Below are 57,671 nucleotides of genomic sequence, written 5' to 3' on the forward strand. Positions count from 1 at the left end.
CCATGGGAGACGCTGGGGAGAGAACGGATGCCGCGGCACAACCTGATGTACACCGTCGGGATGCCAAGCGAGACAGCGCTTGCCGCAGCAAGTCTTATCCTGGGAGGCGTGATCGAGAAGTTTCCGCGCCTGAAAATCTGCTTTGCCCATGGCGGTGGCTCTTTTCCTTATATTCTACCCAGGCTAGACCAAGGCTGGAAGGTATGGCCGCATCTGCGTCTGACCGAACAACCGCCTAGTGTGTACGCAAAACAATTCTACTTTGATTCCTTGACGTACGACCCACTGAACATCTCATACATGATGAAGCGCTTTGGCGAAGATAAAATCATGATGGGATCGGATTATCCCTTCCTTCTTCGTGAAACACCTCCCGGGGAAGTCATCGATCATACATGGGAGCTGACGGACGAACAGAAACGGGCGTTGCTCGGTGAAAACGCGCTTCGCTTCCTGAACATAAAGGAGATGAACGGACTGTGAAGCATCAGACGGAAACACCGGAGCAACGTTTACAGGCTATGGGCCTTGCTTTGCCTGAACCGAGACAGTCGGCCGGTAATTATGTCGGTTGTGTCCAAGCAGGCAATCTCCTCTTTCTGGCAGGCCAAGGGACAAACGAATATCGAGGGAAGCTGGGACAGGATGTCACGATAGAGGAAGGCTACCTAGCTGCCAGGCAGTGCATGCTCAATCTGCTGGCAGTTGCCAAGCAAGAGCTAGGGGAGCTGGGAAGAATCAAACGAGTGGTCAAAATTCTCGGATTCGTTAACAGTGATCCAGCGTTCATCGATCAGCCCACAGTCATGAATGGGGCATCCGATTTGTTGGTAGAGCTTTTCGGAGACAAAGGCAGGCATGGTCGGTCCGCTGTAGGGATGGCCCAGCTCCCGCTAAATAACGCCGTAGAAGTAGAGATGATCTTGGAAATCGAGAATTAGGAGGATTCCCATGAGTCAGACCGCCAAGGAAAACTATGTACGAAAAGACGCCAAGCTATTCATAGACGGCGATTACGTGGACGCTGTTTCCGGTGAAACCTTCGATACAATCAACCCAGCTACAAATCGCAAGCTGGCTTCTGTGGCCAATGCAAGTGAGCAGGATGTAAAAAGGGCGATCGACGTGGCGCAGCGTACGTTTGAGTCAGGCGTTTGGAGTGAGATGCCTGTAGATGAGCGCGCCAAGATTCTCTGCAAAATGGCTGACCTGGTGATGGAACGTGTGGACGAACTCGCTTTGGTGGAAACGCTCGATGTCGGCAAACCAATCAAAGAAAGTCGGGGCTTCGATATTCCGAGGGCGGCGGCAAATTTGCGATTTTTTGCCGAAATGGCCAAATACATGGTCCATGAGCATTATGAAATGCGCCATTTTATGTCCTACGCCAAATATACTCCGGCAGGTGTGACAAGTCTGATCATTCCATGGAATTTGCCCTTCATGCAGATGACCTGGAAAGCATCTGCGGCATTAGCGGCAGGAAATACCGTCGTTGTAAAGCCAGCCTCGTACACGCCTCTCTCGGCGGTGATGCTCGGAGAAATTGCCAATGAAGCAGGTCTGCCTCCTGGCGTGCTTAACATCCTCACTGGTCCGGGCGGGACTGTCGGGACGGCGATGACGACGCATCCCCATGTACGCCGGATCTCTTTTGTGGGAGAATCCAGCACCGGCAAGACCGTTATGAGGAATGCCGCTTCGCATCTGATTCCAGTATCGCTCGAATTAGGAGGCAAATCAGCCAATATCGTATTTGAGGATGCCGATCTTGATGAAGCGGTAAAAGGGTCGGTTGAGGCGATATTCCGCAACCAGGGTGAGATTTGTCTGGCAGGTTCGCGATTGTTGGTGCAAGAAAGCGTATATGATCAGTTTCTGGACAAATTTATGTCGGCGGTTCAAAGGATCAAGGTGGGAAATCCGCTGGAACCAGACACAGATATGGGAGCGTTGGTTTCCCGTAGTCACTTAGAGACGGTGGAGCACTACATCCAGATCGGACTGGAAGAAGGAGCCAAGCTCGGTTACGGCGGAAAACGGCTCAGCGCGCTGGGTGACGGCAATTTCCTAGAGCCAACCGTTCTTTATGATGTAGACAACAAAATGAGGGTGGCGCAGGAAGAGATTTTCGGTCCGGTCATCGTAATCATTCCATTTTGTACAGAAGAGGACGCTATTCGGATCGCCAATGATTCAGCTTACGGCTTGGCAGGTGTGGTTTGGACCAACGACCTGCGGCGCGCACATCGCGTAGCTGATCGTGTACAGTCAGGTCTTTTGTGGATCAATTGCTGGTATGTGCGTGATTTGCGAACTCCGTTTGGCGGTGCCAAAGACAGCGGGATTGGCCGTGAAGGTGGGCGTCACAGCTTCGAATTCTACTCCGAGGTAAAGACCGTCACCCTAAAATTATAGCGAGAAGGATAGCAAATCAGGGAGGGAGCCGTGTGGACATAGAAAAAATCACGCGATTCGCCGATCATTTAGCGGCGGCGAGTCGTGAAGGCGTGGGAGTCGCGCCACTCACTTTACTGGATCCACAAATCAGCGAGATTGAGGCATACCACGTACAATTGAAGACGATTGAGCGAAAAGTGAAAGAAGGCGCGAGGATTACAGGAAAAAAAATCGGCCTGACCTCTCGTGCCATGCAGACATTGCTTGGCGTGGAACAGCCGGACTATGGACATCTATTGGACGACATGATCGTGGAAAACAACGGAGAATTGCCTTTCGAGCATGTCCTTCAGCCAAAAGTAGAAGCAGAAATCGCCTTCCTGCTGAAGCGCGATCTGGAAGGACCACATGTAACCATCTATGACGTCTTGATGGCAACAGAATATGTAGTCCCCGCCTTGGAAATCGTGGATAGCCGTATAGCCAACTGGCAAATCAAACTCGAAGACACTATTGCGGATAATGCATCGTCGGGCTTCTACGTGCTGGGTGGACATCCCGTGAAACCGCAAGATTTGGATCTTCCTCTAGTAGGAATGGCGTTTTATAAAAATCAGGAGCTGGTCAATACCGGTGTGGGTGCCGCCGCATTGGGCAATCCCGCATCCTGTGTGGCATGGTTAGCGAACAAGCTGCACGAATTAGGGATTACACTTAAAGCAGGAGAAATCATTTTGTCCGGTGCGTTATCGGCTGCGGTTGAAGCTAAGCCGGGGGATGTATTTCATACACGGATTGCTGGACTTGGTTCCGTAGGAGTCAGGTTCGGCAAGTAAAAAATAGGAAAGGAGTGCCTGTATGAGGAAAGTAAAAGTAGCCATACTCGGTTCGGGTAACATCGGGACAGACCTGATGATCAAGCTGGGAAGGTCGCCAATTCTTGAACTGACGTCCATGATTGGAATCGATCCTGATTCGGATGGTCTGCGTAGAGCAAAGGCTGCTGGATACTACGTATTTGACGGCGGATTACAACCGTTTTTGGAAAGCGGTGCGGAACTTGCGGATATCGTCTTTGACGCTACGTCAGCCAAAGCACATATTCTGCATGCCAAGGCGCTCCGGGAGGCTGGAAAGTTCGCCATCGATCTGACGCCTGCTGCTGTGGGGCCCTACGTAGTACCATCTGTGAATCTCGGTGCGCATTTGAATGAAACGAACATCAATCTGATCACATGCGGCGGCCAGGCTACGATTCCGATCGTTCATGCGATAGGGAGTGTGAGTCCAGTCAGTTATGCAGAGATCGTGGCCACTATTTCCAGTAAAAGCGCGGGTCCTGGCACACGTTCCAACATCGATGAATTTACAGAGACGACCGCCCAAGGTATCGAAGCGATCGGCGGAGCGAAGAAAGGCAAGGCGATCATCATCCTGAATCCGGCGGAGCCACCGATCCTGATGAGGGATACGGTCTATGCCGTAGTGGACGAAGGTGCGGACCGACAGGCGATCGTGAAGGCTATTCACCAGACCGTTGCCTATATTCAATCATACGTTCCTGGTTACCGCCTGCGCTCAGAACCGATCTTTGATGAAAACAAAATCACCGTTTTTTTTGAAGTGGAGGGCGCGGGTAACTACCTCCCTACTTATTCAGGCAATCTGGATATCATGACGGCGACAGCGGTAAAGGTAGCAGAGGAGTATGCCAAGTATGTTGTCGGCATCGGCACGAGTATGTAGCTATAGCCATGAATGAAAGGAGGGACCGCAAATGACTCGTGATATTGTGATCACTGAGGTAGCGCTTCGAGATGGAAGCCATGCGATCAACCACCAGTTTACCGTGGAGCAAGTAGTCGAGGTGGCCAGTGCATTAGATGAAGCGAACGTACCGTACATTGAAGTCTCCCATGGAGACGGATTGGCGGGATCATCCCTGCAGTATGGGCTATCCAGGACCCCTGAACTGGAGCTGATCGAGGCTGCCGTTTCCGTTTGTAAACAAGCGAAAGTGGGCGTGCTCTTGCTGCCGGGAATCGGCACGATCAAAGATTTGAAGACGGCTGCAGCGCTGGGGGTAGGCATGGCAAGAATCGCCACACATGCGACCGAAGCGGACGTCTCCGCTCAGCATATTTATCAGGCGAAAGAGCTTGGCTTGACGACAGCTGGCTTTTTGATGATGGCGCATATGGCTGCTCCGGAAAAACTGGCGGAGCAAGCTAGACTCATGCAAAGCTATGGAGCCGATGTCGTGTACATCGTCGATTCAGCTGGCGCTCTGCTACCTGATCAAGCAGGGGAACGAGTCCGAGCATTGAAGCAATGTCTGCATGTTCCCGTTGGCTTCCACGCACACAACAATTTGTCTTTAGCCATGGCCAATACGCTCGTTGCCATTCAAGAGGGCGCTACCTGGATTGACGGCAGTGTTCGGTGCTTGGGTGCAGGTGCGGGCAATACACAAACCGAGGTTCTTCTTGCTGTATTGGATCGTATGGGTATTCAGACAGGCGTCGATCTGTACAAAATGATGGACCTGGCAGAGGATATCGTTTCGCCGATTCTTCAAGTACCACAGGAGATTACCAGAGACGCTCTGGTTCTCGGATACGCGGGTGTCTATTCCAGCTTCCGGCTTCATGCTGAGCGTGCAGCTAGGAAATTCGGTATCGACTCCCGAGATATTTTGATCGAGCTGGGACGACGAAAGGTCGTGGGCGGACAAGAAGACATGATCGTCGATGTCGCAGCGGAAATCGCCCAACGGTACAGCTCTACCAAAATCAGATAGGGGGTGATCAGCGTGCAATCGGAACTATTGTACAAAAGGTTGGCTCAGAAGCTGGTGGATGCGGAGTTAAATAGGGAGGTGGTCGTGAAACTGACGGCTGAATACCCTGAGCTGACCGTGGAAGATGGATATCGTATTCAAGATGAGTTGGTTTCCCTTAAGCTTGAGCAGGGACATCGAATCTTTGCCACTAAAATGGGTTTGACCAGTCAGGCAAAAATGAAGCAAATGAATGTGCACGAACCGATTCGTGGCTACATTTTTGACTATATGAATATCGAGGACGGCATTCTGCCGATCAATGAATTGATTCATCCCAAAGTGGAAGCGGAAATCGCCTTTGTTTTGCGTGAGGATTTGGAAGGACCTGGCATCACGGAGGGTCATGTCCTGGCAGCCACTGATTATGTGGTTCCCGCACTAGAGATTATTGACAGCAGGTATGCGCAGTTCCAGTTTTCCTTACCGGATGTCATTGCCGACAATACTTCATCTTCACGTGTGTTTATCGGATCGACCTGGAGAAAGCCTGATGATCTTGATCTCGATTTGGTTGGCGTTACTCTTTCGATCAATGGCGAGCTCAAAGACTTGGGCGCTGGTGCGGCGGTTCTCGGTCATCCAGCCCACGCGGTCGCGATGCTGGCGAATATGCTTGCTCGCGAAGGACGCAAGCTGTACAAAGGAGATTTGATATTGTCCGGGGGCATTACCGGTTCCCACCAACTACGGGAAGGGGATGTGGTAGTCGCCAAATGGGGTGGCCTCGGAAGCATTGAGTTTGTCGTGAAAACGAGATAGGCAGCAAGGCGAGGAGCCGAGAAGAATGCACGGGGTTATCCCGTATTCTCTCGGCTCCTTTTTATGTTGGGAAGCGAATCCCCTGATGAATCATCTTGACAGTCAGCGAAAGTAGGCGCTATTATCTAACTAACGATAGGTAGAAAATGGTGAAAAAATGAATAAAAGCGAAGCAACACGACAAAAAATTCTTGAAACGACTACATGGTTGATCGGGCAGTATGGAATTGAGAAAGCTTCCCTTTCCATGATTGCTCAGTCTGTAGGCATACAGAAGCCATCCATCTATTATTATTACGCTTCGAAAGAGGAACTAATAGACGCTGTATTCGCATGGATTTTAGATGGATATAGTTTTGAACAATACTTTCAGATTCATGAGTATACGAAAAAGAATTTTGTAGAGAAGATGGTTCGTGATGGCTTGCAATTGTTAGGTGAAGAGCCTACAGATGCACAAATGCTTGTTGTACAGGTATTAAATGAATTTCTTTTATATGGAAACCGAGAATCTTCCCATAATAAAGAGTACCGATTAAAAATTAAGGCCATTCAGGAAGGCTTTATTGACGGTTTTTTTCGATTACTACAAAAAGGTGAAGAATTTGGTCACACTGATTCAAAAGGATTACGTGAAAAAGCATGTGTATTAGCGTTAACACTCGATAACTTATCAAACTATCCGCTGATCGGCATTCAACTAGATGTATCAGCTGTATGGAGAGAAACCGTTACAAGTGTATTATCTAAAAAAGGAGACTGTAAATGAGCAAGAATCATACAATATTACATTTTTCAAAAACGGATAAGGTTATCTTGTGGCTTGGTTTCCCGCTTATCGGTTTAGTGTTCGGCTGGTTTCTTCCGAGTATTGCTAAATGGGGCAGCTCTTTGCCATGGATACCCTTCCAGGGACCCTTACAACTAATTGCCGCCTATAATGGAGCATGGGTTGGCATTGTTACGATGATCCTTGGCCTGATTGCAGGCATTGCCTTGACTCTACTCTCATTCCATGAAAGCTTAGAAACGTCTGTCTACGATGATAAAGTTACCTGTAAACTTCGAGATGATGAAATTCTTTTTAAAAAGAAGGATATCTCCCTTGTATTTATGGATAAAAAGCAATTGGTGTTTTTAGGTCATGATGAGAAGGAACTATTTCGTTCTAAGCAAGAGCTTACGAAAAACACAGTAGGTGCTGCATTTAGAAAGCATGATTATGCTTGGAGCGATACGGACCCATTTCAACATGATTTTAAAATATGGGTTGTGGATTCTCCTGACCTTTCTCCTGCTGCGAATGCTCTATTAAAAGCAAGAGAAATAGCCATTGAAAAAGGAAATGATAAAGAAGCTTTCCAATTGGCTCAAGAACTTTGGAAACTAAGAGTATCCGTAAAAGAAAAAGAAAAAAGGCAATATTATCGATAAAAACTAGCAGGTCTTTCAATATTCTCGTTTTATGAGGCTAAGCAGCTTGAACTGCTTAGCCTCCATTTTATTTTCGAGTTTCACAACCCCCCCTACACGGGCGTTTTTAGTTTGTGCGAGCGGGAAGTGTTGTGTGATAACATGGAAAATATTGCTGAGTTATTCTGTAGAGAGAAAATTACATTGGCGTATTTGGAAAGGGGAGAGGAAATGTCCACGATCGAACAGATTACCGAGCATATCTTGATTATGCATGCAAGTCATGACACGGATCGCCCCATCCTAGCAGCCATTACAGGGGAAAGAAAAACTCTCTTGATTGATGCGGGAAATTCACCGGCGCATGCCGCGTTATTTCGTCAGGAGTTGCAAAGGCTAGGCGTTCGCCTTCCAGATCTGCTCATACTGACTCATTGGCACTGGGATCATACATTCGGAATGTCAGAATGGGATCTACCTACCATCGCGCAGGCAAAAACCGCACATTCATTGAGCAAGCTGATGGGGCTGAATTGGTCGGATGAAGTCATGGAACAGCTCTGTACGGAGAAGATCATCAATGCCAGCACAATGGCTCACATCAAAAAAGAGTACGGAATGAACCGGGACTTGATCCGAATCGTCGATCCGGATATCCTATTCGATGAATCGATTACGATCGACCTTGGTGGCGTGACATGTCAGGTGAACCTTGTCGGAGGGGATCATTCGGAAGATTCGTGCTATGTGTACGTAAAAGAGGATCAAACTCTGTTCTTGGGAGATGCCTTGGGGCCCTCTGTTTATGGCGGACCGCGCAGTTATACAGCCTCCCGTTTTCTGCGCGTGTTGAAGCAAGCGTACCAGTCTGAAGCAATCCTTTTCGTGGAATCGCACGGCCGCCCATTGGATCGAGCTGCCTTTCAAAGGGAACTCCGTGATTGGGAGCAGCTAGCTCTGCTCACAGAGCAATACGGACAAAACAGAGAACAGATCGTAAGCGCGATGTGTACCTTCCTCCAGGTGTCAGAGCTTCCTCATGAATTTTCAGAAGCTCTCGAATGGTTCATGGTAGGAGCTGCCTACCAATGATTCGATTCATCGAGCTTACCGCGGCAACCATTCGGTGATATGTTCGTTCAACTAATGGATGGGGGCCAGATGGTCCCTTTTATTATTCAATGACCCAGAGCCATCTATTGCTTCGATCCTACTAATGGAATTTGGTATATCAGGAACAGTCAGATCTTGTTATAATGAATGTTCAAATTTTAATTTGATGATAAAAGGATCAGCGACATGAGGTGGTATCATGTTAAAACGGTTATTTGTTTCAGGATACAAGGCTCACGAGCTTGGAATATTTAATGAAAAAAATCCGGGATTAGCAATTATAAAGAAAGCACTGAAGCGGGAGCTCGTCAGATTCCTTGAGGAAGAGTTGGAATGGGTCATCATATCAGGTCAACTTGGGGTAGAAATGTGGGCAGCCGAAACTGTTCTGGAATTAAAGAAGGAGTATCCACATTTAAAACTGGCGGTAATTACTCCATTTTTGAATCAAGAGGAAAAGTGGAAAGAAGAGACACAGGATTACTACCGAAATATTGTGACGCAAGCCGATTATATCAATAGTGTCTATCAAACACCTTACCAAGGAGCTTGGCAGCTTGGAGAGAAAGACAAATTTTTGCTATCGAATTCAGATGGGATCTTGTTAGTTTACGATGAAGAAAACGAAGGCTCCCCGAAATTTTTAAGTAAGCTTGCCGCAAAAAAAGCAGATAATAGCGATTATCAGTTGTTTCGAATCAACGCATATGACTTACAGGCCATTGCAGAGGAACAGCAGCAAGAATTATACAATGACTCCTTCTAATTAAACAGCGACAAACCTAGGTTATTTTTTTCGCACCACGCACAGCTCTCTGCGCGTGGTGTTTCGCTGCATGACAGCGGTCGGTCGACCACATTAGTCCCAAACTTCCTCTCCCATTTAGGACATTAGAGTTTGTACTAGAATTCTTGTCGCACCACGACAGCTCCTTTTACATTTTTCGTCGATAGCCTCGCACCGGAGCATCTGTTTCTCTCAGGATGTACTGCTCAACGACGTTTTTGTGAGAATAAACTTGTCTAACTGGCTTATACTACAACCAGGAAAAAAAGAATACGATACTGCGGTAAGCCAAATGATGGTAAAACACAAAATTCTTGAAAATCCGGCTACTATCGCTAACCTGCGCATGGATCATTCTTATCTGCATGTACGCTATTGCTAACGGTATCGAAGGGGAGAAGTATAATGGGAAGTAAATGGATGTCTTTTGACATCGGATCATTTACGGGTACAATGACAGCCATTCTATTTTCAGGAATTCTAGCGCTTATGTTTTCCAGGTCGTTGCTGCAATGGATCATTGGCCGGTTCACGAAGCGGCTCATGAATGAACGGTATCCCGAAAACATTTGGGAAATGGTAACGGCTTTGACTCGCCTGCCACCAAGAATTTTGATTGAAAATAGCTTGCGAGCTTCAGAAGGGGCCGTCATTGAAAGACCGTTTGGGAGTCCGCGTAAATTTCTTACTTACGACGGACTTATCTTTTCACCGGCACAACTGGCTACGTTAGTCACCCCTGAAGATGTAGATATAGATATGCGGATTACCATCGGACCTCAGGCAAAAAAACCTTTGTCGCTGGAAATCCCCATTATGGCAGGGGGAATGGGGTATGGAATTGGTGTGTCAGAGAAAGCAAAGATAGCGATTGCAAAAGGAACAGCTGCAGTCGGCACATTAACAAATACGGGTGAAGGGGGGTTTTTACCCGAAGAGAGACAAAACGCCAAACATCTAATTATTCAATACCACAGCGGTAAGTGGTCAAAAGAGCCAGAAATTCTCAAACAGGCCGATGCAATCGAAATCCATATCGGGCAAGGAGCTATTGCTGGTGCGGGGAGTTTTATCCCTTCGGAGTACGTTCAGGGAAGAGCCAGAAAAATCTTGAAAGTGGAGAATGATGATTATGTCGTGATTCCTTCCAGGCATAAGGATATCAATAAACCGCAAGATCTTCGCAAAGTAGTTGATCATCTGCGCGCCCTTACTGGTGGAATCCCCATTGGAGTTAAAATATGTGCAAGCGCAAAGATTGAAGCCGATTTAGAAGTCGCCATTTTTGCAGGGGTTGATTTTGTGAGCATCGATGGCGGACAGGCAGGATCTAAGGGCGGACCTCCCATCTTGGAGGACGATTTTGGAATTCCCACCATTTATGCCGTTTCACGTGCCGTACATTACTTACAAAAACGCGGGATGAAGGAAAAAATCACCTTGTTAAGCGGAGGAGGATACTTCACGCCATCTGATTGCTTGAAAGCATTTGCGTTGGGCGTTGATGGTGTCTATATGGGGACGGCACTCCTTTGGGCGATGACGCATGATCAGGTAACAAAAGCAATTCCTTGGGAACCTCCTACTCAACTTGTTTTTTATCCGGGAAGTTTAACTGCTCAATTTGATGAGCAAGAAGCAGCAAAGTATTTAGAGAACTTTCTTACGTCTTTTGTGGAAGAAATGAAAGTCGCGATTCTTGCACTGGGAAAAACATCTGTTCATCAAGTTGGCGTAGATGATCTTGCAGCCCTTGATGAATTGACGAGCAAGGTAACAAAAGTCCCTCTTGCCTATGAACCGTATATCCTGTCCAAAGAGTTTATGGACTCGCTATTGGTTCCGAGCGAGGATGACACTGATCAATTGAGGCCTATGCTGTGAGTGCGAATGCATTCACAGCTTTTTTAGTGTAGATCCCCTGCCGTATGCGCTTATCATCGCGTCATAAGAAGATGAAACTACCAGTTAATCTTGTAACACAAGCTCGTTCTGTTCGTTACTTCCATTTTCTTATAAATATTTTGCAAGTGCCTTTTGACCGTATTCAGACTGATGTGTAATTTGCCCGAAATCTGTTTGTTTGTAGATCCTTGCTGCACAAGCTCGTAAACTTCCCACTCTTTCGGGGTCAGGAGGGCAAGCTTGTTACTGTCATGCGATGCAATTCGGCTGGCTATTTTGCTTTTGGGGACAAGGTATATAACATATTGAAGCTTTCTTTGATAGGAAGCTTGAGTCTGAAACGAGTGCTGGACATGTATCGTTACTTCCTGCAGTGTAGGTGAATGCACTGTCGTGACATAAGCAGGGAGCCTGTTGGTAGAATGGTCTGCCAGAAGCTGCCCAATAAAGGCTTTGATCGGATTCGTCCATATATTCCCACAGGTCAATTCGATGCAAATGTCCCGGGCCGCCGGATTCACATAGCGGATAAAGGCAGGGGGCTCGACGATAATCATGCCGATGGAGGACATATTGGAATGGGTCTCAAACAGTAATTTTTCATTCTCCATCTCTTCCACACGTGTATGCATGGCCAAAGTATTGGCAATATGCTTGGCAAGGGTCCCCAATACTTGGGCATCATCAGCGGTAAACCCTTTTTCCTGTTTGGAGCGTGCCAATCCAATACCGCCCACCAATTTGTTTTCCTTTTCCAGATAAACACTAATCATATCGTAGTTTCCGTATACTTGCATAAATTGTTTATAGTAAACAGATTGTTCATATTCCTCATAGGACATGATGTCATTGATCCGCAAAGCCTTGCTGGTAGAAATCAGGTGAAGAATCTTTTGGGGATGCAGCAAATCGAATTGAAAATAATAGGAAACATATTCTTGGATTAGTCGGTCCTCGACGTTGTAGGTGAGCGGATCGCATAAATTGCCTTGTCTGTCAGCTGTCCAAAAGATAGATCTGTTAAAACCAAATAGTTGTGACAGCGAAAGCAATACCTGCTTGCGAAAACTCTCTGCGGGAACCAGAATGGAGTCGATAAATTGTAGAACTTTCAAATAATCTGTTTTCGATGCGCCCTTATCCAGCAAATTGTTTTCCCCCTTATGGTACCAGGTTTCCACAATCATAATATATACGCTCATTGGCAGCAACATGGCCTGACGGGGGGAGGAGACGAGCGCAAAAATCACCCTTTTGGGTAATAGGCAGCGTTTTCAGCTTTTGTCATAATAAAGCTCAAGCAAGCACCCGCATGGATAGGGAAGGAGGGCGGCTAGCTATCTGATTGTCTGCGATTCTACTTTCTTGCGAAGGGGTTGTTCATTTGGTGGCACCGAATACGGTTTATTTGAATGGACAGATTTATTGTGTAGTTCCGCGCTATCGCTACGTTGAGGCAGTAGCGGTGAAAGAGGGAAAGTTCGTTGCAGTGGGGAGTAACGAGGAAATCAAGTCGCTGATCTCTCAAACAACCGAAGTAGTAGATTTGAAAGGAAAGACGGTCTTACCTGGCTTGCATGATATGCACATACATGCGTATTTGGGGTCTTATTCCACGTTAAATGAATGCCACCTTCCTCGCGAATCTCATAAGTCAGTAACAGACATCTTGGAGTGCGTCCGACAATATGCCAAAAATAATCCGAGCAAGCCATGGATTGTAGGGGTGGACTGGCAGCCCGAGATTATGCCGTACATAAACAAAAGCCAGTTAGACGCTATTGATTCTTCACGTCCTATCATTTTATACGACTTCTCCCATCATAATGCTTGGGTGAATAGTAAGGCATTAGAGTTTGCAGGAATCGACGCCCATACCTTTGACCCAGAGGGCGGTCACATCCATCGCGATGAAAGTGGAGAGCCAACAGGAGTCTTGATCGAGCTGCCTGCGATACAGCTTGTCGCCAAACATATTCCCAAAGGCGGTGAGCAAGAACATTTTGAAGCAGTGAAGTGGATCGTGAACCAGCTCAATTCCCATGGGATTACGGGCATAAAAGAACCGATGACGGATCGGGAAATCTTGAAGACCTATAAGCGGCTGGATGATGAAAACGGACTTCATTTGCGGGTAGTTACCAACCTTATGTACAAGGTGCCATTAGAGATCAGCATGGAAGAGCAGTATTCGTTGATCGAAGACCGCAAGAAGTACGCTTCTTCCCACATTTTCACGGATTTTGCGAAAATGTTTATAGATGGAGTCCCTGCATTCAAGACTGCGGCCTTTATGCAGCCGTATCTCGGAGACGAAGATGCCAACGACAACATTTTGGTTGATGCCGAACAGCTAAAAAAGGATCTTGCTTATTTAGACAGCATGGGTATCACAGTCAAAATGCACGCCGTCGGAGACGCAGCGATTCGGGTCGGACTGAATGCCATTGAGGCTGCTCGAGCGGTAAACGGGTTCTCTGGATTGAAGCATGAGATTGCCCATACGACCTTTATTCATCCCGAAGATATTCATCGTTTCTGCGCACTAGATGCCGTGGCAGAATTTTCACCGATGATGTGGTTCCCTTCCGATTTTCATACCCAAGATAAAGTGGTGATTGGGCCCGAGCGCGCAAATGGCAAGTATTCGATTCGCAGCGTGGTAGATACTGGCGCTTTGGCTGTCTATGGAACGGACTGGCCTGTCGTGCCGTCGTTTAATCCGTGGCCGAGCCTCGAAGCGATGGTTACCCGTCAAAACCCGTATATCGATTATCCAGGGACAGTTAATGCCAGCGAGGCCCTCGACGTCGTTCAAGCTATCGAACTGTTTACGATCAATGGCGCACGGTCGATGTATTTGGATAACATAACCGGGTCAATCCAGGTCGGAAAATCAGCCGACATGATTGTTCTCGACCGCAACCCGTTATCGATACCGCCAACCGACATTCGAAACACAAAAGTCCTGTGTACGATTTTGGAGGGTAAAACCGTTTATGAGATTGGGGCCGATTCTTTAAGCGTTCAACTAATTTAACTACAACTTAGAACCAGAACCAAAGGAGAATGATACTATGGAAGTCGCTATTTTGTTGTATAACGGTGTGACAGCATTAGATGCAATTGGTCCTTATGAAGCGTTCGCTGGAAGTATGAAATGCAAAATCAAATTTGTCGCGAAAGAAAAAGGATTGATTCAACTCGATTCAAAGATGGGCTACCTGCATGCGGAATACTGTTATGCGGAAGTCCCTTCTATGGATGTTTTAATCGTTCCTGGCGGTATAGGTTGTAAGGAGCTAATGAATGACGAAGAGACGCTGAACTGGATTCGCCAGTTACATAAGACGTCGAAATGGACGACTTCGGTTTGTTCAGGCTCAATGGTTCTCGGTGCTGCAGGTCTACTGGAAGGAGTACCGGCAACGAGCCACTGGTTTGTTTGCGAATCTCTTCGTGCTCTCGGTGCGATTCCGCAGGAGGAGCGGGTGGTGCACCATGGGAAGATTGTCACTGCAGCGGGCGTGTCTTCCGGCATTGACATGGCGCTCCAAGTTGTAGCTTGGGAGTTTGGGGTAGAGATAGCACAGGCAACGCAGTTGACGCTTGAGTACGATCCGAAGCCCCCTTTTGATGCGGGATCGGTTAAGACGGCACCGCCAGCGATTGTACAATACACGAAAAAAGTTTACACGGAACTAATGGGCAGTGAAAACTTCTTTGTAGAATAATGTTCAGTGAAAAAGCTTCATCAGGTGTCGGAGAGCTCCTTGAAGCGGGAATACATCTTCGAGCGATTCGTAGAATATGCACGTAACACCGCTATCTGGCAGCGTCATCTCCCGGGGAGCGATAGGTCGCCAAGGAAAAAAAGAGGAAACCAAGGAAAGATCACTTGGTTTCCTCTTTTTTTTATTTACTGTAGAAGTGAGGTTTGCTGATTGGCTGGTGCAGAAAGTTGATTTGGATCTGCCATACCGAGTTTTACTCTCATGTCTGCGTTGAGCTTATCCATCTCTTGGATGAAGTTTTTGCTAGAATCGATAATTCTTCGATTTGAATCTTCGGTAATTTGGATTGCGCTATACACATCATTAAATGCCTGCTGCAGTTTATTGATTGCGATACTTGGTTGCTCCAGCATCGAGGTGATTTCTTGTGTATTCTGTTTTAAGCTTTGAGCATTGGCTACCAGCATATCCTCAATGGCCTGATTGGTATTTTGTACAGCTTCGATTACCTTCTTCTGATTATTCAAGGCCAACTGAATGGCAGCGGACACTGTGACAACGTTTTGCGTCATCGTAATCGCGTTAAAGACAGCTTCATCCAACTTTTCGTTATTGTCCGCAATAACATCAACAGAAGCGATGGATTGTTGTAAAATGTTGATCATTTGACTCATATTTTTTACTCTTGTTACGACTTTGACCATTGCTTTTTCGAATTCGGGTTTGCGAAGTTGATTTTCAGGCTTATTGCTTTCAACTTCAAGCATCTCAAGCAACTTGTTACCGAAGTAAATCCGTTTCTCTAATTCATAAATATTTTCACCGGATTTTTTCTTAATGTATTTCAAGTTAATGACATCTTCTTTTAACTTGTCACTGCCATTAAGCAAGGAGGCAATGATGTTATCAATTTGTGTACGAACGGATTCATATTTTCGAATATATTGGGAAATTGGGTTTTTCCCTAAGATTCTGTTGAAGAGATTGCTGATCCCACCGCTTTGAAAGATTTTATTCGGATTCAATTCTTCTGTGCAAGAACGAAGCTTTAAGAGTGTATTCGGAATATCATTGTTTTTTCCTTCCATCAGATCTTTCACAGGTCGTTTTAGAATTTCGAGAGATTCAGCGGCATTTCGTTGGGTGCTTTCGCCCAAATTACCCAGCTGCTCCAAAATTGAATCCATCTGGCTTTGATTATCCGTTTGCAGCTGGCGCACCACATTTTCTGCTTCAGATTGGATCTTGATGATGTCTTCTTGTTTAACTAATTGGATAGCCTGTGTCGTCATTGCTATAGCACGCTCCTTAAAGGTGATTAGTAAATTTCTTTGGCATTATATTTTTCGGTGATAAGAGTAAGCTTTCTCTCCAACTCATAGATGTCGTGTTGTTCAATAGATGTAGAGATCACTTTCAGCTTTAGGTTGATGTCACGGAGACCGTCTAATAATTTTCGTCTATTCTTCAGCTTGTTTTCAACACTCAGCCTCAAGAAGGGGTTGATGACACTATTCAAGTCTTTCATGACGAGCATTTTAATATCATGCTTCGTTTGCGCACTACCGAGCGTTTCTATGTAGGGGAGGAGAGTATCGATCTTAGAACAAAGGTTTATTGTCTTTTCGGATATTTCATCATCGAGGTTGCGCTTTTCATTTTCGTTAATCACAATTTCCTTAATAACTTGTAGATATTCTCGTATTTCTGATGAATAGGTAGATTCCAGTTCCTTTTTCGTTTGTTCACTCCCCGTTACAGTAGAAGTAATTCTCTGGTCCGGTTCTGGTACCGTAATCCCACTGAATCGCTGCTCTTTCTTTTCACCTAAGACAAACCCTATGGCTGCTGTTAGCAACGGTATGGCTAACATGATAAAAGTCGGAAGTATTGTGGATGCAAGTAAAGCTAAGAAGTATCCCGTTATAGCACCAAGGAATGCATATCTTTTTCTGTATCTAACTCTTTTTTTCATCATTTATCCTCTCTTTCTTACTTGTTTGTCGGAAACCTTGTACCCCATATATAACATGACAAAAAAATATGTAAAGATGTCTATTTCGACTTTCGACAAAAAATTCTCAAATAAGAGAGCCATTAATAGGGGAGGAACAATGGGTTGCGTTCCCTATATATACTTGATTTTAGCATTTTATGGTACAATTTGTTTAATAGATTCTACATATTTCTATGGATCAACTAAAAGTGTGTACATAATTAAAGGAAGTGATCTTGGTGTCTATTGATTTGAAAAAGAAAGCAGAAGAGAACTTTATTAGTCTGAAGAAAAAGGCTGATGAAGCCATTTCTAAAGTCGGTTTGAATGGTCAAACAGCTCGGGTCGCACTAGCTATTGATATTTCTGGTTCGATGCATACTCTATACAAAAATGGAGTAGTCCAACGAGCTGTTGAGCGTTTGCTTGCGCTTGGTGTGAAGTTTGATGATAATCGCTCCATTGACATCTTTCTGTTTGGCAAAAATGATTACGAAGTAGGAGAACTGTCTGAAAGGGATTTCTTCAACTACGTAAATGATCACATTGTCAAGAAATATCAACTTGAGGGTTATACAAATTACGCGGGGGTAATGAAACGCATCACGAAAAAGTATTACCCACAAGCTTTTGAGGGTTCCTCTACCGGTGGAGGGTTCTTCGGAAAGCTATTTGGTGGGCAAAAGTTTTCAATTGACCAGAATGCGTATAAAGCGCATTACCAGAATAGTGAACCAGTATACGTTTACTTTCTTACAGATGGGGATAATGGGGATAAGGATGAGACGGAATTAGTAATTCGGGAAGCATCTAAATTGGGCATCTTTTGGCAATTCGTTGGGATCGGAAATGAAAAATTCCAATTTTTGAATAAGCTCGATAACCTTCAGGGACGATTTATCGATAACGCAAACTTCTTTACTTGCACCGATCTTGATCGGATCTCAGACGAGGAGTTGTTCAAACGTTCTCTTGCCGAGTTCCCATCGTATCTCACGAAAGCTCGTTCCAAGGGCTTAATTAAATAGGAACAAAAAAACCAGCTCAAATTTAAATTTGGCTGGTTTTTTTGTTCATGCACGCCCCGTTACTGAGCGTTATATGCCTCCTGGAATCAATCAACAAAACTTCACATAATAGCCACTTCAATAGCTCTTGTGAGTCATTCTACCTTCCTAGGCCGCTCTATATAATTTGGGCATAGAAAATTGTTCTTACTTGCTTTTGCAGATGATGGTTTGACGCAAATCCATGCTAAAGCATGAACGATGATAGGAGGAGTATTTATGCAACCTTGGAAGATCGGTATCTTGTTGTTTGACGACGTAGAAGTGCTTGATTTTGCGGGTCCGTTTGAAGTGTTTTCCGTGACGGCGCTGAATCGCGGTCAAACGAATGAATGTAAGCCTTTCCAAGTAACCACGATTTCGGAATCAGGTCATTTTATCACAGCGAGAAACGGTTTGAAGGTAATTCCCGACTATAGCATACATACCGCTCCTACGTATGATTTGTTAGTTATTCCGGGAGGGGCAGGAACCAGGCGTGAGATCCACAACAAAGTATTGCTCGATTGGATCCGTAAGCACTCTGAAGAGGTTCAATGGATGACATCCGTTTGCACAGGTGCTTTGCTACTGGCCGAGGCCGGATTGCTCGATGGTAAACGTGCGACAACGCATTGGGCAAGCCTGGATAGCATGAGAAGCGAATACCCCAAAGTAACTGTCGTCGAAGGTGTCAAATTTGTTGATGAGGATCGGATTGTCACATCCGGAGGCATTTCTGCGGGCATCCATATGGCCTTTCATATGGTAAGTCGATTGCTCGGAACGAAAGTAGCAGCAGATACGGCAAAATTCATGGAATACGATATTCGCTTTGACGAGCATGGAGCTAGTCCTTCCATCCAAAAGGCTGAATGAAGGTAGGAATGCAAATGAAAATCAGGATTACGTGTGCGCTGATGAGTCTTATATTGTTGCTCGCTGTAATCGGTTGTAGTTCCTATTCGAACCATGGCGGTCATCCAGACAACACGTCGTCTTCCAACCCGCAGCCTTTTTTCACCTTTACTGACGATACAGGACAAGAGGTTGTTTTAGTGAAAAAACCAGAACGCGTGGTCATTCTGAATACAGAGGTGCTTGGTCTATTCTACCAGCTTGGGGGTGCAGCGATCGCACGAGCCAAAGCATCGGGAACGCCCGTACCAGATGCGGCTAAAGCGGCGGAGGATATCGGGGAGATTAACCAGGTTAGCTTGGAAAAAGTCACAAGCTTGAAGCCAGATCTTGTAATTGGGCATCCTCGTTTTCATGCGAATTTGAAAGACGCTCTGGTTACCAGTCAAATACCGCTCGCTTTAGTGAATATCAATAGCTATGACGATATTCAACGAACCGGAAAGCTGTTCGGACAAATCATCGGAAAAGAAGCAGAATCGGAAAAAGCATGGAAAGAAACGGAAAACCATATCCAGACGATTATTTCCAAAGTGCCAAATAGGTCGCTAAAATTTGCTTTCATTACAATCGCATCTAATGGGATATCCATTCAAAAAAATGGCAACCTTGCACTCGATATAGCGAATAAATTGAACTTGAAAAATGTGGCTGAAGATATGCAGTCTGGTCAAATGCCAAGTTCCGTGCCCTACAGCATCGAGAAATTAATTGAGGCTGATCCGGATTACCTTTTCATGGTTGTATATGGAACGGAGGAATACGGCCGCCAAAAGCTCAAAGATGATTTGGAAAGCAACCCTGCATGGGCATCGCTTCGGGCTGTGAAAGAGAAGAGAATGGTATTTTTCCCATCCGATTTTGTGAATTCGCCAGGTTTGAAAATCGATCAGACATTTGAATATCTCGCCAAGCTGGTATATCCCGATACCTATGAAAAATAAATCGACATCGGGGTTTCGGAAAACCACATCCTGGCGAATTGGCGTCCTCTTGATTTTAATCCTATTGGCTGCGGCGGGGGTAATTTTCAGCCTTGTCAGTGGAGCAGTAAAAGTAAGCCTCATGGGAATTATTCATGTATTTACAGGAAGCGAGCAAGGCTCGATACGGGAGATCATCTGGAACGTCCGATTACCAAGAACTCTGCTTGCTGGTCTGATTGGGATCAATCTTTCACTCGCGGGTGCATTGCTGCAGGGAGTCATGCGAAATTCGATGGCGGACCCGCACATTATTGGTGTATCATCGGGAGCGGGATTTTTCGGTATCGCCATGCTTGTCATGTTTCCGGCTTATGCATACCTGATGACGCCTGCCGCTTTCCTGGGGGCGCTTGGGGCGGCACTGTTCATTTATACACTTGCCTGGAAAAACGGGGCGAGTCCCGGGCGGATTATATTGGCCGGAGTGGCCGTTTCTGCTTTTTTTAGTTCGGGTACTTCAGGTCTGCTTGTATTTTATAGTGAGCAGGTGAATGGAGCATTGCTATTTCTTGTGGGCGGACTTTCGGCGAAAAGCTGGCCTCATTTACAGATCCTGCTTCCTTATTCCATAATCGGTACCCTTTTCGCACTAATGACCACTCAGAGAATGAATATCTTAATGCTTGGAGATTCGGATGCGAAAGGGCTAGGTCTGCATGTCGAGCGTACGAGACTACTCGTGACAGCCATCGCGGCGCTCCTGGCTGCCAGCGCGGTCAGCGTTGTTGGTTTGCTTGCTTTCGTTGGTATGATTGTTCCTCATACTGCAAGGTTGCTGATCGGAAACGACTATCGAATCTTGCTTCCTGTCACAGCATTGCTTGGTATAGCTGTACTGACCATATTCGACACGCTTGCTCGAATTATTTTTGCTCCGGTTGAGCTGCCTGTAGGGATTATGATGGGTGCTGTCGGCGCTCCCTTTTTTCTGTATTTGCTTAGAGCGAGGGGGATGCAAGAATGATTCGTGGAGAGCATCTGGTTGTCAAATATCGCGGAAATACGGTCATGGACCATGTAACTATTCGATTTGAATCAGGACTCATTCACAGTATCTTGGGTCCGAACGGATGTGGGAAAAGCACGTTATTAAAAGTGCTCTCCCGCCAGCTGCAGGAAGAAAGCGGCGTAGTCTATGTAGATGGAAAAGAGGCGAAGGAGTGGGGGTTGAAGCCGTTCGCTCGTCATCTGGCCATGCTTGCACAATCGCAGGAACGATCGTCAGATATCAGCGTGTATGACTTGGTCTCGTACGGACGTTTTCCGCATAAAGGGTTTATGCAGCGACTTGACGACGATGACAGGGCGATCGTGGATTGCGCGCTCAAGCTAACAGGCATGGAAGCATTCGCGGAAAGAAGCGTACTCGAACTGTCGGGCGGGGAACGCCAACGAGCTCGAATCGCAATGGCAGTAGCCCAGCAGCCAAAAGTATTGATGCTAGATGAACCAACAACTTATCTGGACATCTGTCATCAACTCGAAATCATGGAACTTGTCCTGCATTTAAACCGCGTTCAAAACATGACAGTTATTATGGTACTGCACGATTTGAATCATGCCGCAGCATACTCCGATCGAATTACTGTCATGAAACAAGGCACCGTCTATGCTCACGGAAAGCCAAGTGAAGTAATCTGCGCTGAGATGCTCAGAGATGTATTTGAGGTAGAAGCATGCGTAGAGCTGGAAGAAGGGAGCGGTCATCCGATTATCAAATCGATGCGGCTTTTGCCGGTAAAGCGCTGAATAAAGGAGGAAAGAAAATGATCCATGACGCCTCATTCTTTCTTCTATAAGCACGTAAACAGACCCGTTACGATTTTTCAATGTGCCGGGTCTCTTGTTATTTCTCTAAGGACACGTCATATCAGAGAGGGGATTTTTAGGTTGACTTATAAACAAATGAAATGGTTGATTTTGACGATTCCTACATTAACGATTGGCACATGGGAGTATGTAAGACATGAGTTTCTGCTCCCCTATATTTCCATGGAGCTTGGCAATTGGCTTGCTCCTATCATTGTGCTAGTGGTAAGCCTGTTGTTTCTGACACAATTGTTCGCGATGATCGAGCATAATCATGAGGAATTGAATCGTTCAAAGGCTGTACAGGCGATTTTGGAGGAACGCGAGCAAATTGCTCGGGAGTTGCATGATGGTATCGCCCAATCATTATTCTTCTTAAATGCCCAGGTATCACGGATTGAGCGCATGAAGCAGGTAGACGAATTGCTTATAGACAAATTCAAAAAGAGCGTTCATCACACGAACGATTACGTAAGGCAAGCCATCGCAAATCTACGGTATGCGCCAGATGTAAACAGAATACCGTGGCTGCAAGGAGTGGAGAGCTTGATTGACGAGCTGCGCCGTGAAACCAATATGCAATTTGAAACAGAATGGGAAATTCCAGAATCTCTGCTCTCAACTAAAGATAAAGTGGAGTTATTAGCCATTGTTCGAGAGGCATTACTCAATATACATAAGCATGCGAATGCTACCTGTGTACGTGTACACGCGTTGGCAAACAAAAATGGATGGATTTGTCAGATCATAGATGATGGAAAAGGATTTGATCTGGAGAAGGAGATGGGAGGAAGCAGCTATGGACTTAAGATGATGCGGGATCGCGCTAACAATATGTCCTGGAACCTAAACTACGAACGAAAAGATGGAGAAACGATGGTCACGATTTTAAAGGAGGCAATGTAAATGTCAACATTTCGAGTAATGATCATAGATGACAATGAAATGGCCAGAGAAGGAATACGTATGATTCTGGAAAGCGACCCGATCTTTGAAGTGGTAGCGGAGGGGAGCAGCGGCGAAGAGGCGATCATTCTTAGCGAACGGTGGATGCCTGATTTGATCCTAATGGATATTCAAATGCCGGGAATGGGCGGGCTGGCGGCTACTAAATGCCTGAAGGAAAAACTTCCTTATGTCAAAGTGGTCATGGTAACCGTCTCGGACGATATTGTGCACCTGTTCGATGCACTTAAAAAGGGCGCACAAGGCTATTTATTAAAAAATATGAAACCGGAAGCATGGCACGAATATTTGAGAGCAATTGCTGTCGATGAGACACCCATGACGCGGGAGCTCGCTTTTCGCATCTTGAAAGAGTTCGCGCCAATAGGCTCCGATGTAGCTCAGCCCAGCAAGTTAACCAGCAGAGAGCGTGAAATACTAGGTCTGGTCGCCAAGGGCCTGAGTAATAGAGATATCTCAAGCAAACTGGTCATTTCCGAGCATACCGTAAAAAACCATTTGAAAAATATTCTCCAAAAGCTACATTTGGAAAATAGAGTTCAACTTGCACGTTATGCCTTTGAGCAAAGCTGGATGAGTAGGATGTAGAACTGAGCACTTCTAAAATCATGTTTTACCTTCGGATTCGGGCAACGGATATATTATTTTTTATTTGGGGAATGCCTGAATAACAGTTTCTAGATCTTTCTTATATGAATCAACCTTTTGCTTATCTTTACTGAAAAGCCGATCATCATTTATTCTCTCCATAAGTTGACTTAGTCTCTTGAGTTCATCTTGTTTACCTTGGATATCCTTGAGGCTATTCTCATTTACTAATGACTGAATTTTTTTAAGATATTCTTTTTTATTCTGGTACAAGATTACGATTTCGGATTGTAATTGTTCATCGGCTATAATCTGTTTTGTTTCTCCATTGGTAAAAATAATGGATGGTAGGAAAAGGGGGTTCGGAATCAAATAGCTATCAATCATTCCTGAAAGATAAGCTAACCTCTCTTTGTCTCTTACATTGGAGAGTTCTTTCGTAATAAGTTCAAACTGATAGACCGAGGAGGAGTGTTGATGTTTGAATACATCGGTCAAAGTAATTTCGAATTGATTCTGCGTATGCTCCGATGATGTTGTGCTGCATGAAGCCAAAATGAGGGATAAACCGAATATTATGGAAAATCTCTTCATAAGGTGTTTTCTTCCTTTCTTAAGTTAAAAAAGCACTTGGATTACCGAATGTAATGCACCATCAGCCCAGACTTGCCAAGTTTTCTCTGTCGTGGTTGGAGTAAGTGTAAACGATGCACCACCAGTATTGCCCAATTTATAATCGTGGGCATTAAATATGTACACTCCTTCTAAACGTTTACTTCCATCTCTTGCTGTTGTATAACATGTATTTCCAACGTTAGAGGAGTTTTTTCTATGTTTCAAATTCTACTCCAATTGGTTTTAATTTTTCTTTCAGTTCTTTATCATCCCGCTTGTTAGCCATTACCAAATTGTGAATTAATGAGTCAAACTCTTTGTCTGAAAGCTTAGCGATAGCTGACTCCAAAGATTTTTGTTCCGATTTTACTGGTGCCGTTAAACTAACGAGCAGGATAACGAAAATCCTCCCAAAATCGGTAGCATGAACCTATCTTTGCAAATAACTAAACATAATTATTTACAAAGTAGAAAAATGCAATTAGAATAATGGAAAAAACCGCATGGGAGGAAAATATGAAAAACTTTATTGTCTTCGGAGCGAGTAAAGGATTAGGTGAGGCATTCGTCAAAGAATTGCCTGATACGGGTGATAACGTATGGATGGTTTCCAGAAGTCGTCCAGAGAGTTTGAAGCTTAACGATGGTGTCCATAGATATTGGATAGAAGCTGACCTATCGTTATCCGATGTAAGCAATAGGATTGCGAAGACAATAAATGGCGTTACTATAGACGTATTAATATATAATGTTGGGATCTGGGAGAGCAAAGGATTTAGGGATGGATATGATTTTGAGAAAGATGATCCGGACGAAATTGCTAAAATTATTCATGTAAATCTAACATCCGCAATTACTTGCATCCAAAAGCTGTTACCGAATCTAAAAAAATCAGATAACGCAAAAATCATCTTAATCGGATCTACGGCAGGTCTTGAAAATAATGAATTTACACAAGTTTCATTTGTAGCTTCAAAATTCGGATTGCGTGGTATTTGCAATTCTTTACGGGAACATGTAAAGAAGTATGGAATAGGTGTAACATGTATAAATCCAGGTGAAATTGCTACCCAAATTCCCTATGAAGACGGAATAGAGAAAGTATTATCGGCTTATAATGGCACACAGATTCCCCTTCAAGATATCGTTTCGTTGGTTAAATGCGTCATGAACCTTTCCAAGGCGTCTTGTGTGAAAGAAATAAATATACCAGCGATGCTTGATACAAATGCATGATTGTGCTAACCGGTTCGATAGTTCAACATTCCAAACACAAGGGTAGTCGGTTTTTAAAAGCAGCTGGTTATACCAAATGCCTTTTCACGAATTGACGGACGTAACTTACAGTTTTCACCATACCTGTTCATTGACAGAAGATCAGGAGGTATTTAGACTTGGTACCATTATTGATTATTAAAAAGAGGGATGCCAAATGAATGAAACGATCAAGACGTTGTTACACCATCGCTCGATCCGAAAGTTCGAAGATCGCCCGCTCACTGACCAACAAATCCGTACGATTATAGATTGTGCACAGGCTGCCTCTACCTCGAGCTATATTCAGGCCTATTCAATCATTGGCGTGAAAGAGAAAGAAAAGAAGAGAAGACTTGCTGAACTAGCAGGGAATCAGCCATATGTGGAAACAAACGGACACCTTTTCATTTTTTGCGCGGATTTGTTTCGCCATGAGCTCCTAGCAGAAATGGAAGGAGCAGATATTACAGCTTCTCTTGAAAGTGCAGAGAAATATATGGTGGCTGTAATCGATGCGGCACTGGCAGCCCAAAATGCTGCAATTGCATCCGAGTCAATGGGACTTGGTATTTGTTATATTGGGGGCTTGCGTAATAATGTGGAAGAAGTGGCACAGGTGCTTTCGATCCCCAAGCGGGTCATTCCGCTGTTCGCTATGACTGTTGGTTATCCCTTGCATGAATCAAGTAAGAAACCGCGGCTCCCCTTTGAACATGTCTATCATGAAGAGGGATACAATGAAGATAAAAAGGAGCTACAGGCACAACTGTTAGAATACAACAAAACGATTCAAGAGTACTACTTGCAGCGGACTGGCGGAGAGAGAAGCGATACTTGGACAGGCCAAATGGCAGCAATGCTGTCCAAACCTACTAGAATGTTTATGAAGGAATTTGTGGAGAAACAAGGATTTCAAAGACGTTAATAGAGAAACGCTGCCGTTGAAGCAGCGTTTTTTCTTTGCTAACTTCCTGGGCCCGGTCAACATTATCACGTTCTGATGGCAGGGCTTATTCATCATCCGTTATTAATACGCAAGCTTATTAATAACGGATAAGAATCAGATCTTAGAGAGGATTCATTCAATAATATAAACTTACTTTCACAAATCCCTGCTTCTGTAACAGATGTTGAAGTGTATAAACTATTGCAGCTAGTTGATCGATCTAATTCGCTGTATAGTACTTTTGTTAACATGTGGGCGTCAGACAGTTCCTCTTTCTTTTTGTATTTGAGTAGTTATGCCGGCTATTAAGTATTAGAGAACACAAGTTATTTTCTAGGTTAACTTTGAGTCCGGAAATGCACGACCACAATATTTGTAGTAGAGGAAATCGGATAGACATCCCATTTACTTGCTTGGTGAATGATCCAAAAGCAGCCGTGTCGGCTATTTTTATTGATTGGTCTTTATTATCCCTTTAGCCTGCTGTTTGCCCGTTTCCAGGAGGCTGTCGCTAAGCTTAGAATCATTAACCGACCGAGCTAGCACAAGCGTTCCAACCATCATGCTAAGAACTGCACTCCCAGTGGATTTATTGATTTGTGCCAGAGTGGAAATAAAATCAATCATCCGTTGCAGTTCGCGGGTGAAGACTTGCCGCACCTCTTCGGATGATCTGGATATCTCACTGGAAAGAGCGGGGAGAATGCAACCCACCTCAGTTTGATCACGATGATATGTGCTTAAATAATAATCGATAACCGTATCGATCTTAGGTTTTCCCTCCTCCTTCTCAGCTGCTTTCTGCAAAAGTGATATCGTATCGCTTATGGCATATTGGCACGTTTCCGAGACTAGTTGTTCTTTATTGTCAAAGTGTGAATAGAATCCCCCATGGGTCAGACCGACTCCTTTCATAATGAACGGAACGCTGATGTCGCGTATTCCATTTGTACGAAACGCTTTGGCGGCACTTTCGATGATACGGCCCCGAACTTTGATCTTATGGCCTTCAGGATAGGGCATTGCAGTCACCTCTTCACATCTAAATTCATATTTAAAAATATTATAGTCGTCATAATTTAACACGTCAATTTCTAGGGAACTATTGACCGCTTAAAAATATGATGATAATAATATATTACGATCATCATATTTTATTTAGGGAGGCGCAAGGGAGATGAGCGAGCTTAAACGGATAGACACTTTGGTCATTGGCTCAGGTCCTGGTGGTTATGCGGCTGCGGTGCGTTCGGCGCAGTTTGGAATGACGACGGTCGTTGTCGAACGCGGTCAAATTGGCGGAGTGTGCACGAATATAGGCTGTATTCCTTCCAAATCGTTGATAGCGGAAGCACACCGCTACAATTTGCACAGTCAATGGAATCATGCGGTCGCCTCGGTATCCTTTGAGGAGGCTCAAGCGTTCAAACAAGCGGTCGTAAACAAACAGTCCGGTGGAGTGCATTACTTGTTAAGAAGTGCTGGAGTAACGATTCTCGAGGGGGAGGCAAGCTTTATTGACCAGCATACAGTTGTGATGAAAGGACCGGAAACGGAACAATTGATTTCATTTAAATACGCAATATTGGCAACGGGTTCTCGTCCGATAGAGTTGCAGGCTTTGCCATTCGGCGATCGTATTTTGTCTTCCACAGAAGCGCTGTCGCTTTCTCAACTTCCTGCCAGTCTGGTCGTTATAGGCGGGGGATATATTGGCGTGGAGCTGGGACAAATGTTTGCCAAATTCGGCACCAAGGTGACGATTCTCGAGGGAGGAGAACAAGTGCTGCCCGGGTTTGAGGCGGACCTTACAGCTCTTGTAGGAAGGCAATTGAACACAGACGGCGTAACCATCATTACGGGGGCGAAAGCCGTTAAAGCTGAACAGGATACGGAAGGGCTTACCCTCCACTATTTAAAAAACGATGAAGAGCATCTTGTTCGCACTGAATATGCGTTAGTGACTGTCGGAAGAAAACCGAATACGGACGGGAGCTTGGGGCTGAACCGTATCGGATTGCCGACAACGAGCAGAGGATTGCTAGAAACAGACGAACAATGCAGAACGGCGATTCCGCATATTTTCGCAATAGGCGATATTGCAAACGGACCTGGACTTGCCCATAAGGCTTCTTATGAAGCCAAGGTTGCGGCGGAAGCCATTGCGGGCGAGCCTTCTGCCGTCGATTACAAAGCGATTCCGCTTGTCGTTTTTTCCGAGCCGGAGTTGGCGAGCGTCGGGTTAACCGAAACGGAGTGCAAGGCAAAAGCGGTTCCGGTTGTCGTTGGGAAATCTTCATTTTCGATAAACGGCAGAGCGTTGGCGCTGAAAGCGGCAGTAGGGTTTGTCAAAGTGGTAGCCGATCCGGTGTCAGGCATCGTCATGGGCGCGCAAATCGTTGGGGCAGAGGCGTCAACTCTCATTTCAGAGCTTGCATTGGCGATTGAGATGGGAGCAACCGTGGAGGATTTGGCGATGACTATCCATCCCCATCCCACCATGGGAGAAGTGATCATGGAGGCTGCCGGCAACGCAGCAAAAAAACACAAGAAAATAAACAAAATACAGTCTAGGGACAATCAAGATAGGTAGAACGGGACAATGAAGCTTAAAATAGGTTTATATTTTGGTATCGCAATCTTATTTGTTGCAGGAGGCCTGCTTCTTACCGTAAAAGGGAAATATGCCGTCAGCCAGGCGGAGTACAGAAAACAAGCAGTACTTGAAGCGGAGCAGAAAACGGTCTTCTACGACAAGGGTCTGTGGTCAGTTCTCCAGATGTACGTTGCTTAAACCATCGGCCACTTTGGTTATTGGATCAGATCCCGAAGGCTATGTGGCGGCGTTGCATCCAGCCACATCCACTCCACTTTCAGCTATTTCCGTCATTTTCTGTTCCTATTTGACGGCTAAAATATGATGTTTATCATATTTTAGGACACATGTTTTACGGGAGTGATAGGCATGTCTTATACCCAAACACACAAAATGAAAGTTCGTGAAAAAATCGTGGGAAGTGCTGCAGATGCATTCCGCAAGAAAGGCATTAAAGAGGTGAGCGTGCCGCAAATTATGAAGGGTCAGGCTTAACGCATGGCGGATTTTACGCTCACTTTGCGAATAAAGATCAGCTTGTCGCCGAAACGTGCAGGAAAGCGATAAATGATTCACTTATGTCGAAATGCGGTTTACCAAAGATGGTATAAAGCGATTGACGGATTTGGAAAACCGACACAAAGATTTCTTCTTGGCAAAGTGAGAACAGTATTGCACAAATAGTAATAATTTGGGAGAGAAACCACGATGAAAAAAAATATAGCAACCATCGTTATTTTAATAGTGATAGCAGCTTTAGGTGGATTTGGGCTTCTACTAGGCGGAAAAGATGCTGTTTCACTCGCCATGCAGCAAAAAGGCAGTATTATAACCGCTGAACAAATTAATGTTTCGTTCCAACAGGTGGGTGGAAAGGTAACAAATGTTGGTGTACAGGAAGAGATGGAAGTAAAAAGAGGGGACGTAATGCTTCAGTTAGATCCCACTGACGTCAACCTGCAAATTGCCAAAGTAACATCAGACATTCAATCGACAGATATCAGGATCAAACAGATGCAGGATTCCATTCGAATTGGTGAACAGAAGATAGAAACCCAAGAGAGTCAAGCGTCTCTTGGGATTCGGAGTGCTCAAACGGCTGAAAGCAAAATTTTAGAAGGAACCAGAAAGGAAGAACTGGAAAAGCAGCGCCTGGCTGTTGATACGGCAAGTGAATCCTTGAAAAACGCTCAGACCAATTATGATCGGATTCACTCATTATATGAAAGCGGTGCGGTTCCAAAAGCATCCTTGGATACGGCTTACCTTCAAGTAACCAGTGCGAAAAATTCATTGAAGCAACAGGATGAAACATATCGCCAAATGAGTAGAGGTGCACAACAACAAGATAAAGATCTGGCACGCCAGGCGACGGAAAAAGCAATGCTGGGTTTGGAAGTGGTCGCACAGTCTAAAGCGGAATTACAAAACAGCGCAATGGGAATCGACTTGTTAATCAAATCAAGAGAAGCCTTGCAAATTCAACTGGAGTCGCTTCGCGTTCAAAAAGATCGTCTGACTCTTCGTGCGCCTCATGATGGAAAGATTGTCAAAGTAATCCCCAAAACGGGTGAGAACGTTTCCGCTGGTGTTCCAGTTATCTTGTTAGAGACGAACCAGATATACTACGACTTTTATGTGGATGAGACCCAGGCTGCGAAGTTCAAGGTTGGTCAATCCGTTGCTGGTCACTTGGTATCGACTGATCAGGATATAACCGGGATGATTAAATTTATTACGGCCGCGCCCCAGTTTGCGAGTCTCCGAATGAGCAGAGAAAAAGGTCAATCCGATCTGAATACCTTTCAGATCCGCGTATATCCTGAACGTACAAAAAACATTCTCCCGGGAATGACCATTGAGGTGAATATAAAGTGAGGGCTTTTCTTGAAGAATGGAATTTGATGCTAAGCGGCAAATTTGTTCGAAAAGCAATCCTTACCCCTCTAATTCTTTCGGTTTTCTTTGGGTATGTATTTAGCAACAATCAAATTGTCAAGACACCCATAGCGATCATAGACGAGGATAATAGTTTATACAGCCAACAACTGATTAACAGGGTAAACGCTTCCCAATATATTGATGTAAAGACAATTCTTCACCAGGATGTTGATCCTGAGGTGCTTCTCTCCAATGAAAAGTACATAGCGGTGCTCTATCTCCCGCACGGATTGGAGCAGAACCGTTACCAGGGCAAGCAGTCCAACATTGGCTTTCTGGTAGATTATTCGGTCCCATCTGCTACAGGAAATTTACGCTCGGCTATGACGGAAATCATCTCAATTGAGAATAGCACGGCTCCAACAGTAGGGAAATTGAAAGCGTTGGGATTGGCCGATGATCAGATCTCGGCTACGATTTCCAACCTTGCGCTTCAGCAGCGGCTCCTATTTAATCCGACGAACGATAATCTGAATTTTATAGGCATCGGTTATATCACCATTATTTCTTTAGGAATCATTTATGGACAAACCCTCACCATCGTTCCACGTTTACGGGTGGAAGGTAGGCTGGCAGATGAGTTGAAGCAGCCAATCGGTTTATTGTTGAGAGTTGTGCCTTACACGATCGTCTACATGATAGCCATGATTTTTACGTTAGCAGCGCTTAAACAAATCGGGGGCATGCGTTTTGTTGCAAGCCCATTGGAATATATAGTACCCCTTGGATTATTTTGTTTAGTGAGCGCATGGCTTGGAATGTTGATAGGCTGGACTGCCAAGCATCCGCTTAGTGCTGCTGGGAGGGCTCAGATACTGATCTCGCCTGCGTTCTTGTTATCTGGTGTGCTTTCCCCCATAATCCTCTTTCCACAGCCCATCCAAATCATGAGCAATCTGATCCCGGCAACATGGTACTTCAAAATCTTCCGTGGAATGGGTCTTCGTGGCGGAAACATGATGTACTATTGGGAAGAGCTTGGGGTGTTTCTTCTAATGTTAGCCGTTATTTTTGTTTTCTTGATCTTGCTAATTACGCGGGAGCTCAAGAAACGAAATCAGACCAAAACTGAAGAAACCTCAGAAGAAAGAGAGCCAAGTGAGAATCTCAGCATGAGAGAACAAGTCACCTGACAGTGGGGCTTCAGGGTTGCTGGAGCAAGTGGTGTTGTTGGACGCTTTTTACTTCCGACAATAATACAAGCAGGTCACGAAGTGATCGGAATGACTCGTCGAGAGGAACAAGGACAGGCGATCGAAAAATTAGGAGCAAAGCTGTTATTACAGATGTGTTTGATCGGGAGCAGATCGTAAACATCATAAGGGGGTACCATTTCCTGTTCCTGATCCTATTGTCAACTACAAATGCAGCCTGACTAATAATCCAACAAATGATGTATTAATACCAGAAATGCTTGTAAAACTAAGACAAGGAGTCGACGTTTGATACGTTCAGAGACGGATAAAGGTATAGTGAGTATCCTTGATTCTAGAGTTAGCTCACACCCGAAAAAACGGAGAGATTATCGAGATGATGTTTTAAATATCCTTCCAATCAAAACTCAATTGCATTCCCTTGAAGAAGTAAGAGAATTTGCTAAAACGTTTAATACTACTTTTAGTTTACAACAAAGTGGATAAGCCCCAATTGGGAGCTTTTATTATCAAGGATACAGTAGTTGTCTTCTCTATCGGTGTGTATGCTGTTGTGTACCATCTGCGTAATGTTGGATTGACTGAAATGCTTGGACAATTAATTCAAGTTTTTACAGAGGTGGTTCCTGAAGAGCACTAATAATCAATAAGCCAAACCTTGATTACGCATAAATTGTGTAAGTTTAAACTACTTACCTAAAAGACCGAATGAATTTCCTGAAGATTCGTATGCTCAGTAAAATTAACTCTAGTTCTTTGGAGGGGGACATTCATTGAAGAACAACACAATTACTTCAAGTCATGTTGATTTAGAGCGAAACGCCCAAGCTGATGCAGAGAATAGCAACGGAGAAGCAACAAACCAAAATATTAACAGGAGCAGCCAAAACAAAATTTCAGAAGAACAGAAACGACCTAATAAAGGCAAAAAAACGGTAGCTTTAGATAGAAAAGGGAACACTAGTTTATGAAAGTCTTATCAATGAATTTGTGGAGGAAGAAAAAAACAGACGGATTTCAGTTGTTTATAAGTCTTAAGCTAGAGGAATTAACTCTGAAGGGGAACGTATTACTATAGGTTCTTATAAGGTGACCCAAGAAGTATTAGATTCAATCCAAGACGGTTCTGGTTACGATTTTAAGGGAATAATTGAAATTGAAGGTGTTGCAAGGGCATCCTCACTGCAAGAATTACTTAAGAAGAATAACGAGATACTATCAGTTGAAATAGCTACAGACAATAAGCTTCCATATGGTTTATATTGGAAGTACGAGGATTCAAATTAACCTGGTGGACAAACAATTAAGAGGCTACTTTTTCGTAGCCTCCTTTGAGTGCTATATTCTGTTATAAATGAATAGCTTTGAAATCATCTTAGGGGTGGAGAAAACATAATAAGCAGGGTATGGGAAAGCTGATATCTCTTCCGATTTATATAGTCTTTCCATATTTAGTTATGTATTTCTTACTATATCTTATTACTAGGTACGGTTTTGTCTTAATAACTGGAGAAGCAATTGACCAAAACAAACTTTTCTCAGGTTTTATTCTTGGTTCAATTCTTACGATTGTGCCTTACTTCATTTTGGGCTGGAGAAATAAGAATTATGGAATTAACGAGCATAATGAAATAAAAGGAGTACCGGAACATCATTTTGATACACTAATTCTAGAAACAGTTGAAAAGTTACATCAAGAACAAGGAAACAAAGAGTTTTTGTTGACTGCAAGGGTGATTGGAGAAATATTGAAACAGATGGATGAGTTATTGCTGATTTCTTCTTAGAGTATAGGATTAGGCATTTAATATATAGCGGGGTACATGAGTTAAAAGGTATACCAAAATCAATGAGACATTACAGTATTAGAATACGTTGATTAATCAGGATCTTCCGCTAACTGGTTCGCTAGTTAAACAAGCACAACGGATAGCTACTAGAATCTGCTGTGCTTATTTATTTTTCGGTATCCCCTACACGTGCTTAATAATGCAATAATCATCATTTACTATCTAAATTTCAGGATTATAACGAGGTGAAAATTTGAAGTCCTAAAACGCATAAGCACTATTTTAGACCCACGTGCCGCGTAAGCGGCATGTGGGTCTAAAACTAATTTTTCTGAGTCTGGAGATTTTTTTATTCAAGAACTACATAGAGTCAACAACTCCAGTCTATTACACTATTTTCAACGAACATCTAAATAATTGTTAGTACTCAATGTTTTAGACTGATGTGTTTTGCAAGTAGAAAATGCTCAGTTTTGCAGCCAAAATTGCCTAAGCACTTGCCAGCATATTTTTTGGCAGTCCGCCAGTGAACACTCACGCGTGCTGCAATCTCTTTTACCGAGCATCCTTCTACTTCGCGTAAAAACTTGATATAGTGTTGTTGAGACATTTTCAGCATCCTTTCCATTCTCCCTTCGCTAAGTCGCAAACCTAACGGTAGGAGGAAGTAGTGATGCTGACAAGTGCCTTTTGTGTGTGTGTCATGAGCATTTTTACGCTGCAATATTAGGCATTTCTATTGTGCAATAAACAGAAAGGATGCCTTGTACATGTTTCCTTACATCCAAGAATTTCATCACTTTCCTATCCCGCTTATCGGTAGGGAAGTTTTAGAAATATCATACGAAGACATTGAAAAGGGCATAGGAAGGATTTTATGAAACTAGTAGGATAACAAATATCTGGGGTAGCGCCAATGCCCATCAAATACACTTAACTGACTCCCTCAGTTAGAATCTCAATCATGCAGTTTATGAAGGGGGTACAACGGAATCGTGGACAAGCTCTTTTTTTAATTCACTTTTAATTTTTCACATGTATAGTTTTATTGTGGATCGATCCGCGATAAATCCTTTTGCATTCTCCTAGCATTTCGATAGGCTAAAAAAGGTGGAGAGTGCTCAAGATATGTATAGTGACCTTTTTCTACTAGGTCATTCCTTGCATGCGAAATGGATCGAAATGGAGGTTCAAATATGAGAGTTTTACTTGCGGAAGATCAGCTTCTTCTTGGCAAAATCATCGCCCATATGCTGAAGGAAAAGGGCGGACATGACGTCAAGTGGGTAACGAATGGCCAAGAAGCCTATAACCTGATCATCGACTCCTATTACGATGTGCTTGTCTTGGATTGGATGATGCCGCAAAAAGACGGAGTCACCTTATGTAAAGAATTGCGCGAACAAGGGTATTCAGGTGCGATTCTAATGCTAACCGCAAAGGATACGCTGGAGGAACGAATCGAAGGACTCGATGCGGGGGCCGACGATTATTTAGTCAAGCCGTTTGAGTCGGATGAGTTGCTTGCCCGTTTGCGTGCGCTGTCACGCCGGAATTTTGCCCCGATCCAGGAGGACATCATCGAGGTGAACGGAATCAGGATGAATCGGTCCAAGCAATCCATCACACGCGATGGCGAGGAAATCCAATTGACAGGAAAGGAATTTGCCTTACTCGATCTATTGGTGCGCAATCAGGGAACGGTGCTGACCCGTGACTTGATCCTCGATCGTATTTGGGGGGGCGAAATGGAAGTTGCAAGTAATTCGGTTGATGTCTACATTACGTTGCTGCGAAAAAAAATCGATGCACCCAGTCAAAAACCGCTGATCCGAAGTATCAGGGGGGTAGGGTACGTCATTGAAAAATCATAACAGAGAACTTTTTCGAGGCACAAGAAAACGGTTGACTATCATCAATAGCGGGATGTTGATGGTCTTCCTTTTGCTGTTTATAATCGGTACGTTTAGTTTGCTCTTTTCTATATTTTATAACGAACAAAAACTGGAACTAAAAACGCTTACTCAGCAAGAAGTAGAGGAATCCCAAACGGTTGCACCGGGTGAGACGAAACCTGATAATGCTAATTCAGCCAATCAAGGAATGTATTTCAATTATTTCTTGAAAGAAAACGGAGAACTGCTGGTGGTGGACGAATTTGCGCCTGACATGCGGGAAGCAATCATCGGATATGCAAAAAGGTGGAAACCGAATATCGTTGAAATCAAATACAAGACAATCGTAAACCAGACGAAGTCCGAGTTGCACCTTTTGATAGCTGCTCAAAATGTTTATCATGATGGCCAATTGATAGGCACAGTTTACTATGGAAAAGACGTTTCGTATTTGTGGAGCATGTTCCAAGGGCTTTTGGTCGTGTTGCTTGGGATGTCCGTGCTCTTTTTAGGGGTGGCTATCGTCACTGGCCAGTTTTTGACGAGGCGTGCCATGAAGCCGATTTTGCGATCCTACGAATTGCAGAATGATTTTTTGGCGGATGCGTCCCATGAGCTAAGAACGCCGATTAGCATTTTGAATTCTGGACTCGAGCTAATTGGGATGGAGGATGGCGACAAGCTTTCCGCATTCTCGCATGAGCTCTTGCGAGACTTGCAAAAAGAAGCGAAGAGCGCGGCAAAAATGGTGGGCGATCTGTTGCTGCTCGCGCGTACCGATTCCGGGGTGCAGGAAATTTCGATGGAAACCTTTGATTTTTCTGTAATGGCAGGACAAGTAATCCGTTCGATTCAAGGGTTCGCCGAATCACAGCAAGTCCGACTGAATTTGCACGGGCAGGACTCGATCATGCTGCATGCAGATCAGGAAAGGATCAAGCAGCTGCTATATATTTTGCTGGACAATGCGGTGAAATACACTCCAGAACAAGGAGAAATCACGCTCACCGTCAAGACAACGATGGTCGACTACAAGCCCAAGTTATGCATCATGGTGAAAGATACAGGGATCGGGATTGAGTCCGCCGATCTTTCGCAAATTTTTCACCGGTTTTATCGTGCAGATAAAAATCGGTCCCGACAATCAGGGGGGACAGGGTTGGGCCTTGCGATCGCCAAATGGATTATCGATGCTCACCGGGGGACCATACACGTCGAAAGCGTGCCTGGCGTTGGCAGCACCTTCACAGTTATTCTACCGATAAAGTAAGAAACTGTGGGAGATGTTTCTACGTCTCTTTTACGGTATTTTTCATGTGGCTTTCAAAATCTGGTGGTTTCCTGGAAGAAAAAAGTCATCTGCTACGAAAGGAACTTAGCATGAAACGAACACGTCGCCTGCGGACATGTGCTGGTGGTGTTGACGTTTCTGTTGCGAAATTCCCGAAGAATACAAAAGTAAAGAAGACGCCCTCGCAGTGAGAACATGTGGGCGTCTTCTTTACTTTTGAAATCATCATCAGTGTATTTTCCCGTAATGCTTGAGAAGGTTCTTCACGATCTTTGAAGAGCATAACGATTGAAAGACCCTACAGCTAGATTTTTGTTTTTGCTAACGTAGGGGAACGCTTTAGTTGGATGAGACGGTTGGCGAAACTATCGATCTCGTGCACGCAGATACCAAAAAGCTGCTCTCGCCATGTGTAATGATTTTTGAGTTGCATCTGCGGCGGGAGGCAATTACCGGATTTCCCGACTATAAGACTCTGTGAATGTAGAGATAAACAAGGTATGGGGATTTTCATTTGTTTTTAATTGAAAGATAGTAGTCTGTCTACATGACCGTTTAAAGAGAGGTGATCACAAAGGAATTGAGATGGTAATCGTCACATTCACTTTTTCATAGATAGGAGATTAAATAGAATGACAACTGCTAAAAACGTGTTACATTCATCAATTAGTAAGATTCCTCAATTAACACTTCTGTTCTGGATTATGAAGATTGCTGCGACAACCTTGGGAGAAACGGGTAGTGATTTAGTTACGGTTCCTGGAGCAGAAGATAACTACTTGATCCCGTTTCTCTTTTTCATTGGTGTTTTTGTAGTCTTTTTAACCATACAATTGTTAGTCAAGAAATATGTTGCACCCGTTTATTGGACTGTAATAACATCCACAAGCTTAGCGGGCACGGCATTTTCCGATTATATGGATCGCTCATTAGGGTTAGGATATATGAAGGGTTCTTTACTACTAATCAGTTTGCTGATTATTATTTTTCTTTTTTGGTATTTCACAGAGCCAACACTAAATGTTAAGAGTATTGCAACCAAACGAGTTGAAGTGCTTTATTGGATTGCCATTTTAATTTCGAACACGTTAGGTACGGCAGCTGGAGATTTTTTATCGCACCAGGCTGAAGGAGTCGGTAAGTTGGCTGGCGGAGGAAGCTTCCTTGAGCAAGGGTTGGGGCTCACCATTGCTCAAGGTGCGATGATAACAGGAGGGCTAATTTTAGTCGTCGTACTCGCGTATTTTCTAACTAAAATTAGTCGAGTTCTTTTATTCTGGTTAGCATTTGTATTGACACGTCCTTTTGGAGCAACATTTGGAGACTACTTAATTAAACCCCATGAAAAAGGTGGGCTTGGATTAGAGAATGGGACAGAAATTGCATCTGCCATTTTATTGGCCATTCTTGTAATCTGCATTCTTGTTGAGTACGCAACACGTAAAAAAATATCTTCGAATATTTCGCCATCTGTTGAACATTAAATGTCGGCGTTTTATTCAGTGAACGGCACATTGTTCCATTCTCTTCATCACCAATAGTCGATAGTGAAACTCAATCGACCAAAAATTACATCGCGTCCTACACCGCCACGAACTATAACGAAACAATGAAAGGCACCCCAACGGGTGCCTTTCCTGTAATCTAAGAAGATATTTTTGGTCACCTAAAAATTCAAACAAATATTCTGCGGGTACAATAGCTTTTTCGTATTTTAAGTCAGCAAGTGATTACAGAAGAGTGTGTAAAGGATCAAGTCGTAGGAATAGATGTATCTAAAGGATCAAGCATCGTTCAGGCTTTTGTTAAGAAAGAATGAATCTATCGCACGGGAAGTTGAAGGGCATTTCGAACGAGGGGAACGGTTTCTACGACTGGGAGAATTACTTAAGAGTTGATGGTCCTTTCGGGAACGGACTGATCGTCGTTCTGAAAGCAATCGGTCATTACCAACGAGTGGAGGCCTCAGAATAAATCATTTTTATGAAAAGAAAAGAGGGTAAGTCCTACAAGCAAAAATGATCGTTTGCCGTGACAACGTTCTTCGTCACATGAATGCTATCCTTAGACTACCGCTGGAGTTATTGAACGAACTGATTCTCTTGATATGCCTTCTTTACCCTTTCAATTTGAGCAAGGTGGTCGCGGACATGTTCGACGTCGCATTCCAGTGAACCGCCACTGATCGTGAGTCTGAGTAAATATCGAAGTAGACAATTAATAACGGTCGACTGAAAACAGTCGACCGTTTACATACTTATTTATTTTCGACGTTTACGATGCTAAGAGAATCGGTAAGTGCTGACGCGCACTTGCGGGCATCCGGATTTTCTGAACGTACGGCTGCCAATGCAGCATCAATGGTTTCATCGATTTTGGTCCACGCAGGGTCATCAATTTTTCTCAGCGTAGGCTCCGCTACATCCCATTGATGTTCTAGATCATCGGCTCCTTTTTTCGCTGAAGCAAAGTCGTTTTCGTTAACATAGGTAAGCATCCTGTTTTCTATTGTAACAAAATTGGTTAATTTCCCAAATAATGACACTTGTTTCGTATCGGTTTGCGGTTTTCTAGCTGCTGTCGTTTGTGGAGAATCGGTTTGTGAGGATGATTGATTTGCTTCGTTTAAGACACGTACCGAATCAGAAAGCACAGATTGGCACTGGATGGCATCAGGGGTTCCTGAACGTACAGCTGCCAATGCAATGTCAATTGTTTCATCAATCTTGGTCCATGTCGTTCCATCGATTTTTCTCAACACAGGCTCCGCTACATCCCATTGGTGTTCCAGATCGTCGGCTCCTTTATTCGCTAAAGCAAAGTCATTCGCATTTACGTTGGTAAGCAAATCATTTTCAATTTTAATAAATTCGGTTAATTGTCCGGTTAGTGTCGCTGGTGCAGAAGCAGCTTGCGATGCGATATGATTGCTTAACTCGACATAACCGCCTATACCAACAGCTAAGAAAATACAGAGTGCGGCTATGGTTTGCATCAACGCATTTTTCTTACTTCCATTTGTTTGTTCCGTATCTACTGCTTCCGTTTTTGCTAAACGATCAAATTTTGTCACCGCAAGAAAAACGATGATCGCTAAAATCGCTATAAGGAAAATGACACTTGTGACGGTTGTCCCCAAACCTAACCCGCCATTATTTTTTGCTTGAGATAGATAATCTCCAATTGATGCTCCGAGTGGACGAGTAAGAATATAAACAATCCAAAACGCTAATACTCCATCAAGACTCAAAAAGCTCCAAGCCAAAAGTACACAAACGATGATCAAAATGACGGTTATTCCAGTGTATAGATAACCGAGACCGAGTTGCTCGGAAAACAAATCGCCGATAGCTGTACCAAGCGCAAAGGTGAAAAGAATGGTAAGCCAATAGAAAACCTCTCGTTTCCTCGTGTAAATCGAGTGAATGGAGAGTGTTTTTTCACTCCGATACCAAAAAAGAAACGTTAACCCTAGCAGTACGGAGAATACTGCTGTACTGGTCTCAAGAGGTACTCCAACATTGTCTGTCAAATTATCAGTAACCAACGTCCCAAACACGCTGATCAGCACAACCGTTACCCAATAAATGCCTGGAATATATTTCGTTGCTCGGAATTGTAGAAATAAAACAATGAAAAACGTGATTCCCATAGTAGCGGTAGTAAACATTAAACCAAATCCGAGATTAAAATTGAGGAAATCGGCAAATGTTTCACCGACAGTCGTGCATAGGACCTTAATAATCCAGAAGAAAATCGTAACCTCAGGTACCTTGCTCTGTAAAATTTTCAATTTGTTTTGGTTGAGTGCCATATAGATGTTCCTTTCCAGGCAGTGATTTTTCACTGCTTATTTTCATTCACTGCGTTGTGAGAGCAAATTAACTGTAATACAGGAGAATTAAAAGAAGATTAAAAAGCTATCACACCAACAAGCTCAATGAGTGTAGGGAACATCCGTTCCGGTGCTTTGTAAAATAATCTTGGACACTCCGACATACCCTCCTTTGTTTATATCAATGTGAGTGCTATTGGTTACAATGACAAGGGTAAGCTTATGGTATATATTCAGGATAAAGAAGAAGACAATTAATACCAAAAAGCTTATTTACTTGTGGAGTCATAACAGATGGGAGAGAACCATTTGTCAACTCAGTCACAGAAGCGGGAACCGAAAGCTTCTGGTCCGAACATGAGGAAATGTGCCAAGCGGTATTTAAGATATCGAATTGTCTTCTAGCAAAACTTGGAATGAACCAGTTACTCAGATTGATATTACTCGTGAACAAGAGAAGTTCTTTAATCGGTTCATCTATGTATGAGAGATGGTATCGACAATCTTTATTCGTGAGCTAAGTAAAGGCGCTCGTTTAACCGGTAAGCAGCTGATGGACATTATAAAATACGACTAATCCTGGTACTGTGCCAAGGGATACATGTACGAAATCCTACATTCCCTTATGTGAGCGGGAGTGGTACATGGTGAGTGGGATCATCCTATTAAACGAAATGTCCTTCACTATCAAATCACGCATTTAGGTGCAGAATTATTCGTTCAAGAGCAACAGAAGACAATTGAAAAATTAAGAGACATCTCTTCTGTTATGAAAGCACTTAACCACTTATTTAAACAAGAAGAGAATCAACTTTTGGAACGATCTGAGCAATAGAAGCAGTTACTACGATCAATCTGGTTTATTCATAACTCTAAGTATGTAGGAGGATTAAATTGTTTCTAAACACCACGACTGCACCAAAATGAATTGGGATTTTATTCCATATCAATGTGCTTCATAAGGAAGGCTCCAGTTATTTATGTTGAGACACTGCTAGAGGCAATTGAATCACTGAGAATATGTGAGGGTTAACGCTATGAAGAGATTACTTAGCTCATTCCTTGTTACATCATTAATGTTAGGGGTTACAATATCTTTCCCTTCAGCTCTCCATGCTATGGGAACTACTCTGATCCAAAAAGGCTCAGTTCGATCCGATTTTGATACTCATCAGTATAAATCTGACATTGAATACGTTATTGAAAAGAGAGTGATGTGGAAGTACCCTGATGGAACATTTAGACCTACAACTCAAATGACACAAAGTCAGCTCCTAACTACTCTGGTTACCGTCATGCAATTGAAAGAAAAGGCACCTCTGGCCCAATTACCTCCAGGTCACTGGGCGAAAGACATTTATGAAAAGGCAAACAACAGAAAGCCCGTTCCAGCGAGCAGAAGCAGCCCACATTTTAAAGTTTTTGCATATCGAATACAACAGTATTATAGCCGGCATGAAAATAACTGACCAATTTCATAATAGTCTTAAAGTCGTAAATGGTTATTTAACTGGGGTAATTCCTAAACCGAAGAATATGACAGTGAGAGTTTCCATATACAGGGGCGAACCTCGTGATAGGGATCTTTATTTAAAGAAGGTACGCCTATCCATTCGAGTTTATCTACCAGGGAAACCTGAATCAGTTGCTTCCTATGCTTCCGGTGAAATCCCAAACCTTACAAGAGTAAACACTATGCTCAAATAATACGGATGTATGGATGACTGGATAGTTTGAATCGGATTGATGAATAGAAATCATCATGAGAGTATAAGGCATAGAAAATATATACAACTTACCCAAGGCATAAGAAATAATCTGTATCGAAAAGCACGTGTAACCATTTGGTCGCAAGGTGTTATTAAATTAAACAAAACTGCACTTCAAAATCCATGGTATTAAATCAAAATGCCACTCCTGAGAAAAGTGTTCAAGAAAGGAATTAAAAATGATCGGAAGAATTGGTGGCGGACCAGTCAGACCAACCCTCGGAGAGATTTATCAATTGGTATTTCTAATTTTTTTACAGCAGGCCAACCAATTGGAAGCATTCGTACAACTGGACAAACAACCGGGATACATTTACATTTCGAGGTAGCAGGGGGGGTACACCTTGAACAAAAGATTGTCTAATGCTACCATAATATTAAATACAAAATATTATTTTGATTGAGGTGAACGATGATTACTCGCAAATACGACTCATTAAAAGACCACGTATACAAATATATTGCTTCGCGAATCCAGAATGGAACATTGCTGCCAAATCACAAGATTAATGAAGCAGAGATCTGTGAAAAGCTGGAGGTCAGCAGGACTCCCGTTCGGGAAGCACTCATCCAGTTGTCCTCGGATAATCTCCTGGAGTATATTCCGAGACGCGGCTTTCTCGTAAAGGAACTAAATACGAAAGAAAAGTTGGATGTATTCGCCGTCATTGGTTCATTGGATGCCTTGGCTGCACGGTTGTCAATGGAGTTTATTACGGACAGTGATATGTCCATGATGGAGGAGTATATACGGAAAATTGATGTGTCGATCCAAGAGAACAATTACGATGATTATCAAAAATATCAAACCGCTTTCCATAAGGTGTACATCGACAAGTGCAACAACCATACACTGATTACGATGATGGAATCATTGCAAAACAGTTTTATTCGGCAGTCCTATTTGAGCAACGACTCGGAAAAACTTTATGTCATCTTAAAACAAATGAACGACCAACATAAACAGATCTTGCGTTATTTTAAAGAACGAGATTCAGATGCTTTGGCGAACTTGATCCAATTCCATCACTGGAAGATTGAGCATCCTGAGATGATTTAATAGAAATAAGTTTGACTGGTCAGTCGACAAGAGTAGTAACAACTCTTGTCGTTTTTATAAATAAAAAGAGTAATAAAAAGAGTAAGACTATTGTGTTTTCTTAAAACGAATAATACAATACAAAATATACAATATACTAAACACAAAAAACATCACGAATGTTCATCATTGAATAGGAGGTGTTCATCAATAATTATATTATATATTGTATATTATTTACATGAGTTAAGTTATTTCTGCAAAGGTGGAGGCAAAAATGAAAAAAATCGATAATTCCAACAGTCTAATGGGTACAAAAACGGTTTGGGCTGGCGAAAAGGAGTTTATGGTTTTTGGTTCTACACAAGTCCCTGTCGTGTTAAGTGTAGCTTATGGATATGATGATGTGGATGAATGGTATGACGTAGCGATCGGGAATAAACCGGGCCATATATACAATCGCATGACCAACCCAACTGTTCAGGCCTTTGAAGAAAAACTGAGAACGCTGGAAGGGGCCGAGCGAGCAATAGCGTTTTCATCCGGCATGGCTGCGATCAGCAGTACTTTGTATACATTTTTACGACCAGGTGACAGGGTGGTCTCGATAAAAGATACGTACGGTGGTACGAACAAAATTTTCACTGAATTTTTACCCAATATTAATGTTGATGTTGTTTTGTGCAACACCGGCAATCAAGAAGAAATTGAAACAGAAATTCAAAAGGGCTGCCAGTTACTTTATTTGGAATCACCAACGAATCCGACATTGAAAATTGTGGACATCGAGCATTTGGCCAAGCTAGCAAAATCAGTCGGGGCATTGGTTGTTATCGACAATACGATTGCGACCCCTATAAATCAAAATCCGCTTCTACTCGGTGTTGATCTCGTTATTCACAGCGCCACCAAATTTTTAAGCGGGCATGCGGACGCATTGGGCGGAGTCGTTTGCGGTTCTCAGCAGTTGATGGAAAAAGTGTATCACTACAGAGAAATAAATGGAGCAACGATGGATCCTTGGTCCGCCTACCTCATTTTGCGGGGGATGAAAACATTAAAGCTCAGGGTAGAGCAGCAAGCGAAAAGCGCGATGGAAGTTGCCCGATTCCTGCAAAAACAAGAGTGCGTGGAGGCTGTCTATTATCCGGGATTAGAAAGCCACAAAAATCATGAGGTCGCCAAACGGCAGATGAGTGGATTCGGGGGTATTCTTAGTTTTGTTCTGAAAGGTGAAATGGAGGCGATTAAAGTTTTTCTGCCTCATTTGCGGTTAGGAAACCGGGCGGGAAATTTGGGTGCTGTCGAGACGATTTATGGCCCAGCTAGGACGACCAGCCATGTGGAATGCACGCTTGAGGAGAGGATGGCCTTGGGGATTTCTGAAGGATTGGTTCGTATGTCGGTTGGGATTGAAGATACGGAAGATTTGATTTCGGATCTCGAACAGGCATTGAACTATTTGGCTTCACAGATGAACAAAACAGCATTGTAGGAGGATCGAATCAGAATGACACACAAAGTAGCATTACTCGGTTTTGGAGTGGTAGGACAAGGATTGGCGGAAATTTTGGAAACGAAAGCGGACGCTTTATACGCAAATGTAGGTTTCGAGGCGAAAGTAGTAGCGATTTCTGATCTGATGAAAGGCTCCCTCTATCATCCAGACGGTCTGGATCTCTCTTTGGCTTTACGTATTGTGGGCGAAACGGGCAGTTTGCAGGGCTACCCTGATACCCCTGGCTTAATCAAAGGCTGGGACAGCTTTCAAACGATTAGGGAAAGCAATGCGGATACGATCGTAGAAATGACGTTCACGGATATTAAAACAGGTCAGCCAGCGATCGATCATTGTAAGGCTGCCTTTGAAAGTAAGAAAAATATCGTGATGAGCAACAAGGGACCCGTTTCTCTGGCATTCCGAGAGTTGGAGACAGTAGCAAAACAAAACGGGGTTCGCTGGTGCTATGAAGGAACAGTTATGAGTGGAACGCCATCCATCCGTATGCCACTCGTTTCATTGGTAGGTAACGACATCTCCGAAATTCGCGGAATTCTCAATGGAACAACAAACTATATCCTCACTAGGATGGAGGAAGGATTGACCTATGAGGACGCCTTGGCAGAAGCGCAATCTCTCGGGTATGCAGAGGCAGATCCGCGAAACGATGTCGAAGGCTTTGATGCTCAATATAAAGTAACGATTTTGGCAAACACGATCATGAACGCTCATATTCAAAGAGACGAGATCGCGCGTGAAGGAATTTCGAAACTTACCCCACAAGACATTCAATGGGCAAAAGAAAATAAGAAAAGATGGAAGCTGATCGCACGAGTTGTTAAAGAAGGGGAGCATGTAATGGCAAAGGTTGGTCCCGAAGCAATCCCGTTAACCGACCCGTTGGCAGGCGTATTAGGGGCGCAAAACGCGATCACCTATTACTGCGATTTGGCAGGTCCGATTACGCTTATCGGTGCAGGAGCTGGGCGTACAGAGACTGGCTTCTCTATTCTCATTGATTTGATCAACATTAGCCGTGGCCAATTGTAGAGCAAAAGAAATTCGACTGGAGGTCTATACTTGATGATGACGGAAACTTTCATTAAAAAAAAGATGTTTCTAGCTGGGAAGTGGGTATCCCGCGATAAAGAAATGAACGTTCATAATCCGCATGATAATAGCATCATTGCAACGGTGCCGGCTGCTAATGAGGACGACGTACTGTTCGCCATTGAAGAGGCAAAAGATGGACAAACGATAGCGGCGGCCATTCCAGTGCATGAGCGGATGGCTATCATCCATCGTGCTGCTGATTGGATTTCCGAGAACAAAGAACTTTATGCGAAGGTCATTGCTCTTGAGGGAAGTAAAACGATCCGGGAAGCAAGAAAGGAAGTAAGGCGTTGTGTAGAGACATTGCGGATCAGTGCGGAAGAAGCCAGACGAATTTACGGAGAAACGATACAATTTGACCAAATGCCAGGCAGCGAAAATCGCGTCGGCTATTACTACCGTTTTCCGGTTGGCATCATTACTGCCATCACACCGTTTAACGATCCGTTGAACCTCGTCGCACACAAAATCGGACCCGCGATTGCTGCTGGAAATGCCATTATTGTCAAACCTGCGCCAACGACACCTTTGAGTGCCTTGCTGCTTGCAGAAGCATTTGATAGAGCGGGACTTCCTCCGAAGGTGCTCTCCATTATTACTGGCTTTACGAATGACATGGGGGAGGCATTAATCACTCATCCGGCAATTCGAATGATTTCGTTTACAGGTGGGCTAGCTACTGGAGAAGCGATCATGAAAAAAGCCGGGCTAAAAAAGATGAGCATGGAGCTAGGCTCCAACTCACCCGTCATCGTCTTGAAAGATGCTGATTTGGAACTAGCGGTAGAGTCGTCTGTGTCGGGTGCGTTTTGGGCAGCTGGTCAAAATTGTCTAGGAGTACAGCGCATTTATGCACAGGAAGAAATTTATGATGAATTCGTTGATCGGTTCGTCACGCTTACGAAACAATACCGAGTCGGAGACAAATTATCGGAAGAAACCGATATGGGTCCCATGATCTCGGAAAACGAAGCGAAACGAGTTGAGAATTGGGTGACTGAAGCGGTGCAGAAAGGTGCGACGCTGCTTTGCGGGGGGATACGTAACGGTGCCTATTACGAACCGACCGTATTAATCAATGTGCCGGCGAATTGCAAGATTGCGAAGGATGAAGTATTTGGTCCGGTCGTTTCTATTTTCAAGGTCGCGGATTTGGATACTGCTATACGTGAAGCGAACCAAGTACCTTTCGGACTTCAAGCTGGCATTTTCACACGTGAAGTAGACAAGGCATTTTCTGCTATTTACAAGCTAGAAGTGGGAGGTGTTATGATTAACGATAGTTCTGATTACCGTATCGATGCGATGCCGTTCGGTGGTGTGAAAGGATCGGGAATTGGTCGTGAGGGAATTGCCTTTGCCCTGCAAGAAATGACCGAACCGAAAGTAGTATGCTTCAGACTTTTAACGTAACAGGGAACCACCATGCCTGAAAAACATTCATTTCTCTAAGGGGTGGAACAACATGAGGCACATGAATGAAAAAGGTCAGACCGAACTACGTCGTACGATGAAAAGCAGACATTTGTTTATGATCTCCCTGGGAGGGGTAATTGGCACAGGGCTGTTTTTAAGTTCTGGCTATACCCTGAATCAGGCAGGTCCTGGGGGAGCGCTTCTTGCTTATCTGGTGGGTGGCTTAATCATGTATCTTGTCATGTTGTGCCTAGGGGAGTTATCAGTTGCCATGCCTGTAACCGGCTCTTTTCAAACCTACGCCACTAAATATATCGGGCCAGCAACCGGATTTACAGTAGGATGGATGTATTGGCTGACGTGGGTGGTTACAGTAGGCTCTGAATTTACAGCGTCTGGTCTTCTGATGCAGCGATGGTTTCCGGACACCTCTGTGTGGATGTGGAGCGCTATTTTTGGTGGAGTGATCTTTATAGCAAACGCGCTTTCCGTCAAGTTTTTTGCAGAAACTGAATTTTGGTTCGCAGGTGTGAAGGTCATTGCGATTATTTTGTTCATCATTTTGGGCGGCGCTGCGATGTTCGGATTTCTTCCATTGAAAACGGGATCACCCGCTCCCATGTTGTCTAATTTTTTTGGAGAGGGCGGTCTTATCCCGAACGGATTTCTCCCTGTAGTGATGACCATGATCTCCGTCAACTTTGCCTTCTCGGGAACGGAGCTAATCGGGATCACTGCTGGGGAAAGCGAAAACCCGGAGAAAAGTATCCCCCGTACGATGAAGAACATTATTTGGCGAACGATGATATTCTTTATCGGTGCCATTTTTGTACTAGCTGGTTTAATTCCGTGGAGAGAAGCTGGCGTTATTGAAAGCCCGTTTGTCTTGGTCTTTGACAACATCGGAGTGCCTTACGCGGCCGATATTATGAATTTTGTCATTATTACGGCATTGCTTTCCGTAGCTAACTCGGGCTTGTATGCCTCAACCCGCATGCTGTGGGCTCTTTCGAAAGAAAAAATGATCAGCCATCGACTGGGGAGAGTAAATTCCAAAGGTGTACCGATGAATGCTTTGATCATTAGCATGTTGATTGCGTGTTTATCGCTTCTGTCCAGTGTGTTTGCTGCTGACACGGTATATCTCGTTCTTGTTTCGATTTCTGGTTTTGCCGTAGTTGTTGTCTGGATGGCAATTGCAGCGTCCCAATTTATGTTTCGTAAGCGTTTTCTTGAGGAAAACAATGATATCAACGATTTGAAATACCGCACGCCTCTGTACCCGCTTGTACCGATTGCCGCTTTTGGTTTATGCCTCGCATCTTGTGTCGGACTTGCTTTTGACCCAAGTCAACGGATTGCGATCTATTGCGGTATAGCATTTATGGCTAGTTGCTACTTATTTTACTATATCAAAAATCGCAAAAAGCAAATCATCAAAACCAGCGACTCTATTGTGGATGTAATGGAAATGAAAAATAGAACGAGAGTAGGTTCGGCGTACGATGAATCCGATTGCAACGATTTTAGAGAAATTTCCGATGATGATCCTCGATGGCGCCATGGCCACTGAGCTTGAGCGTCACGGATGCAATCTGAACGATAGCCTATGGTCAGCAAAAGTGCTGATGGAAAATCCCGAGTTAATTAAACGTGTGCATACGGAGTATTTTTTGGCGGGGGCTGACTGCGCGATCACAGCCAGCTATCAGGCTTCGGTGGAAGGATTTGTCCGGCTGGGAATGAGCCAGAGGGATGCGCTTCTTCTCATTCAGGCGTCCGTTCAGATAGCCGTACAAGCACGGGATGAATTTTGGAAAAACTCAGATGGCCGCCTGGATCGGCCAAAGCCTATTGTAGCTGCTTCAGTCGGTCCGTATGGTGCTTATTTGGCTGATGGCTCCGAATACCGAGGAGCTTATGAACTGAGCGAAGAGGAACTGATCGATTTCCACAGGCCTAGGATGAAAGCACTGATTGATGCAGGCGCCGATATACTTGCCTGCGAAACGATACCATGCTTGAGCGAAGCCAGAGCACTTGTCAGACTTCTGGAAGAATTTCCTGGAGTTTATGCGTGGATCAGCTTCAGTGCAAAAGACGAACTGCATATATCAGACGGCACATCGATCACGGAATGTGCAATATGGCTAGATAAAAAAGAGCAAATAGCCGCTTTAGGCATTAACTGCACGTCGCCCAGGAATATTCCTAGGCTTGTTCAGGAAATACGCAGTTGCACAATGAAGCCGATCGTCGTATATCCGAATGCAGGGGAGCGGTATGACCCGACAACCAAGACGTGGTACGGAGCATCTTCTAGAGAAGGCTATGGCAACAATGCCCTTGAATGGTATGAATCTGGCGCTCGATTAATCGGCGGCTGCTGCAGAACAAAACCGGAAGACATAAAGGCCATCGCTGATTGGGCGCGGAAGTAATGATGATAGGACCTCATCGGACGACGATGAGGCTTTTTCTTTTGTAGATCGTGTAAATCATCCTCGTATTCGATCCTATTGCACAAAATAATAATTATGTGTAATAGGTTGAAGTCATTTTTCTTAATCTAATCTAGCTGAATAAATAATTTTGTAGGAAATGTTGTTTTCCTACAGGGATTTGTACTACGGTGACAACAATTTCTTTTAATTAAGATGTTACTAGATGATCTATTGGAAATCGAAAATTACGCATACCAACGGTTCGGCGAATACGTAGCCCATAATCATTGTTATCTGAATCCATCTAACATTTGACATCCTTTAAACCCGATAATGTTTATTATCGGGCTTTTTACGTCCGTAAAAGTATCGGCTTTAAACATGGAAATTAACTAGACAGGCGTAATGTTCTAAAAAAAGAAATTGTCCAAGGGTGATCGACAATAAGTACGAGTTCAGGCAGTGAAGCTATCTTCTATGAGAATGCATGGATAGCGTGTTATAAAAGACAGGTTTGAGGCAAATCTCAAATTAAGACGTATCCTTTTTCAATGATAGAGAGAAATACGAATTAGTGTGTAAAGGAGAAGACAGAAATGCAGATGAATAGTCATCTTATAGACAAGGACTCAAATGTATACCACTTTATGAAAGCCTAATCGATGAGTTTGTTGAAACAGGAAAAAAGAGAGAGATTTCAAGTGTTTATAAGTCTTACTTCACACAGAAGGAGCGTGAAAGGTTCAACAGAATTTAATGCCTATAAAAGAGTAAAAATAATACCGAAATTTCAGTACATGAAATGGCTGTTTTATGAACTGAAACTGAAAAAGTAAAAATTCATGCTAACTTTCTATTTAATTGCAATAGTCCCATCTTTATTGGAATTACTCAAGTACATAGATATATTTACGTAAGCTTTTACTCGACAGTTATAGAAGTACGTGTATTTCGCCAGACAGTGACACAAACAAGTACAAATTTGGACTTACACTTAATCTTGTTGCTATGTTTTTGTCAAGAAATGGCCTGGAACAGAATGTTGCCATGTTTATGTCAATTATGTAGCTATGTTTTTGTCAACAGACACTTTAGTTATTCTCCCACTTGCTCTTTTTATCAGTTTACATAATATATATTATCGGACTCAAAATGAAATGCGTAATTTCTGAGAGGGGTACTCACCTGTTTATCAGTTTTATGTCACAAGCTCGTTCGTACAAGGATCTAATGAAAAGATCGTGCAAATACATGCATGTACCGAAACTTGCTTTTTTTAAAAATCTAGTTAGCAATCAGAAACTCTACCAGTATGTTTATCAGTTTCACCATAAGATATTAACGAGCAGTAACAAAATTACTGTCTGAACCATCTATCATCTAATAAGACCACACAGACATTTATCAACAATCTACAATCTACATAAATTTCACCAAAATAAAAAAATTCACTTTAAATAAAAAATGCTATTTACATTTATTGTAAATTCAGTTATATTATAATTAAGATCACTATAACTAAAAACGCTCGGAGGTCCCCAAATGACCAAAGTAATCCCAAAATCTAAAGCGATCGCCCCTACACCGAAAAAAAGATCGTACGAAAATACGTTGAATAATCTGGCGCAATACCTCGAACGAAATAAGAAAAAATAACCAATAAAAAGAGTGCCACTGAAGGCACTCTACTTTGGCGTCTATAAGCTTTTCTTCTCTCTTCCTTCCCCGTTTACTCCGACTTCTATTCTTCAGCAGTTCTCATCCAATCCAACAAGTAAAAATCTGTTACCAAACGTGCGATCTGTCCTTCCGTATCATAACCGATATAGCTCGCGTAGCTGCCGTCTCCCCAACCTGTTGAAAACATAGCCACATTAGAGCCTTCCGCCAAATCTATTAGCCCCCAACTCCGCGTGTGTTTATATGTTTGATCCATTTTCTTTGTCAATGTCTCATAAAACATTTCGTCCTTCTCCATTTCTCGTTCCAAAAGCGCGCAAGCCTCTGTATCCATGAACGAGCCTGTCCCCGCATCCACACCGTAGCCAAAAAATTCACCTTCGCCAAGCTGTGACACATCTGACTCCGGCCAAACAGCCATTTTCCAAGACACGACAGGTTTATCTGAGAAGACAATCCGTGCCAATGCTACCCGTTCATCTGGCTCCAGAGCGTCATCCGTTTGCTCATCGTTTGACAGGGATTGAACTTGGGCAATAGCAAGCTGTACGGAAAAGCTCCCTTTTGGGAAAACCTCCTGAAACGGCTCAGTCTCAAACATGACAAACGGATCGTTCGCTACGATTTTTCCGGTTTTTATTTGAAGCTTGCCCATATCTTCACGGAACAGCCTGTATGAATAGCCTTCCTGCTCTTGTGTATACCCTTCGTCAAATGCCGTTTCAAAAAAGGCAGGGCAGTTATGTTTCATGATTCCATCCCCTTTTTCCATTCTCTACATAAAATCCCACTGACGATAGTTTGCCAGTGGGATGTCGTCTGCATGCTAATTTACTTGATCAGAGCTGCGTCCAGCGCCACTTCAATCATTTCATTGAAAGTCGATTGGCGTTCGTCAGCGGAAGTTTCTTCACCGGTAAGAATGTGATCACTCACGGTAAGGATAGACAATGCGTTGCGTTTGTATTTTGCAGCCAATGTGTACAGCGCGGAAGATTCCATTTCAATAGCAAGCACTTGGTAGGATGCCAATTTTTTGTACAAATCCAAGCTCTCGCGATAGAAGCTGTCGCTCGTAAAGATATTCCCTACCTTGACAGGCAGATTGCGCTCAGTCGCTACTTGATATGCTTTGTGCAACAATTCAAAGTTAGCAGTAGGAGCAAAATCAATCTGGTCGAACAAGAGACGATTCGTTTGGGATTCGGAGGATGCGCTCATGGCGATAATCACGTCACGAACTTTGATGTCTTCCTGGATCGCGCCGCATGTGCCTACGCGGATCAGGTTTTGAACGCCATACGATTGCATGAGCTCATTGGCGTAGATCGAGATAGAAGGAACTCCCATGCCCGTTCCTTGTACAGAAACGCGCTTACCTTTGTATGTACCTGTGAAGCCGAGCATGCCACGCACGTTGTTGTAGCACTCTGCTCCTTCGAGGAAAGTTTCAGCAATGTATTTGGCCCGTAGCGGATCTCCCGGCAGCAGGATAGTTTCAGCAATTTGACCTTGCTGTGCTCCAATATGGATACTCATAATCTGTTTGCTCCTTTATCAAGAAAAAATGACCTACTTGCCTATCGTACTACAAAAACCGAACAATGCAAAGTCAAGAGATCAAATGATTCCAGCGGCTTTTGATGGCGCGTTTGCGCGCAACTTTTGAAAATAACGAATAAGCGATACCCACAGTTGGCATCGCCTCAACAACGGTTTCATTCATTTGAGGGGCATTACGTAATCCATTGCTTCTAGATGATCTCCCAAGATCGTCTGGTTAACGCTCGATTTATTCTTGCTTGGTGTCGCTCTTTTTCTCGTATGCTTTGCTGATGCACTGAAAGGAGATGACATGACACGCAATTGTTTGTGTAGTGCAATGGCGTGCGCAACGGCAGGTACGGCCAAATGTTGAACGCCGATGGTAGCGGCAGCTTGTCGTGTCATAGCAAAAGGTAAATCGTACATCGAGGACGTTCTTAGTTCATGACGTGAAACCAAGGAATTGAGAAATGTCTTCGCTAGCAAAATGGTATCCGCTTCCATAATTGATTGTCGAAGGGGTGTCATGCACCTTCTCAACGTGATGTCTGCTCCTCGGTAACACGTTCTGACAAAGGACTGCATATCATTTGCAGCTACAACTTGATCTGCATCGAGAAACAACCACACATCTCCTGTGGCCTCCCTTGCACCAATGGCTCTCCATACATCATCCCCCAAAGAAAACGGGTACACAAGCGCGGTGAGTGGACAGGAGGAATAAGCGAGCTTTTTCACCGATTGATCCGGGCAGCCTTCCACAACGAGTACGATTTCCATGGGCCGAAGCTTCTCAATTTGTCTGAGTACTTTTTGGATTGTCCGCTCGTGGTGAACAGAGAGGATGACACTTAATCGATATCCATTCTGGCCTTTTTCTTTGCCACTAATGTGCTCTTCTCTGCGTTTTTTTGTGGGATCGCGCATATTTCGCTTTGCGTTTGCCACCCCGTCCACCGCCCTCCTTAACGCGCGATTCTAGATGAATGACCGAGCGCAGATGCAAAACGTCCGATGCATGCACCAAGTCGCGGTGTCGTTGACCATCCTGCTCTTCACGGCGCTGCTTCGTTCCACCCGTTAGTAGCTGGATTGCCTTCGCATGCTCCCGATAAATCGTACGGATGTCTTTTTGCACGATATCACGAGTGCCAATTGGTTGTTTTTTCGCAGCAAACGGGGCGATTGTCGTCATTTTGAGCCCTAAGACAGACGCTTGAACCATAGCAACCGCCGGATTGCATAAAGTCTTGAAACCAATGGCCTCCAAAGCCTTTCTGCTCAAAGCAAAGGGAATATTGTCAAAGGAAGCGGACCCCATGCTTTTTTGACCGAGAAGATGGTTCAACAGGCAATAGGCACTGTGTGCTGAACGTTCTCCTCTTTTGGATCCCCCGTGGTCGGAGCATGTCGTGATAATGACATCCCATCCCTTTTTGACCAGCGTGACATATTTCTTCAAGTATAAGAGAGGCATGGCGAGTCGCTCGTCGATAAAAAGGACAACGTTTCCCCTCGCGTGAGCAGAGCCGATCGCTCTTGCCTCATGACTGTCAACTTCTAAACCGGTTGAAAGGACTAGTACTCCCCATTCATTGGACAGATTAGCTTCTTGGGAGCTCATTCCGTTGCATATGACGATTACTTCCGTGTGTGGATCTATTCTTTTGACAACAGAGAGTAGTTTCGTCATATTCCTGGCGTTGTCACTCATTGGGATGATGACGGACACGGCAGGGCGATCATAGATTCGGTTGTCCATCTCACTCCCCCTCACCAGAGAAAAGTTCTTTCTCTAATGTACGCTCATTTTCCACAATTGTACACGGCATCTATCCCCCACAGTTGACCTAACTAAAAAACAGGACGCGCATGGTGCTACGTCCTGTTTGGATTCTCATTTTTGTATTAGTAGAACCGCCGTTGCAGACTGCGCTCGCGAATTCGTTTATTCCTCTGGACACGGGAAAACGTATACGCGATTAAGAAAAGGTTCATTCCTAACCAGACGATTAATACGCTATAGCGCGCCAGTGGATGTGGGTTGCCACTTTCTGAATCCCCAAATATAGTAGCAGGAGCTGGCGCAGGCGGATCATGGCGAAGCAACGGATAAGAGATGGCTAGCTTGCCAGCGTGGACAGACAGACTCCCATCTGTTTTTAGCTCTACCAAAGGCTCCACCCCTTTGGGAACCGTCGCATACAAATCTTCCTTGGCTGTAAAAGTCACAACCGAGGTATTGCCAGGAACAGCTACTTCTGAAAAAGAATCTCCTTTTTTGGCAATGAATTTGGTCTCAAATCCTTGAAAGCCAAAGTCCAGTAGCTTTTTTATATCTTTGTATGCATTTGCACTAGTAGACGCCTTCATTGTGACAGCGATGAGCTCTGTTTCTCCACGCTTGGCAGAGCCTACCAGCGTATGCATCGCCTGATCTGTAAACCCGTTTTTGATGCCAGTCGCCCCTTCGTATTCGCGCAGGAGCTTGTTATGATTCACTAGCACTGTTTCCCACGTTTGTCCATGCCACGGTAGCCGCTTGGTACCGACAATTTCCCTAAATACGGGGTTTTTCATCGCGTACCGCGATATTTTGGCCATGTCAGCGGCAGTCGTGTAATGATTCGGGTCATGTAGTCCGTGTGGATTGGCAAAATTCGTTTCGGTGACCCCTACTTTTTCTTTCAAATAGGCGTTCAAATCCACTGCAAAACGCTCTGTCGTCTGGCTCATATGCTCCGCAATCGCTGTACCAGCGTCGTTGCCCGAATTCATGAGCAGTCCGTACAACAAATTGCGGAGGGTAATCTTTTCTCCCTCCTCTAAATAAACACGTGTCCCTTCTTCACGACGTGCTTTTTTTGAGACGGTGACAGTGTCATCCAGATTCCCTTTTTCTATCGCGTAAATACCTGTTGCGATTTTCGTAATACTAGCAGGGTACAACTTCTCATGAGGGTTCTTTTCAAACAAGACTTGTCCCGTTGTAGCATCAATCAGAATGGCTGATTGTCCAATGAGAGTGTTAGGCTCCAGGCTTGATGACTCCTCGGCAAAAGCGGAAGGCATGCCTAGGTTGAACAAGACCATCACCACAACGAGTAGGTTCGTTAGTAAAAAGCGCATGTTAGTCTATATCCTTTCCTACTTTGTCGCGTTTTTTCAGGTTACATTTGGTCTGTAGACAACTAGAGACGTTATTTCAACCGTATTCCCAACAAATCGTGAATCATTTTAAACTTAGGATTGTCCGCAAAAGCCTCTTCGAAACCACTGACATGTTCCCTGTACAAAGCTGCGGCGGAATCCAAATCCTGCTTGACGTACAAAGAAAATATTTCTTCCAGTTTTTCTTCCAGTGTCGTATCAACTTCTGCCGGTGTGAGAATTTCTTGGCGCAAATTGTTCATCAACACGTCGAGCTGATGTGTGATTACAGACGCTTCATGAAGCTGCTGCAACACGTCTGCCGGAATGTTGCCCGCATATTTGTAACGCAGTTCATGTTCATTTGTCGCCCAGAAGTTCATTCCCAATGTACGGATTTGGATCTCACAAAAAAGTGTTCTCTTTTCGCTGCCGTGGTAGACCGTATACGAAACGATCATGTGAATACTTCTGTAGCCGGATTCCTTCGGAGCTGCTATATAGTCTTTGACATCGTGAATGACAATATCCTCCCGCTCCTGCAACAACTGCAGCACCTCGCGCACGTCGTCTACATAGCGGCATACGACTCGAAGGCCCGCGATATCCTGGACTTCCCTGGCGACGTCACTTTGCCAATGATCTACCAAAAAGTCGATTCCTTTTTCATTTGCCTTCTTTACTAAACTGTCGACTTTTTTCACTCGTCCGACAACGAATTCAATAGGAGAATAACGGCCGCTTTTTTGAAAGCCATATTTAATTCCTTTTAGTTTTAACTTTAGCTCTTCAACTGCCTGTTCATACGGCGCCAAGAAATGAACCATGTTGTTGAGTACTTTGCTTGGCACATTTGTGACTCTCATAAAGACACCTCCAAATTACTTCCAGAGGAAAGGTGATGCATCAAAAAACGGCTGCGGATTTACATACGTATTACCTACTAACATGCCGTAATGAAGGTGAGGACCTGTAGAAAAACCGGTGCTACCCATTTGTCCAATCACCTGTCCCTGTTTCACTTCTTGCCCTGTCTTTACATCTAGCTTGGACAAGTGAGCATAGATGGAAAAAATATTTAACCCGTGATCGATGATGATGGTATTGCCTGTTAAGTATAAAGAGTCGGCCAGAACCACTTTTCCGTGGTTGCTCGCCCCAATTGGCGTACCTGTTTTGTTCGCGATGTCAATCGCCGCGTGTCTGTTGGCTGGTACACCGTTTACTACACGCTGGTAACCGAATGGAGTCGTTAATTTTCCGACTGCTGGCTGTTGAAACGGCTCCGAGAAATACGGAATCGCTCGCGAGTTTGATCTAGCTGCATTGATCTTTTTTTGATCTGCATTGATTCGTTTTGTATCCTGTCGCATGTTGTTGAGCTGTTTACTTACCGTAAGCTTGTCTACTTCAAATTTTTTCGGTGCGATTG

Annotated in this window: 58 protein-coding genes (2 of these 58 cut by a window edge); 44 read left to right on the forward strand and 14 right to left on the reverse strand. The window is 44.0% G+C overall.

From position 1 onward, the window contains the following. The 12 genes from BBR47_RS15070 to BBR47_RS15125 form a co-directional block, all read left to right on the forward strand. A protein-coding gene (locus BBR47_RS15070; protein WP_015891268.1) for an amidohydrolase family protein crosses the window boundary here: on the forward strand, positions 1-483 show its end. The gene continues 522 nt to the left of window position 1, outside the view; 483 of the gene's 1,005 nt are visible here — the last part of the coding sequence; the start codon falls outside the window, past its left edge; it ends in the stop codon at positions 481-483. Beyond that, a complete protein-coding gene (locus BBR47_RS15075; RefSeq protein WP_015891269.1) occupies positions 480-941 on the forward strand; it encodes a RidA family protein in 462 nt (153 codons plus the stop codon). Before BBR47_RS15070 ends, BBR47_RS15075 begins: the two co-directional genes overlap by 4 nt. Positions 942-951: 10 nt before the next feature. After that, entirely contained in the window at positions 952-2,418 is a 1,467-nt protein-coding gene (locus tag BBR47_RS15080) for an aldehyde dehydrogenase (protein WP_015891270.1), read from the forward strand. Positions 2,419-2,450: 32 nt separating this feature from the next. Next, positions 2,451-3,236: a 2-keto-4-pentenoate hydratase gene (locus tag BBR47_RS15085; protein ID WP_015891271.1), complete on the forward strand. Its 786-nt coding sequence runs from the start codon at positions 2,451-2,453 to the stop codon at positions 3,234-3,236. Positions 3,237-3,258: 22 nt separating this feature from the next. After that, positions 3,259-4,146 carry an acetaldehyde dehydrogenase (acetylating) gene (locus tag BBR47_RS15090; protein ID WP_015891272.1) on the forward strand — a complete coding sequence of 296 codons (888 nt, stop codon included), beginning with the start codon at positions 3,259-3,261 and terminating at the stop codon, positions 4,144-4,146. Positions 4,147-4,177: 31 nt separating this feature from the next. Further along, positions 4,178-5,200 carry a 4-hydroxy-2-oxovalerate aldolase gene (gene dmpG, locus BBR47_RS15095; protein WP_015891273.1) on the forward strand — a complete coding sequence of 341 codons (1,023 nt, stop codon included), beginning with the start codon at positions 4,178-4,180 and terminating at the stop codon, positions 5,198-5,200. Positions 5,201-5,212: 12 nt separating this feature from the next. Then, a complete protein-coding gene (locus tag BBR47_RS15100) occupies positions 5,213-6,001 on the forward strand; it encodes a 2-keto-4-pentenoate hydratase (RefSeq protein ID WP_015891274.1) in 789 nt (262 codons plus the stop codon). A 157-nt stretch (positions 6,002-6,158) separates the two neighbouring features. After that, entirely contained in the window at positions 6,159-6,770 is a 612-nt protein-coding gene (locus tag BBR47_RS15105) for a TetR/AcrR family transcriptional regulator (RefSeq protein ID WP_015891275.1), read from the forward strand. Beyond that, positions 6,767-7,435 (forward strand): YqeB family protein, encoded by a 669-nt coding sequence (locus BBR47_RS15110; protein WP_015891276.1) that lies wholly within the window; start codon positions 6,767-6,769, stop codon positions 7,433-7,435. The genes BBR47_RS15105 and BBR47_RS15110 overlap by 4 nt, the downstream gene beginning before the upstream one ends. Before the next feature lie 210 nt (positions 7,436-7,645). Further along, positions 7,646-8,506 (forward strand): MBL fold metallo-hydrolase, encoded by an 861-nt coding sequence (locus tag BBR47_RS15115; RefSeq protein ID WP_015891277.1) that lies wholly within the window; start codon positions 7,646-7,648, stop codon positions 8,504-8,506. A 220-nt stretch (positions 8,507-8,726) separates the two neighbouring features. Beyond that, a complete protein-coding gene (locus BBR47_RS15120) occupies positions 8,727-9,293 on the forward strand; it encodes a DUF1273 domain-containing protein (RefSeq protein WP_015891278.1) in 567 nt (188 codons plus the stop codon). A gap of 426 nt (positions 9,294-9,719) precedes the next feature. Next, complete coding sequence (locus tag BBR47_RS15125) at positions 9,720-11,198, forward strand: FMN-binding glutamate synthase family protein (protein ID WP_015891279.1); 1,479 nt, start codon at positions 9,720-9,722, stop codon at positions 11,196-11,198. Between the two features lie 77 nt (positions 11,199-11,275). Here the strand turns inward: BBR47_RS15125 and BBR47_RS29770 are convergent, their stop codons facing one another. Next, positions 11,276-12,367 (reverse strand): LuxR C-terminal-related transcriptional regulator, encoded by a 1,092-nt coding sequence (locus BBR47_RS29770; RefSeq protein ID WP_162023116.1) that lies wholly within the window; start codon positions 12,365-12,367, stop codon positions 11,276-11,278. 239 nt (positions 12,368-12,606) lie between these two features. Between BBR47_RS29770 and BBR47_RS15135 the strand changes: the two genes are divergently transcribed. Together BBR47_RS15135 and BBR47_RS15140 are read left to right on the forward strand one after the other, a co-directional pair. Beyond that, the gene (locus BBR47_RS15135; RefSeq protein WP_162023118.1) at positions 12,607-14,259 is read left to right on the forward strand and encodes an amidohydrolase; all 1,653 of its coding nucleotides are present in this window, start codon (positions 12,607-12,609) and stop codon (positions 14,257-14,259) included. Positions 14,260-14,296: 37 nt separating this feature from the next. Beyond that, a complete protein-coding gene (locus tag BBR47_RS15140) occupies positions 14,297-14,953 on the forward strand; it encodes a DJ-1/PfpI family protein (protein ID WP_015891282.1) in 657 nt (218 codons plus the stop codon). A gap of 185 nt (positions 14,954-15,138) precedes the next feature. On the opposite strand, the gene BBR47_RS15145 is transcribed toward BBR47_RS15140, so the two are convergent. Both BBR47_RS15145 and BBR47_RS15150 read right to left on the reverse strand, forming a co-directional pair. After that, positions 15,139-16,245, reverse strand: a complete 1,107-nt coding sequence (locus tag BBR47_RS15145; RefSeq protein WP_015891283.1) for a toxic anion resistance protein — start codon at positions 16,243-16,245, stop codon at positions 15,139-15,141. Positions 16,246-16,271: 26 nt separating this feature from the next. Then, positions 16,272-16,931: a UPF0016 family protein gene (locus tag BBR47_RS15150; RefSeq protein ID WP_231850477.1), complete on the reverse strand. Its 660-nt coding sequence runs from the start codon at positions 16,929-16,931 to the stop codon at positions 16,272-16,274. A gap of 257 nt (positions 16,932-17,188) precedes the next feature. Between BBR47_RS15150 and BBR47_RS15155 the strand changes: the two genes are divergently transcribed. The 7 genes from BBR47_RS15155 (at position 17,189) to BBR47_RS15185 (ending at position 23,262) form a co-directional block, all read left to right on the forward strand. After that, complete coding sequence (locus BBR47_RS15155) at positions 17,189-17,977, forward strand: VWA domain-containing protein (RefSeq protein WP_015891285.1); 789 nt, start codon at positions 17,189-17,191, stop codon at positions 17,975-17,977. A 258-nt stretch (positions 17,978-18,235) separates the two neighbouring features. After that, positions 18,236-18,874 carry a DJ-1/PfpI family protein gene (locus tag BBR47_RS15160; protein ID WP_015891286.1) on the forward strand — a complete coding sequence of 213 codons (639 nt, stop codon included), beginning with the start codon at positions 18,236-18,238 and terminating at the stop codon, positions 18,872-18,874. Between the two features lie 14 nt (positions 18,875-18,888). After that, complete coding sequence (locus BBR47_RS15165) at positions 18,889-19,857, forward strand: ABC transporter substrate-binding protein (protein WP_015891287.1); 969 nt, start codon at positions 18,889-18,891, stop codon at positions 19,855-19,857. After that, on the forward strand, positions 19,847-20,863 hold the full coding sequence (locus BBR47_RS15170; RefSeq protein ID WP_015891288.1) for a FecCD family ABC transporter permease: 1,017 nt from the start codon (positions 19,847-19,849) through the stop codon (positions 20,861-20,863). The genes BBR47_RS15165 and BBR47_RS15170 overlap by 11 nt, the downstream gene beginning before the upstream one ends. Further along, positions 20,860-21,648, forward strand: a complete 789-nt coding sequence (locus BBR47_RS15175) for an ABC transporter ATP-binding protein (protein WP_015891289.1) — start codon at positions 20,860-20,862, stop codon at positions 21,646-21,648. The genes BBR47_RS15170 and BBR47_RS15175 overlap by 4 nt, the downstream gene beginning before the upstream one ends. 141 nt (positions 21,649-21,789) lie before the next feature. After that, on the forward strand, positions 21,790-22,614 hold the full coding sequence (locus tag BBR47_RS15180; RefSeq protein WP_041749442.1) for a sensor histidine kinase: 825 nt from the start codon (positions 21,790-21,792) through the stop codon (positions 22,612-22,614). Further along, positions 22,615-23,262, forward strand: coding sequence for a response regulator (locus BBR47_RS15185; RefSeq protein ID WP_015891291.1), 648 nt, complete (start codon positions 22,615-22,617; stop codon positions 23,260-23,262). A gap of 60 nt (positions 23,263-23,322) precedes the next feature. Here the strand turns inward: BBR47_RS15185 and BBR47_RS15190 are convergent, their stop codons facing one another. Further along, positions 23,323-23,856, reverse strand: coding sequence for a hypothetical protein (locus BBR47_RS15190; protein WP_041749443.1), 534 nt, complete (start codon positions 23,854-23,856; stop codon positions 23,323-23,325). Between the two features lie 537 nt (positions 23,857-24,393). On the opposite strand from BBR47_RS15190, the gene BBR47_RS15195 reads away from it, so the two are divergent. Beyond that, positions 24,394-25,113, forward strand: a complete 720-nt coding sequence (locus BBR47_RS15195) for an SDR family NAD(P)-dependent oxidoreductase (protein ID WP_015891293.1) — start codon at positions 24,394-24,396, stop codon at positions 25,111-25,113. A 196-nt stretch (positions 25,114-25,309) separates the two neighbouring features. Beyond that, positions 25,310-26,059: an oxygen-insensitive NADPH nitroreductase gene (gene nfsA / locus BBR47_RS15200; RefSeq protein WP_015891294.1), complete on the forward strand. Its 750-nt coding sequence runs from the start codon at positions 25,310-25,312 to the stop codon at positions 26,057-26,059. A 471-nt stretch (positions 26,060-26,530) separates the two neighbouring features. Here the strand turns inward: nfsA and BBR47_RS15205 are convergent, their stop codons facing one another. After that, a complete protein-coding gene (locus tag BBR47_RS15205) occupies positions 26,531-27,103 on the reverse strand; it encodes a TetR/AcrR family transcriptional regulator (protein ID WP_015891295.1) in 573 nt (190 codons plus the stop codon). A gap of 154 nt (positions 27,104-27,257) precedes the next feature. On the opposite strand from BBR47_RS15205, the gene lpdA reads away from it, so the two are divergent. The 11 genes from lpdA (at position 27,258) to BBR47_RS31995 (ending at position 33,650) form a co-directional block, all read left to right on the forward strand. Further along, complete coding sequence (lpdA, locus tag BBR47_RS15210) at positions 27,258-28,673, forward strand: dihydrolipoyl dehydrogenase (RefSeq protein ID WP_015891296.1); 1,416 nt, start codon at positions 27,258-27,260, stop codon at positions 28,671-28,673. Positions 28,674-28,682: 9 nt separating this feature from the next. Further along, a complete protein-coding gene (locus tag BBR47_RS15215) occupies positions 28,683-28,874 on the forward strand; it encodes a hypothetical protein (protein ID WP_041749444.1) in 192 nt (63 codons plus the stop codon). A 171-nt stretch (positions 28,875-29,045) separates the two neighbouring features. After that, on the forward strand, positions 29,046-29,171 hold the full coding sequence (locus BBR47_RS31980; protein ID WP_015891297.1) for a hypothetical protein: 126 nt from the start codon (positions 29,046-29,048) through the stop codon (positions 29,169-29,171). 213 nt (positions 29,172-29,384) lie between these two features. Continuing rightward, complete coding sequence (locus tag BBR47_RS15225; protein ID WP_015891298.1) at positions 29,385-30,554, forward strand: HlyD family secretion protein; 1,170 nt, start codon at positions 29,385-29,387, stop codon at positions 30,552-30,554. Positions 30,555-30,580: 26 nt separating this feature from the next. Next, complete coding sequence (locus BBR47_RS15230) at positions 30,581-31,750, forward strand: ABC transporter permease (RefSeq protein WP_015891299.1); 1,170 nt, start codon at positions 30,581-30,583, stop codon at positions 31,748-31,750. A gap of 63 nt (positions 31,751-31,813) precedes the next feature. Continuing rightward, positions 31,814-31,930 carry a hypothetical protein gene (locus tag BBR47_RS31985; RefSeq protein WP_418921767.1) on the forward strand — a complete coding sequence of 39 codons (117 nt, stop codon included), beginning with the start codon at positions 31,814-31,816 and terminating at the stop codon, positions 31,928-31,930. A gap of 280 nt (positions 31,931-32,210) precedes the next feature. Then, positions 32,211-32,411, forward strand: a complete 201-nt coding sequence (locus BBR47_RS31990) for an ArsB/NhaD family transporter (protein WP_015891301.1) — start codon at positions 32,211-32,213, stop codon at positions 32,409-32,411. A 133-nt stretch (positions 32,412-32,544) separates the two neighbouring features. Continuing rightward, complete coding sequence (locus tag BBR47_RS15235; RefSeq protein ID WP_041749446.1) at positions 32,545-32,742, forward strand: hypothetical protein; 198 nt, start codon at positions 32,545-32,547, stop codon at positions 32,740-32,742. A gap of 118 nt (positions 32,743-32,860) precedes the next feature. Next, positions 32,861-33,058, forward strand: a complete 198-nt coding sequence (locus BBR47_RS15240; RefSeq protein ID WP_041749447.1) for a hypothetical protein — start codon at positions 32,861-32,863, stop codon at positions 33,056-33,058. Positions 33,059-33,177: 119 nt separating this feature from the next. Next, on the forward strand, positions 33,178-33,558 hold the full coding sequence (locus tag BBR47_RS15245; RefSeq protein ID WP_015891302.1) for a DUF3658 domain-containing protein: 381 nt from the start codon (positions 33,178-33,180) through the stop codon (positions 33,556-33,558). Between the two features lie 20 nt (positions 33,559-33,578). Continuing rightward, complete coding sequence (locus BBR47_RS31995) at positions 33,579-33,650, forward strand: hypothetical protein (RefSeq protein ID WP_418921768.1); 72 nt, start codon at positions 33,579-33,581, stop codon at positions 33,648-33,650. 338 nt (positions 33,651-33,988) lie between these two features. Here the strand turns inward: BBR47_RS31995 and BBR47_RS15250 are convergent, their stop codons facing one another. Continuing rightward, on the reverse strand, positions 33,989-34,180 hold the full coding sequence (locus tag BBR47_RS15250) for a hypothetical protein (protein ID WP_041749448.1): 192 nt from the start codon (positions 34,178-34,180) through the stop codon (positions 33,989-33,991). 577 nt (positions 34,181-34,757) lie between these two features. Between BBR47_RS15250 and BBR47_RS15255 the strand changes: the two genes are divergently transcribed. The 3 genes from BBR47_RS15255 (at position 34,758) to BBR47_RS15265 (ending at position 38,231) form a co-directional block, all read left to right on the forward strand. Next, complete coding sequence (locus tag BBR47_RS15255; protein WP_015891304.1) at positions 34,758-35,435, forward strand: response regulator transcription factor; 678 nt, start codon at positions 34,758-34,760, stop codon at positions 35,433-35,435. Between the two features lie 31 nt (positions 35,436-35,466). After that, positions 35,467-36,726 carry a sensor histidine kinase gene (locus tag BBR47_RS15260; RefSeq protein WP_231850478.1) on the forward strand — a complete coding sequence of 420 codons (1,260 nt, stop codon included), beginning with the start codon at positions 35,467-35,469 and terminating at the stop codon, positions 36,724-36,726. 653 nt (positions 36,727-37,379) lie between these two features. Beyond that, positions 37,380-38,231: a COG4705 family protein gene (locus tag BBR47_RS15265; RefSeq protein ID WP_015891307.1), complete on the forward strand. Its 852-nt coding sequence runs from the start codon at positions 37,380-37,382 to the stop codon at positions 38,229-38,231. A 773-nt stretch (positions 38,232-39,004) separates the two neighbouring features. Here BBR47_RS15265 and BBR47_RS15270 read toward each other — a convergent pair. Beyond that, entirely contained in the window at positions 39,005-40,561 is a 1,557-nt protein-coding gene (locus tag BBR47_RS15270; RefSeq protein ID WP_041749449.1) for a COG4705 family protein, read from the reverse strand. Between the two features lie 1,058 nt (positions 40,562-41,619). On the opposite strand from BBR47_RS15270, the gene BBR47_RS15275 reads away from it, so the two are divergent. From BBR47_RS15275 to mmuM, 7 genes are all read left to right on the forward strand, one after another. After that, entirely contained in the window at positions 41,620-42,051 is a 432-nt protein-coding gene (locus BBR47_RS15275) for an S-layer homology domain-containing protein (RefSeq protein ID WP_041749450.1), read from the forward strand. A 712-nt stretch (positions 42,052-42,763) separates the two neighbouring features. Then, complete coding sequence (locus BBR47_RS15280; RefSeq protein ID WP_015891312.1) at positions 42,764-43,411, forward strand: GntR family transcriptional regulator; 648 nt, start codon at positions 42,764-42,766, stop codon at positions 43,409-43,411. A gap of 256 nt (positions 43,412-43,667) precedes the next feature. After that, entirely contained in the window at positions 43,668-44,885 is a 1,218-nt protein-coding gene (locus BBR47_RS15285; RefSeq protein ID WP_015891313.1) for a cystathionine gamma-synthase family protein, read from the forward strand. Between the two features lie 15 nt (positions 44,886-44,900). Beyond that, entirely contained in the window at positions 44,901-45,941 is a 1,041-nt protein-coding gene (locus BBR47_RS15290) for a homoserine dehydrogenase (RefSeq protein ID WP_015891314.1), read from the forward strand. 33 nt (positions 45,942-45,974) lie between these two features. Further along, positions 45,975-47,417, forward strand: a complete 1,443-nt coding sequence (locus BBR47_RS15295) for an aldehyde dehydrogenase family protein (RefSeq protein WP_015891315.1) — start codon at positions 45,975-45,977, stop codon at positions 47,415-47,417. A 52-nt stretch (positions 47,418-47,469) separates the two neighbouring features. After that, entirely contained in the window at positions 47,470-48,993 is a 1,524-nt protein-coding gene (locus BBR47_RS15300; protein ID WP_015891316.1) for an amino acid permease, read from the forward strand. Then, positions 48,926-49,861 carry a homocysteine S-methyltransferase gene (mmuM, locus tag BBR47_RS15305; RefSeq protein ID WP_015891317.1) on the forward strand — a complete coding sequence of 312 codons (936 nt, stop codon included), beginning with the start codon at positions 48,926-48,928 and terminating at the stop codon, positions 49,859-49,861. Before BBR47_RS15300 ends, mmuM begins: the two co-directional genes overlap by 68 nt. A 1,744-nt stretch (positions 49,862-51,605) precedes the next feature. Here the strand turns inward: mmuM and BBR47_RS15310 are convergent. The 7 genes from BBR47_RS15310 to BBR47_RS15340 form a co-directional block, all read right to left on the reverse strand. Continuing rightward, positions 51,606-52,295, reverse strand: coding sequence for a DUF4241 domain-containing protein (locus BBR47_RS15310; RefSeq protein WP_015891319.1), 690 nt, complete (start codon positions 52,293-52,295; stop codon positions 51,606-51,608). Between the two features lie 80 nt (positions 52,296-52,375). Then, positions 52,376-53,083, reverse strand: a complete 708-nt coding sequence (gene deoD, locus BBR47_RS15315; protein ID WP_015891320.1) for a purine-nucleoside phosphorylase — start codon at positions 53,081-53,083, stop codon at positions 52,376-52,378. 183 nt (positions 53,084-53,266) lie between these two features. Next, a complete protein-coding gene (locus BBR47_RS15320) occupies positions 53,267-54,016 on the reverse strand; it encodes a glycosyltransferase (protein ID WP_015891322.1) in 750 nt (249 codons plus the stop codon). After that, on the reverse strand, positions 53,976-54,851 hold the full coding sequence (locus BBR47_RS15325) for a glycosyltransferase (RefSeq protein ID WP_015891323.1): 876 nt from the start codon (positions 54,849-54,851) through the stop codon (positions 53,976-53,978). The genes BBR47_RS15320 and BBR47_RS15325 overlap by 41 nt, the downstream gene beginning before the upstream one ends. A 146-nt stretch (positions 54,852-54,997) precedes the next feature. After that, a complete protein-coding gene (locus tag BBR47_RS15330; RefSeq protein WP_015891324.1) occupies positions 54,998-56,218 on the reverse strand; it encodes a D-alanyl-D-alanine carboxypeptidase family protein in 1,221 nt (406 codons plus the stop codon). Positions 56,219-56,289: 71 nt separating this feature from the next. Beyond that, the gene (locus BBR47_RS15335; RefSeq protein ID WP_041749451.1) at positions 56,290-57,105 is read right to left on the reverse strand and encodes a GTP pyrophosphokinase; all 816 of its coding nucleotides are present in this window, start codon (positions 57,103-57,105) and stop codon (positions 56,290-56,292) included. 15 nt (positions 57,106-57,120) lie between these two features. Beyond that, on the reverse strand, positions 57,121-57,671 hold the 3' portion of the coding sequence (locus BBR47_RS15340) for a M23 family metallopeptidase (protein WP_015891326.1). Its footprint extends 325 nt past the window's final position; the window shows 551 of its 876 coding nt (coding positions 326-876); its start codon lies off the right edge, out of view; it ends in the stop codon at positions 57,121-57,123.

It is taken from the genome of Brevibacillus brevis NBRC 100599, assembly GCF_000010165.1.
Classification (GTDB): Bacteria; Bacillota; Bacilli; order Brevibacillales; family Brevibacillaceae; genus Brevibacillus; species Brevibacillus brevis_D.

What these genes read in the sequence shown, in the direction of transcription:
- BBR47_RS15080 (WP_015891270.1), top strand. Translation starts at nt 952, where the DNA reads ATGAGTCAGACCGCCAAGGAAAACTATGTACGAAAAGACGCCAAGCTA.
- BBR47_RS15090 (WP_015891272.1), top strand. Translation starts at nt 3,259, where the DNA reads ATGAGGAAAGTAAAAGTAGCCATACTCGGTTCGGGTAACATCGGGACA.
- dmpG (WP_015891273.1), top strand. Translation starts at nt 4,178, where the DNA reads ATGACTCGTGATATTGTGATCACTGAGGTAGCGCTTCGAGATGGAAGC.
- BBR47_RS15105 (WP_015891275.1), top strand. Translation starts at nt 6,159, where the DNA reads ATGAATAAAAGCGAAGCAACACGACAAAAAATTCTTGAAACGACTACA.
- BBR47_RS15110 (WP_015891276.1), top strand. Translation starts at nt 6,767, where the DNA reads ATGAGCAAGAATCATACAATATTACATTTTTCAAAAACGGATAAGGTT.
- BBR47_RS15115 (WP_015891277.1), top strand. Translation starts at nt 7,646, where the DNA reads ATGTCCACGATCGAACAGATTACCGAGCATATCTTGATTATGCATGCA.
- BBR47_RS15120 (WP_015891278.1), top strand. Translation starts at nt 8,727, where the DNA reads ATGTTAAAACGGTTATTTGTTTCAGGATACAAGGCTCACGAGCTTGGA.
- BBR47_RS15125 (WP_015891279.1), top strand. Translation starts at nt 9,720, where the DNA reads ATGGGAAGTAAATGGATGTCTTTTGACATCGGATCATTTACGGGTACA.
- BBR47_RS15140 (WP_015891282.1), top strand. Translation starts at nt 14,297, where the DNA reads ATGGAAGTCGCTATTTTGTTGTATAACGGTGTGACAGCATTAGATGCA.
- BBR47_RS15145 (WP_015891283.1), bottom strand. Translation starts at nt 16,245, where the DNA reads ATGACGACACAGGCTATCCAATTAGTTAAACAAGAAGACATCATCAAG.
- BBR47_RS15150 (WP_231850477.1), bottom strand. Translation starts at nt 16,931, where the DNA reads ATGATGAAAAAAAGAGTTAGATACAGAAAAAGATATGCATTCCTTGGT.
- BBR47_RS15160 (WP_015891286.1), top strand. Translation starts at nt 18,236, where the DNA reads ATGCAACCTTGGAAGATCGGTATCTTGTTGTTTGACGACGTAGAAGTG.
- BBR47_RS15165 (WP_015891287.1), top strand. Translation starts at nt 18,889, where the DNA reads ATGAAAATCAGGATTACGTGTGCGCTGATGAGTCTTATATTGTTGCTC.
- BBR47_RS15170 (WP_015891288.1), top strand. Translation starts at nt 19,847, where the DNA reads ATGAAAAATAAATCGACATCGGGGTTTCGGAAAACCACATCCTGGCGA.
- BBR47_RS15175 (WP_015891289.1), top strand. Translation starts at nt 20,860, where the DNA reads ATGATTCGTGGAGAGCATCTGGTTGTCAAATATCGCGGAAATACGGTC.
- BBR47_RS15185 (WP_015891291.1), top strand. Translation starts at nt 22,615, where the DNA reads ATGTCAACATTTCGAGTAATGATCATAGATGACAATGAAATGGCCAGA.
- BBR47_RS15190 (WP_041749443.1), bottom strand. Translation starts at nt 23,856, where the DNA reads ATGAAGAGATTTTCCATAATATTCGGTTTATCCCTCATTTTGGCTTCA.
- BBR47_RS15195 (WP_015891293.1), top strand. Translation starts at nt 24,394, where the DNA reads ATGAAAAACTTTATTGTCTTCGGAGCGAGTAAAGGATTAGGTGAGGCA.
- nfsA (WP_015891294.1), top strand. Translation starts at nt 25,310, where the DNA reads ATGAATGAAACGATCAAGACGTTGTTACACCATCGCTCGATCCGAAAG.
- BBR47_RS15205 (WP_015891295.1), bottom strand. Translation starts at nt 27,103, where the DNA reads ATGCCCTATCCTGAAGGCCATAAGATCAAAGTTCGGGGCCGTATCATC.
- lpdA (WP_015891296.1), top strand. Translation starts at nt 27,258, where the DNA reads ATGAGCGAGCTTAAACGGATAGACACTTTGGTCATTGGCTCAGGTCCT.
- BBR47_RS15215 (WP_041749444.1), top strand. Translation starts at nt 28,683, where the DNA reads ATGAAGCTTAAAATAGGTTTATATTTTGGTATCGCAATCTTATTTGTT.
- BBR47_RS31980 (WP_015891297.1), top strand. Translation starts at nt 29,046, where the DNA reads ATGTCTTATACCCAAACACACAAAATGAAAGTTCGTGAAAAAATCGTG.
- BBR47_RS15225 (WP_015891298.1), top strand. Translation starts at nt 29,385, where the DNA reads ATGAAAAAAAATATAGCAACCATCGTTATTTTAATAGTGATAGCAGCT.
- BBR47_RS15230 (WP_015891299.1), top strand. Translation starts at nt 30,581, where the DNA reads ATGCTAAGCGGCAAATTTGTTCGAAAAGCAATCCTTACCCCTCTAATT.
- BBR47_RS15245 (WP_015891302.1), top strand. Translation starts at nt 33,178, where the DNA reads ATGGGAAAGCTGATATCTCTTCCGATTTATATAGTCTTTCCATATTTA.
- BBR47_RS15250 (WP_041749448.1), bottom strand. Translation starts at nt 34,180, where the DNA reads ATGCTGAAAATGTCTCAACAACACTATATCAAGTTTTTACGCGAAGTA.
- BBR47_RS15255 (WP_015891304.1), top strand. Translation starts at nt 34,758, where the DNA reads ATGAGAGTTTTACTTGCGGAAGATCAGCTTCTTCTTGGCAAAATCATC.
- BBR47_RS15265 (WP_015891307.1), top strand. Translation starts at nt 37,380, where the DNA reads ATGACAACTGCTAAAAACGTGTTACATTCATCAATTAGTAAGATTCCT.
- BBR47_RS15270 (WP_041749449.1), bottom strand. Translation starts at nt 40,561, where the DNA reads ATGGCACTCAACCAAAACAAATTGAAAATTTTACAGAGCAAGGTACCT.
- BBR47_RS15275 (WP_041749450.1), top strand. Translation starts at nt 41,620, where the DNA reads ATGAAGAGATTACTTAGCTCATTCCTTGTTACATCATTAATGTTAGGG.
- BBR47_RS15280 (WP_015891312.1), top strand. Translation starts at nt 42,764, where the DNA reads ATGATTACTCGCAAATACGACTCATTAAAAGACCACGTATACAAATAT.
- BBR47_RS15285 (WP_015891313.1), top strand. Translation starts at nt 43,668, where the DNA reads ATGAAAAAAATCGATAATTCCAACAGTCTAATGGGTACAAAAACGGTT.
- BBR47_RS15290 (WP_015891314.1), top strand. Translation starts at nt 44,901, where the DNA reads ATGACACACAAAGTAGCATTACTCGGTTTTGGAGTGGTAGGACAAGGA.
- BBR47_RS15295 (WP_015891315.1), top strand. Translation starts at nt 45,975, where the DNA reads ATGATGACGGAAACTTTCATTAAAAAAAAGATGTTTCTAGCTGGGAAG.
- BBR47_RS15300 (WP_015891316.1), top strand. Translation starts at nt 47,470, where the DNA reads ATGAGGCACATGAATGAAAAAGGTCAGACCGAACTACGTCGTACGATG.
- mmuM (WP_015891317.1), top strand. Translation starts at nt 48,926, where the DNA reads ATGAATCCGATTGCAACGATTTTAGAGAAATTTCCGATGATGATCCTC.
- BBR47_RS15310 (WP_015891319.1), bottom strand. Translation starts at nt 52,295, where the DNA reads ATGAAACATAACTGCCCTGCCTTTTTTGAAACGGCATTTGACGAAGGG.
- deoD (WP_015891320.1), bottom strand. Translation starts at nt 53,083, where the DNA reads ATGAGTATCCATATTGGAGCACAGCAAGGTCAAATTGCTGAAACTATC.
- BBR47_RS15320 (WP_015891322.1), bottom strand. Translation starts at nt 54,016, where the DNA reads ATGCGCGATCCCACAAAAAAACGCAGAGAAGAGCACATTAGTGGCAAA.
- BBR47_RS15325 (WP_015891323.1), bottom strand. Translation starts at nt 54,851, where the DNA reads ATGGACAACCGAATCTATGATCGCCCTGCCGTGTCCGTCATCATCCCA.
- BBR47_RS15330 (WP_015891324.1), bottom strand. Translation starts at nt 56,218, where the DNA reads ATGCGCTTTTTACTAACGAACCTACTCGTTGTGGTGATGGTCTTGTTC.
- BBR47_RS15335 (WP_041749451.1), bottom strand. Translation starts at nt 57,105, where the DNA reads ATGAGAGTCACAAATGTGCCAAGCAAAGTACTCAACAACATGGTTCAT.